Annotated in this window: 41 protein-coding genes and 1 pseudogene; 16 read left to right on the top strand and 26 right to left on the bottom strand. The window is 70.8% G+C overall.

The window, feature by feature from the left end; translation table 11 throughout:
* Window positions 1–64: 64 nt before the first annotated feature.
* The 3 genes from Vau01_RS55335 to Vau01_RS55325 form a co-directional block, all read right to left on the bottom strand.
* Window positions 65–1606, bottom strand: a complete 1542-nt coding sequence (locus Vau01_RS55335) for a serine/threonine-protein kinase (protein WP_204010391.1) — start codon at window positions 1604–1606, stop codon at window positions 65–67.
* A 173-nt stretch (window positions 1607–1779) separates the two neighbouring features.
* A complete protein-coding gene (locus Vau01_RS55330; RefSeq protein WP_308440528.1) occupies window positions 1780–3051 on the bottom strand; it encodes a molybdopterin-dependent oxidoreductase in 1272 nt (423 codons plus the stop codon).
* Between the two features lie 262 nt (window positions 3052–3313).
* Complete coding sequence (locus tag Vau01_RS55325; protein WP_204010377.1) at window positions 3314–3943, bottom strand: fasciclin domain-containing protein; 630 nt, start codon at window positions 3941–3943, stop codon at window positions 3314–3316.
* Between the two features lie 93 nt (window positions 3944–4036).
* Here Vau01_RS55325 and Vau01_RS55320 point away from each other — a divergent pair, with 93 nt between their 5' ends.
* A complete protein-coding gene (locus Vau01_RS55320) occupies window positions 4037–4765 on the top strand; it encodes a response regulator transcription factor (protein ID WP_204010374.1) in 729 nt (242 codons plus the stop codon).
* 92 nt (window positions 4766–4857) lie between these two features.
* Here the strand turns inward: Vau01_RS55320 and Vau01_RS55315 are convergent, their stop codons facing one another.
* Window positions 4858–6081: a cation:proton antiporter domain-containing protein gene (locus Vau01_RS55315; protein ID WP_204010371.1), complete on the bottom strand. Its 1224-nt coding sequence runs from the start codon at window positions 6079–6081 to the stop codon at window positions 4858–4860.
* A 146-nt stretch (window positions 6082–6227) separates the two neighbouring features.
* On the opposite strand from Vau01_RS55315, the gene Vau01_RS55310 reads away from it, so the two are divergent.
* Window positions 6228–6623 carry a DUF1330 domain-containing protein gene (locus Vau01_RS55310; protein ID WP_239152793.1) on the top strand — a complete coding sequence of 132 codons (396 nt, stop codon included), beginning with the start codon at window positions 6228–6230 and terminating at the stop codon, window positions 6621–6623.
* A gap of 10 nt (window positions 6624–6633) precedes the next feature.
* Here the strand turns inward: Vau01_RS55310 and Vau01_RS55305 are convergent, their stop codons facing one another.
* On the bottom strand, window positions 6634–6999 hold the full coding sequence (locus Vau01_RS55305; protein ID WP_204010357.1) for a hypothetical protein: 366 nt from the start codon (window positions 6997–6999) through the stop codon (window positions 6634–6636).
* Window positions 7000–7075: 76 nt separating this feature from the next.
* The gene (locus Vau01_RS55300; protein WP_204010354.1) at window positions 7076–7519 is read right to left on the bottom strand and encodes a CBS domain-containing protein; all 444 of its coding nucleotides are present in this window, start codon (window positions 7517–7519) and stop codon (window positions 7076–7078) included.
* 190 nt (window positions 7520–7709) lie between these two features.
* On the opposite strand from Vau01_RS55300, the gene Vau01_RS55295 reads away from it, so the two are divergent.
* The 3 genes from Vau01_RS55295 (at window position 7710) to Vau01_RS55285 (ending at window position 11586) form a co-directional block, all read left to right on the top strand.
* Window positions 7710–9005: an ArsB/NhaD family transporter gene (locus Vau01_RS55295; RefSeq protein ID WP_204010353.1), complete on the top strand. Its 1296-nt coding sequence runs from the start codon at window positions 7710–7712 to the stop codon at window positions 9003–9005.
* Between the two features lie 90 nt (window positions 9006–9095).
* On the top strand, window positions 9096–10325 hold the full coding sequence (gene nhaA, locus Vau01_RS55290; protein WP_204010350.1) for a Na+/H+ antiporter NhaA: 1230 nt from the start codon (window positions 9096–9098) through the stop codon (window positions 10323–10325).
* A gap of 136 nt (window positions 10326–10461) precedes the next feature.
* Window positions 10462–11586, top strand: coding sequence for a PucR family transcriptional regulator (locus tag Vau01_RS55285; RefSeq protein WP_204010347.1), 1125 nt, complete (start codon window positions 10462–10464; stop codon window positions 11584–11586).
* A gap of 74 nt (window positions 11587–11660) precedes the next feature.
* On the opposite strand, the gene Vau01_RS55280 is transcribed toward Vau01_RS55285, so the two are convergent.
* From Vau01_RS55280 to Vau01_RS55270, 3 genes are all read right to left on the bottom strand, one after another.
* Window positions 11661–11909, bottom strand: coding sequence for a hypothetical protein (locus Vau01_RS55280; RefSeq protein WP_204010344.1), 249 nt, complete (start codon window positions 11907–11909; stop codon window positions 11661–11663).
* A gap of 109 nt (window positions 11910–12018) precedes the next feature.
* Window positions 12019–12849, bottom strand: coding sequence for a class II fructose-bisphosphate aldolase (locus Vau01_RS55275; protein WP_204010342.1), 831 nt, complete (start codon window positions 12847–12849; stop codon window positions 12019–12021).
* Window positions 12843–13757, bottom strand: a complete 915-nt coding sequence (locus Vau01_RS55270) for a 1-phosphofructokinase family hexose kinase (RefSeq protein WP_239152791.1) — start codon at window positions 13755–13757, stop codon at window positions 12843–12845. The genes Vau01_RS55275 and Vau01_RS55270 overlap by 7 nt, the downstream gene beginning before the upstream one ends.
* Before the next feature lie 60 nt (window positions 13758–13817).
* On the opposite strand from Vau01_RS55270, the gene Vau01_RS55265 reads away from it, so the two are divergent.
* Window positions 13818–14771 carry a carbohydrate kinase family protein gene (locus Vau01_RS55265; RefSeq protein WP_204010340.1) on the top strand — a complete coding sequence of 318 codons (954 nt, stop codon included), beginning with the start codon at window positions 13818–13820 and terminating at the stop codon, window positions 14769–14771.
* Here Vau01_RS55265 and Vau01_RS55260 read toward each other — a convergent pair.
* From Vau01_RS55260 to Vau01_RS55240, 5 genes are all read right to left on the bottom strand, one after another.
* The gene (locus Vau01_RS55260; protein ID WP_204010338.1) at window positions 14752–15570 is read right to left on the bottom strand and encodes a carbohydrate ABC transporter permease; all 819 of its coding nucleotides are present in this window, start codon (window positions 15568–15570) and stop codon (window positions 14752–14754) included. The genes Vau01_RS55265 and Vau01_RS55260 overlap by 20 nt on opposite strands.
* On the bottom strand, window positions 15570–16535 hold the full coding sequence (locus Vau01_RS55255) for a carbohydrate ABC transporter permease (RefSeq protein WP_204010337.1): 966 nt from the start codon (window positions 16533–16535) through the stop codon (window positions 15570–15572). The genes Vau01_RS55260 and Vau01_RS55255 overlap by 1 nt, the downstream gene beginning before the upstream one ends.
* Complete coding sequence (locus Vau01_RS55250) at window positions 16532–17848, bottom strand: ABC transporter substrate-binding protein (protein ID WP_204010336.1); 1317 nt, start codon at window positions 17846–17848, stop codon at window positions 16532–16534. Before Vau01_RS55250 ends, Vau01_RS55255 begins: the two co-directional genes overlap by 4 nt.
* A gap of 41 nt (window positions 17849–17889) precedes the next feature.
* Window positions 17890–18771, bottom strand: a complete 882-nt coding sequence (locus Vau01_RS55245) for an SIS domain-containing protein (RefSeq protein WP_204010335.1) — start codon at window positions 18769–18771, stop codon at window positions 17890–17892.
* 73 nt (window positions 18772–18844) lie between these two features.
* Window positions 18845–20149, bottom strand: a complete 1305-nt coding sequence (locus tag Vau01_RS55240; RefSeq protein WP_204010334.1) for an alpha-glucosidase/alpha-galactosidase — start codon at window positions 20147–20149, stop codon at window positions 18845–18847.
* Between the two features lie 197 nt (window positions 20150–20346).
* On the opposite strand from Vau01_RS55240, the gene Vau01_RS55235 reads away from it, so the two are divergent.
* Window positions 20347–21135: a DeoR/GlpR family DNA-binding transcription regulator gene (locus Vau01_RS55235; RefSeq protein ID WP_204010332.1), complete on the top strand. Its 789-nt coding sequence runs from the start codon at window positions 20347–20349 to the stop codon at window positions 21133–21135.
* Window positions 21136–21555: 420 nt separating this feature from the next.
* Here the strand turns inward: Vau01_RS55235 and Vau01_RS65510 are convergent.
* From Vau01_RS65510 to Vau01_RS64155, 5 genes and pseudogenes are all read right to left on the bottom strand, one after another.
* Window positions 21556–21888, bottom strand: a pseudogene (locus tag Vau01_RS65510) (DDE-type integrase/transposase/recombinase); the annotation flags it as partial.
* The gene (locus Vau01_RS55225) at window positions 21869–22120 is read right to left on the bottom strand and encodes an IS3 family transposase (RefSeq protein ID WP_204010329.1); all 252 of its coding nucleotides are present in this window, start codon (window positions 22118–22120) and stop codon (window positions 21869–21871) included. The pseudogene Vau01_RS65510 and the gene Vau01_RS55225, both read right to left, overlap by 20 nt.
* Before the next feature lie 51 nt (window positions 22121–22171).
* A complete protein-coding gene (locus tag Vau01_RS55220; RefSeq protein ID WP_204010326.1) occupies window positions 22172–22648 on the bottom strand; it encodes a hypothetical protein in 477 nt (158 codons plus the stop codon).
* 349 nt (window positions 22649–22997) lie between these two features.
* Window positions 22998–23705: a VOC family protein gene (locus tag Vau01_RS55215; RefSeq protein WP_204010323.1), complete on the bottom strand. Its 708-nt coding sequence runs from the start codon at window positions 23703–23705 to the stop codon at window positions 22998–23000.
* Between the two features lie 618 nt (window positions 23706–24323).
* Window positions 24324–24533 carry an integrase core domain-containing protein gene (locus Vau01_RS64155; RefSeq protein ID WP_239152790.1) on the bottom strand — a complete coding sequence of 70 codons (210 nt, stop codon included), beginning with the start codon at window positions 24531–24533 and terminating at the stop codon, window positions 24324–24326.
* A 551-nt stretch (window positions 24534–25084) separates the two neighbouring features.
* On the opposite strand from Vau01_RS64155, the gene Vau01_RS55205 reads away from it, so the two are divergent.
* The 3 genes from Vau01_RS55205 to Vau01_RS55195 all read left to right on the top strand — a co-directional run bounded on the left by Vau01_RS55205 (window position 25085) and on the right by Vau01_RS55195 (window position 27713).
* Complete coding sequence (locus Vau01_RS55205) at window positions 25085–25366, top strand: VOC family protein (RefSeq protein ID WP_204010321.1); 282 nt, start codon at window positions 25085–25087, stop codon at window positions 25364–25366.
* Window positions 25367–25501: 135 nt separating this feature from the next.
* Complete coding sequence (locus tag Vau01_RS55200) at window positions 25502–26224, top strand: hypothetical protein (RefSeq protein ID WP_204010317.1); 723 nt, start codon at window positions 25502–25504, stop codon at window positions 26222–26224.
* A 19-nt stretch (window positions 26225–26243) separates the two neighbouring features.
* A complete protein-coding gene (locus Vau01_RS55195) occupies window positions 26244–27713 on the top strand; it encodes a WD40 repeat domain-containing protein (RefSeq protein WP_204010314.1) in 1470 nt (489 codons plus the stop codon).
* A 5-nt stretch (window positions 27714–27718) separates the two neighbouring features.
* Here Vau01_RS55195 and Vau01_RS55190 read toward each other — a convergent pair whose 3' ends face one another.
* Complete coding sequence (locus Vau01_RS55190) at window positions 27719–28249, bottom strand: hypothetical protein (protein ID WP_204010310.1); 531 nt, start codon at window positions 28247–28249, stop codon at window positions 27719–27721.
* 65 nt (window positions 28250–28314) lie between these two features.
* Between Vau01_RS55190 and Vau01_RS55185 the strand changes: the two genes are divergently transcribed.
* The 3 genes from Vau01_RS55185 to Vau01_RS55175 all read left to right on the top strand — a co-directional run bounded on the left by Vau01_RS55185 (window position 28315) and on the right by Vau01_RS55175 (window position 33217).
* The gene (locus Vau01_RS55185; RefSeq protein ID WP_204010307.1) at window positions 28315–29841 is read left to right on the top strand and encodes a hypothetical protein; all 1527 of its coding nucleotides are present in this window, start codon (window positions 28315–28317) and stop codon (window positions 29839–29841) included.
* Between the two features lie 75 nt (window positions 29842–29916).
* Window positions 29917–32586, top strand: a complete 2670-nt coding sequence (locus tag Vau01_RS55180) for an ATP-binding protein (protein ID WP_204010295.1) — start codon at window positions 29917–29919, stop codon at window positions 32584–32586.
* Window positions 32564–33217, top strand: a complete 654-nt coding sequence (locus Vau01_RS55175; protein ID WP_204010292.1) for a hypothetical protein — start codon at window positions 32564–32566, stop codon at window positions 33215–33217. Before Vau01_RS55180 ends, Vau01_RS55175 begins: the two co-directional genes overlap by 23 nt.
* Here Vau01_RS55175 and Vau01_RS55170 read toward each other — a convergent pair.
* From Vau01_RS55170 to Vau01_RS55150, 5 genes are all read right to left on the bottom strand, one after another.
* On the bottom strand, window positions 33212–34111 hold the full coding sequence (locus Vau01_RS55170) for a protein kinase (protein WP_204010289.1): 900 nt from the start codon (window positions 34109–34111) through the stop codon (window positions 33212–33214). The genes Vau01_RS55175 and Vau01_RS55170 overlap by 6 nt on opposite strands.
* A complete protein-coding gene (locus tag Vau01_RS55165; protein ID WP_204010286.1) occupies window positions 34111–35031 on the bottom strand; it encodes a protein phosphatase 2C domain-containing protein in 921 nt (306 codons plus the stop codon). The genes Vau01_RS55170 and Vau01_RS55165 overlap by 1 nt, the downstream gene beginning before the upstream one ends.
* The gene (locus Vau01_RS55160; RefSeq protein ID WP_204010283.1) at window positions 35018–35746 is read right to left on the bottom strand and encodes a vWA domain-containing protein; all 729 of its coding nucleotides are present in this window, start codon (window positions 35744–35746) and stop codon (window positions 35018–35020) included. Before Vau01_RS55160 ends, Vau01_RS55165 begins: the two co-directional genes overlap by 14 nt.
* A gap of 430 nt (window positions 35747–36176) precedes the next feature.
* Entirely contained in the window at window positions 36177–36344 is a 168-nt protein-coding gene (locus Vau01_RS55155) for a hypothetical protein (RefSeq protein WP_204010279.1), read from the bottom strand.
* Between the two features lie 7 nt (window positions 36345–36351).
* A complete protein-coding gene (locus tag Vau01_RS55150) occupies window positions 36352–36984 on the bottom strand; it encodes a hypothetical protein (RefSeq protein ID WP_204010276.1) in 633 nt (210 codons plus the stop codon).
* A 385-nt stretch (window positions 36985–37369) separates the two neighbouring features.
* On the opposite strand from Vau01_RS55150, the gene Vau01_RS55145 reads away from it, so the two are divergent.
* From Vau01_RS55145 to Vau01_RS55135, 3 genes are all read left to right on the top strand, one after another.
* The gene (locus Vau01_RS55145) at window positions 37370–37864 is read left to right on the top strand and encodes a hypothetical protein (RefSeq protein WP_204010274.1); all 495 of its coding nucleotides are present in this window, start codon (window positions 37370–37372) and stop codon (window positions 37862–37864) included.
* An 887-nt stretch (window positions 37865–38751) separates the two neighbouring features.
* A complete protein-coding gene (locus Vau01_RS55140) occupies window positions 38752–39828 on the top strand; it encodes a hypothetical protein (RefSeq protein ID WP_204010271.1) in 1077 nt (358 codons plus the stop codon).
* Window positions 39822–40280, top strand: a complete 459-nt coding sequence (locus Vau01_RS55135; RefSeq protein WP_204010268.1) for a helix-turn-helix transcriptional regulator — start codon at window positions 39822–39824, stop codon at window positions 40278–40280. The genes Vau01_RS55140 and Vau01_RS55135 overlap by 7 nt, the downstream gene beginning before the upstream one ends.
* Window position 40281: 1 nt before the next feature.
* On the opposite strand, the gene Vau01_RS55130 is transcribed toward Vau01_RS55135, so the two are convergent.
* Window positions 40282–41292 carry a GDSL-type esterase/lipase family protein gene (locus Vau01_RS55130; RefSeq protein WP_204010265.1) on the bottom strand — a complete coding sequence of 337 codons (1011 nt, stop codon included), beginning with the start codon at window positions 41290–41292 and terminating at the stop codon, window positions 40282–40284.
* Between the last annotated feature and the right edge of the window lie 192 nt (window positions 41293–41484).

Raw genomic sequence — 41484 nt, 5'->3', positions numbered from 1 at the left:
GCGGTCCACCGAACGGCTTGGTGACTCTGCCCCAAAAGATGAATTGACTTTCCGTAGATCTTGGTTAGCGCGCAGTGAAGCTGACGGCGACGGTGCGGAGGTTGGGTTCGTTGAGTGCCCACTCGTAGTCACGTGTCGTCCACGCGAAGGTGAACCCGGCGCCGGTCGACGCGATGAACAACCGGCGGAGGGTCTGTTCGCGGTGGCCGTCGCCGGAGGTCCAGGTGAACGTCCAGTCGGCGCCGCCGCGTTGGTAGATGACCGGTTCTATGCCGATGCCCCGGTAGCCGTTGCGGTCCGCCATCTGCTGTTCCTCGTTGCGCCAGTAGCCGACCGGATCGGCCGTCGGTGCGGCCGGGGCGATCCTGAGGCTCCGGCCGCCGTCCGGATCACGGAAGCACACGGCACCACCGACTCCGCCCTCCGTGCCGCGGATCCAGCCGATCGGGACACCGACCTGGAAGCCGGTCGGGTCGGTGTACCACCGCCATCCCGTCGGCAGCGCCGTCGGCCCCGGAACGACGTCGTCCGATGGTCCGGAGGACGCGACCGGGCACGAGGCTGCCTCCGACGCCGTGGCCCCGCCCGGCTTGAACGTCGCCTCCGTCGACGGGCGGCTGCCGGCGAACGCCGACACCCCCACCGTCGCGACCAGAGCGGCACCGAGAGCGGCGACGACGATCCGGTTACGGGTCCGGCCCAGGGCCGCGAGCCGTGGCCGCTGCACAGGTTCGGCGACGGTCGGTGCGGGCCCCACAACCGGCTCGGCCGTCGGCGACATGATGCGAAATGCCACGCCCGCCGCCCGGAGCATCCGCGCCGCGTCGGTGGCGTTCGCCCGTTTGGCCGGATCGCGTTGCAGCAGACCGGCGATGGCCGGCCGGAGCGGGCCGGCCAGAAGCATCGGGTCCGGGTCGTCGTCGGCGACCGCGGCCAGGATGTCCATGGCGGTGTCGCGGGAGTACGGCGGCCGGCCCTCGACCGCCGCGTACAGGGTCGCCCCGAGCGACCACAGGTCCGCTGCGGCCGTGGACACACCGTGCCGGGCCCGTTCCGGCGCGACGTACTGCGGCGTGCCGATCACCATGTCGGTCCGGGTCGAGGTGACGGCGTCCTTGAACACCGCGACGCCGAAGTCGGTGAGCACGACCCGGCCGTCGGTGCCGATCAGGACGTTCTGCGGTTTGACGTCACGGTGCAGAACGCCCGCCCGGTGCGCCGCCACCAGTGCGGACAGCAGGCTCAACCCCAGTTCCGCGGCCGCGTCGGGGGCCATCGGCCCGGACTCGTCGAGAACGGCGTCGAGCGACCGCGACGGCACGTACTCCATCACGATCCACGGACGGCCGAGGTCGTGCAGCACGTCGAACACGGTCACCACGTGCCGGTGACTCAGCCGGGCGGCGATCCGGGCCTCCCGGACCGCGTGGCCGCGGAGTTTGGCCTGCTCGGCGTCGGGCATCCAGTACGGGGCGACGATCTCCTTCAACGCGACGTCGCGCTGCAGGATTTCGTCGCGGGCCAGCCAGACCCGGCCCATACTGCCGGAGCCGATCACCCCGAGTAGTCGGTAGCGGTTGACGATCAGATCGCCCGGATCGGCCATGAACTTCACCCCAAAGGCGTCACGAAAGGGAACGCCTTTCATTCGGAGCCACACCGTCACCCGGATTGGTGACCAATCCGAGCGGCCCCCGGCGCCGAACCACCGGGCATGGCCTTCGACGTCGAGAGCCACACGGTCTGCTGCCTACCCGACCTGCACGGCCGCCGCCGAACTCAGCCGGGCACGGTGACGGAGATGGTGTGCCAACCGGTGGCTCCGTCGGGGAAGGTGTCGGCGCGGGCTTCGGGTTGGACGGCGCCGCGGCCGTCGGTGGCGCGGACCCGGATCGTGTGCAGCCCGGGGGTGGCGTCCCAGCGGTAGGCCCACTGCCGCCACGTGTCCGGTGACGGCCCGTCGGCCAGCCGGGCGGGCTGCCACTGTCCACTGTCGACGGACACCTCGACCGCGCTGATCCCACGCCGTTGCGCCCAGGCGACGCCGGCGACCTGCACGGGGCCCGGCGCCACCGGCATGAGTGGTTTCGGCGTGTCGATCCGGGATGCGGCCTTCACCGGTGCCCGGGCGGACCAGCCGCGTTTCACCCAGTACGCGTCGAACGCGTCGAACCTGGTCACCTCCAGTTCCTTCAGCCATTTGCAGGCGCCGACATAGCCGTAAAGGCCGGGCACCAGCAGCCGCACCGGGAAGCCGTGCTCCAGCGGCAGCGGTTCGCCGTTCATGCCGACGACGAGCATCGCGTCGCGGCCGTCGAAGACCGCGTCCAGCGGGGTGCCGATGGTCATGCCGTCGGTGGAGCGGCTGACCAGTTGATCGGCGCCGGCGCGGACGCCGGCCTCGCGCAGCAGCGGGGCCAGCGGGACGCCGAGCCACCGCGCCGTGCCGACGTACGGGCCGCCGACCTCGTTGGACACGCAGTTGAGGGTGATGTCGCGTTCGCGCAGCGGCCGGCGCAGCAGGTCGTCGAGGGTGTACGTGGCCGGCCGGTCCACGTCGCCGCGCACGGTCAGCCGCCAGGTACGGGCGTCGATCTGGGGCACGGTCAGTGCGGTGTCGACCCGGTAGAAGTCCCGGTTGGCGGTCACGAACCGCGACACCCCGGTCGTGCCGGTCTCGACCCCGGCCGGGCGCACCGGGGCGGGGTCTGCCGGGGCGGGCAGCCGTACTCCGGCCCGCGAGCGGTCGCCGACGGCGTTCGTCCGGCCCAGCACCACCCCGCCGGCGCCGGTCCCCGCGGCCACGGCAGCGACTGCTCCGGTCGTCACCAGGAACTGGCGGCGGTTGACCAGCCGCGGCCGCGCGGCGTCCGTCGCGGTCGTCGTCCGGGAAAAGCGCAACTGGACCGCGAGCGCGCCCGCCGCGACGAGGCCGCCCACGACGGTGGGCAGGACATCGACCGGCTCCGACGCCGGCCGGCCGAGGACGGCCGCGACCCCGACGCCGACGAACGCGGCGAGGCCGGCGAACCCGACGACCCGACGCCGCACAGCAGCACGACCTTGTCGTGTGTACCGAACTGGCGGATCGCGAAGTCCTTCAGCGGGCGGGGTGTCGCGTCGATGACCGCCGACCCGACGGCCAGAACCGGCGCCGCCGACGGCCTTCGCTGCGCGGCCGCAACCACCTGGGCGACGCCCAACGCCACGCCGGCCGTCGGGAGCCCGACGACGGCGGCCCGGCCGGTCGCAGCGGTGATCCGGGTGAACCACCCCGGCCGGTACCGGACCGGCCGGGGTTCGACGACCGTCATCAGGACGGCATCAGGACGGTGTCGATGATGTACACCGTCGCGTTGGCGGTCAACACGTTGCCGCACACCACCGTGGCGTTGCCGACCATGAAGTCGGTGCCGCTGCCGGTCACCGTGACGGTGCCGCCCTGCAGCGTCTTGTGCGAGCCGGCGAGCTGCTCGGGCGACAGCTTGCCCGGCACCACGTGGAAGGTGAGGATCTTCGTCAGCGTGGCGTTGTCGGCCAGCACCTTGTCCAGATCGGCCTTCGGGATCTTCGCGAACGCGTCGTTGGTCGGCGCGAACACCGTCACACCCTGCGCGGAGTTGAGCGAGTCGACCAGGTTGGCCTTCTTCACCGCCGTCACCAGCGTGCTCAACACCGGGTTGCCGGAGGCGGCGGTTGCCACCGGCACCTTCGCCATCGCGTCGAAGCTGCCCGGATTCATCGGATCGGTCGGCACGGCGGCACAGCCGGCGCCGAACTGCTTGGCCATCATCCCCGCCGGCGGCGGCGCCGACGTCGACATCCCACCCGCGGGTGCGGCGGTGTCGCTGCTACTGCTGGTTCCACCGTCATCGCTGTTGCTGCACGCCGACAGCGCGAGAGCGCCGACCACGATGAGCGCGGCGAGCGTACGACGAGACATGTGCTGCTCCTCTGTTCATGGCACCGGCTCACGTCCACCGGATGCGTCACCAGAGATTCGGAGCGAAGATTGGTCCGGATTGGTCACTCTTTAGTGGCATTCATACACCCCGATGTCGGATCTGAGGCCTTCTTCAATCTGGCCCCATCCGCACCGACGACGGCTCCGAACCACAGCCATGCGCCACGCACCTATATCAAGATCGAAAAGGCCCTGCCGGTGATCCGGGTTCTCCTGCTCGAAGACGAGCACTGCCGCAACCGCGGTCTGGCGGGACTACTCGCCCGTGAACAGGGCATCGCCGTGATCGGCGCCGCCGACATCGACTCCGACCTGACCGCCGTGCCCGAGCTGCTTCCGCAGGTGGTCATCGTCAACTCCGACTACATGGTCAGCCAGATTCTCCCGGCCGCCGCCGACCTCCGAGCGGCCCTCCCGGCATGCGCAGTGATCGTCCTGTGCGACCCAACCAAACGGGGCATGCTGCCCTCACGCCGCCGCGCCGACTGGCTCAGCTACCTCGTCCGGGACATCCCTGTGCCGGCCCTCGCCGCCGTGATCGGACGGGCAGCGGCGGGCACCCGCGTCATCGACCCACGCCTGGAAGTCGCCGCGACCTGCACCGAGAAACCGGTCAGTACCCGCGAATGGGAAGTCCTCGGACTCGCCGCTCAGGGCGAGACCATCGCCGACATCGCCCACCGACTCTTCCTGTCCCTGGGCACCGTCCGGAATCACATCTCCGCCGTCATCACCAAAACCGGCGCCCGCAACCGCCTCGACGCCATCCGCATCGCCCGCAAAGACGGCTGGCTCCATTAAAGGTTGCGAACGGCTCGGACCATCCCACCGGCCGGCGCGGCGACGATCGTCGCGTGGCGGGCGGCGGCCGCCGCCACGGGGTAGGGCCCGGCTCATGATTCGCTTCTCCTGCGACGGTTGGTGACGGTGCGGCGCAGGACGCCGTGCCACTGCGGTGTCTCGTGTTCGTCGTCGAAGGCGCGCGCGACGACGACATCGGTCGACGAGTGCGCCAGGATCGACATCACGATCGTCAACGCCACCAGGTGGAAGATCTCGTCGGCCGCTCCGATCTGCGACTCCAGCACGATCAACCCGTAGACGACCGACGCGAAGCCCTTGGGCCCGAACCACATCGCCGCCGCCTGTTCTCGCATTCCCAGACCGCTGCGCAGGAACGACACCCACAAGGCGACCGGCCGCGCGACGACGATCGCCAGCACCGCGAAGACCCATCCGGTCCAGTGGATCTCGGTGAGGAACTCCCACGAGATCAGGGCACCGAACACCAGCAGGGCGGCCAGCTTCAACAGTTCGGCGATGTTCTCCCCGAAGTGCTCGAACGCCACCCGTTGCCGGGGGCCGAAACTGGCCACGGTGATACCGGCGGCGAACGCGGCCAGGAACAGGTTCGCGTGCGTCACCGTCCCCAACGCGAGAACCAGAAGACCGATGGCGAACCCGTTCAACGGCTCGTAGGCCACCGACGCCGCGAACCAGCGGGTCCGCTCCAGCAGGATCGCCGCTACCGGCACCACCACACCGATGACCAACCCCAGCACCACCTCGGTCGCCAGCTCACCGAGGTGCAGATCGTCGGATCCGGCCGCGACCGCGAGGAACACGATGACGAACGGCAACGCGAGCCCGTCGTTGACCCCGGACTCGACGTTGAGCAGATGCCGCAGCCGCGCCGGCACCTTGTCGTTTCCGACCAGGGCGGCGGCGAACACCGGGTCGGTCGGCGCCAGGATCGCGCCGATCAGCAACGCCTCCGGCCAGTCCAGCCCCGCCACGAAATACGCCAGGCCGGCTGTCACCAGCAGGGTCAGCGGCAGGCCCCACCCCAGCGCCCGGCCGGGCAACCGCCACGCCGACCGGAGGTCGGCCCAGCCGACCCGCATCCCGTCGGTGAACAGCACCGCGAACAGCGCCAGCTCCGCCAGCGTCGCCACGATGGACGAGTCGGCGTCCAGGTCCAGCACACCGGTCGTCTCCTTACCGAGTACGAACCCGGCGACGAGGAACACGACCGCGGTGGACAGGATCGTCCGGTGCGCGAGCGCCGAGACGAGAACGGCGACGAGCAGAACGGCGGCGAAGGCCAGCAACAGCATCGGTACACTCCCGGGCACGGTGGACGCGTTGCCGACCAGACTTCCCGGCGCACCTGAACAAGCCGCCACATTGTAGCCACGCAGCCGATCCGGCGCCGCCCGGATTCCCGTGGCTGGTGGCAGACTGCGACGCCTGTCCGCACCCGGTGTGGTCCCCGGTAGACCCCACCGGCAAGGATCTGGCCGACTTCCTGGCCGGCGACCCGGACAGTCCCGTGGTGATGCTCAACCTGCTCCGGTTCGCCGAGGGCGGCCGGGAGAACTACGCGCGGTATGTGCGGGCGTTCCGGGAGACGTTCGCGCCACGCTACGGGGTCGAGGTCGTGTACGCGGGCGACGGCGACACGGCGCTGGTGGCCGAAGACGGCCAGCAGGGGGACGCCGTCCTGCTCGTGCGGTACCCGTCACGACAGGCGTTCAGCCGCATGGTCGCCGACCCCGAGTACCAGCAGATCACCCACCTGCGCACGCAGGCGCTGAGCGAGGCGGTCCTGCAACCGACGGTTCCCTGGGGCAACCGGGGCCCGCGCCCACCCGCCTGACGCGCATCCCTCATGCCCGCGGGCGTAGCCAACGCTGCCCGCGGCCGAGCAGCGCGGCGAACCCGATCGGGATCCAGTACGCCATCAGATCACCGACCGGCACCACCCCGGCGCCGACGGTGGTGCTGAGACCGTCGAAGACGAGTATCGCCGCCGCCGTAGTCACCAGGACCGCCACCCGATCGGCCGTCTTGGCGGCGAAGACACCGGCGAAAAGCGCCAGGACCAGCAGCCACGCGTGGAAGGTCCGCGGAGGCCACACCCACGACGCGAGACCGCCGACGATGATCGCCCCGACGCAGCCGAAGCCGCTCACCGCGACGGTCGGCAACCGCCGCTGGTCCGGCGGGCAGCACGGGGGCGGAGACGTGGTCATGCCGGGTCCCCACTCCGTGGTGACCCGCCCTGACCGGGAGGGCTCCGCTTGATGATGCCCTCGCACGAGTGCTCGGTCATGTGCCGAGCATCCGGTCGAGCAGAGCGTCGAGGGTGATGGCGCCGAGCATGTCCCCACCACCGACGACAGCGACCAGCGGGCTGCGGGCGCGGGCCATGAGCGCCGCGATCTCCAGGACCGTGGCCTTAGGGTCGACGACGGGGAGTTCACCGTGCTTGTCGGGCAGGCACTGCTCAACGGTGCGGTCGGCGAGGTCGCTGAGGAACCGGTCGGCGTGGTCCTCGTCGATGACCCGGGCCAGGGCGGGGTCATCGATGCAGTACCGGGGGATGGCCATCCGTAGCACCTGGGTGCCGGCGAGCACGGTCGTCGGGTGGCCACGGCGGTCGACGACGATCAGGCCGGGCAGGTCGCTGCCGGCCAACAGCCGTGCGGCCTCCAACGCCGAAGTGTCCAACCCGACGGTGGGAAACGGGGCGGCGAGGTCGCGTGCCCGCATGATGTCCTCCGGTTCCTCAATAGCTCAGACCAGGATGACGTAGCGCAGCCACAGATACGGTACGACGGGGTGCGGTAGGGTGACGACCGGTGTGCCGGGAAGCCTGGTCGGCGTCGTACCGAACCATGTCGACGCTTGAGGAGGCCACCGCAATGATCCCGGGCACGGTACCCCTTCGGGTGTCCGTCACGTGACCACCCTGGCCTGGGTGGCCGTGGCTGTGTTCGTCGCCGCTTACGTCCTGATCGCCACCGAGAAGGTGCACCGCGTCACCGCGTCCCTTGGTGGAGCGGCGGTGATGCTGCTCATCGGCGCCAGCGACGCGGAGCACGCGTTCTTCTCGGAGGAGTCCGGGATCGACTGGAACGTCATCGTCCTGCTGCTGGGCATGATGCTCATCGTCGCCGTCCTCAAACGCACCGGACTCTTCGAGTACATCGCGATCTGGGCGGCGAAACGCGCCCGCGGCCGACCGTTCCGCGTCATGGTGATCCTGGTCCTCGTCACCGCAATCGCATCTGCCGCACTGGACAACGTCACCACCGTGCTGCTCATCGCCCCCGTGACATTCCTGGTCTGCGACCGCCTCGGCGTGCCCGTGGTGCCGTTCCTGATCGCCGAGGTCCTCGCCTCCAACATCGGCGGCACCGCCACCCTCATCGGCGACCCACCCAACATCATCATCGCCAGCCGGTCCGGCCTCACCTTCAACGACTTCCTGTCCGTCCTCACCCCGTTCATCGCCCTGGTGGTCGTGGTCTTCCTCGGGCTGTGCCGGTGGCTGTTCCGCAGTGCGTTCCGGTACGACCCGCTCCGCGCCGAAGAAGTGATGGCACTGCGGGAACGCGACGCGATCCGCGACCCACGGCTGGTCGTGATCAGCCTCGCCGTGCTCACGGCGGTCCTGACGGCGTTCGCCCTACACACCGTCCTGCACACCGAACCGGCAACGGTGGCGATCCTCGGCGGGCTGCTGCTGCTCGCCCTGTCCCGCCTCGACGCCACCGACATCGCCAAAGACGTCGAGTGGCCCACGCTGGTGTTCTTCACCGGCCTGTTCATCATGGTCGGCGCCCTGGTCAACACCGGCGTCATCGACACCCTCGCCCACGCGGCCGTCGACGCCACCGGCGGGCGGCTGTGGCTGACCTCCATGCTGCTGCTGTGGGCCTCCGCATGCCTGTCCGCGATCGTGGACAACATCCCTTACGTGGCAACGATGAGCCCGATCGTCGACGAACTCGTCGACGCATCCGGCGGCCTCGACCGGGCCCAGGTGCTGTGGTGGGCCCTCGCGATCGGCGCCGACCTCGGCGGGAACGCCACCGCCATCGGCGCCTCCGCGAACGTCGTCGTCCTCGGCATCGCCGACCGCGCCGGACACCGCATCACATTCTGGCAGTTCACCAGGTACGGCCTCGTCGTCACCGTCATCTCGATCGCGTTGGCCGTGCCCTACCTGTGGTTGCGCTTCTTCGCCTTCTGACCCGCACCGTTGCCGGTAAGCTCGGTCGAGGAGCGCCGGGAAGCCTGGTCGGCAACGTTGCTCATGCTGTGCCGATCCGGAAGGCCTCTCGTGGCTCGCAGCCCATTTCGCCGTCGCCCGAACAGCCCGAGTCGGGCCGGTAAACGGATCGACGCGCTCGCCGCGTTCCTCCGTCAAGAGACCTCCGGCGGCAAGCTGTTACTGCTCGCGACCGCCGCCGCCCTCCTGTGGGCGAACCTGGCCGGCGGCTCCTACGAGGCCGTCTGGCAGGCACGGCTCGCCGTCGGTCCGGACTGGCTCCACCTCGACCTGTCCCTGGCCGGATGGGTCGCCGACGGTCTGCTCGCCGTCTTCTTCTTCGTCGCCGGCCTGGAGGTCAAACGGGAACTCACGGTCGGCGAACTCGCAGGGTGGCGCGCCGCGGCGTTGCCCCTGGCGGCCGCGGCCGGCGGCATGATGCTGCCGGCCTGCCTCGCCGTGATCGCGTCCCGCGGCGCCGCGGCGCATGGCGGAGCATGGGCCATCCCGGTCGCCACCGACATCGCGTTCGCGCTGGGCGTGCTGGCCCTGGCCGGGTCGGCCCTGCCGTCCGGCGTCCGGGTGCTGCTGCTGTCCATGGCGGTGATCGACGATCTCGGCGCGATCGCCCTGATCGCCGTGCTTTTCACCCACGACCTGAGCCTCATGTGGCTGGCCGGCGGCGCCGCGCTGTGCTGCGTCTACGGATGGGCACAGCGACGCCGCTACAACCACCCGTGGCTGATCGTGCCTGTCGCGGTCGCCGCCTGGGTGTGCATCCACGCCAGTGGAGTCCACGCGACGGTCGCCGGAATCGCCCTCGGCCTGCTCACCCCGGTCCGGGCCGTCGGCAACGAGACCAGAGCGCCCGGCGAACGTCTGGAGCGGCGGCTGCACCCGGTGTCGGCCGGGTTCATCGTTCCCGCGTTCGCTCTCGCCGCCGCGGGAATCCCGTTGGCGTCCGTGACCGACGCCGTCACGGATCCGGTCTCCCATGGCGTCGTCATGGGACTGCTCGTCGGGAAGACGGTCGGGATCTTCGGCGGTGCATGGCTGGCGGTGCGGCTACGGTTCGGCTCCCTTCCCGCCGGGGTCGGCTGGAGCGATGTTCTGCCGGTGGCGGTGCTGGGCGGAATCGGCTACACGGTCAGCCTGCTCATCGCCGAGTTGGCCTTCGCCGACGTCGACGCTCAACGGCGAGCGGCCACCGCCGTCCTCGCCGCGTCGCTCGCCGCGTCCGTGATCGCCGTGGTCCTGCTCCGCCGCCGCGCCGGTAGCCACCACGCACGGAGAGACCCCTGACCGGGGGAACGGTCCCCTCGGCGGTGGCCTCGCCGGCACAGGCCGATCGCCGCGGTGCGGGTAGGCTGACGGGTGGAGCGCCGGGAAGTCTGGTCGGCAACAGATGTCATGCTGTGCCGATCCGGAAGGTCATCCTGTGGTTCGCGACTGGTATCCCGCACGACGCACCCACCCGCAGCGCGCCGACATCGGCTTTCTCGACGGCTATGTCGACATCGTGCTGGCCGTGGCCCGCACCGGACGCCGGTTGACCCGAAAGGAACGGGACGATCGCCGCCTCCTCGGCCGGCGTGCCGCAGAAGGCAACGTTCCACTCAGCACCCTGGTCGACGGGTACCTCGGCGCGACCCGGCGGGCGTGGAGCAACCTGTGCGACACCGCACCGACCGGGGGCCACGACGTCACCGCGGCCATTCTGCGAGCCGCCAACGACGCGATCGTCGCGCTCGCCCATGGCTACGACGACGCCCACCGCTCCGCGATCCGCGCCGAGGAGGCGCTGCGCCGCGAGTTCATCGACGACCTGCTCCACGGCACCGATCCCGGCCGGCTCGCGGAGCGCGCCGGCCGGTACGGACTGCAACTCGCCGGACACCACATCGTGGCCGTCGTCCGGGACGGCCCTGCCTTCACCGACACCGACACCCGCACCGGCGCCCTTGCCGAATCGGTGCGGAGGCGGCTGGACCCAACCGGAGTCCTGGTGACAACCAAGGAGGGATTGCTCGTGTGCGTGGTCGAGGGCAGCGACAGCGCCGCCCTGCACGAACACGTCAGCGCCGCGCTGGGCCGTGAGCGTCCCGGCACGATCGGTGTCGGCCGGCCACATCCCGGGCCGGGAGGCATCGCGCACTCCTACGACGACGCACGAACGGCCCTGGACCTCACCGGCCACCTCGGCATCTCGGCCCAGCGCCTCCTCGGTGCCGACCTGCTCGTCTACCAGGTCCTCGGACGTGACCGCGCCGCCATCGTCGAACTCGTCCAAACGGTCCTCGTGCCGCTGCAACACGCCCGTGGTGGCGCCGAACCCCTCCTCGACACCCTGACCGCCTACTTCCACGCCGGCAACGCGACCGCGGCCGCCCGCGCATTGCATCTCAGCGTGCGGGCCCTGACCTATCGCCTGGCGCGCATCCACCGCCTCACCGGATACGACCCCGCCACTCCCGAACACCGCTACACCCTCGAAACCGCCGTCCTCGGCGCACGTCTACTCGGCTGGCCGGCAACCCAACTACGCACACCGAACCAGGGGTGACACGCCGTCGCTGAGAAGGCGCGACGCCGCTCACAGGGTACCCCAATGATCATGACGACTGCGGTACGTCGCGTCTACGAACGGCTCCCGGTGGCCTGAAACGACCGCAACGCGAAGCAGTACGCGGCCCTGTTCGCCACCGACGCCGCGCGCATCCGGGAGATCCGCGAACTCGGATGGCGCGTCGCCAGTTCCAGAACACCCCGGCGCGTTACGACAGACGGCCGGCAGACCTCGGCCTTGTGGGCTGGAGCTGCGTCCGCGAGGACGGCCAGGATGTCGCCGAGCTCGCCGACCAGGGTCGCGATCTCCTCGGCGGTCATCCGCCGGCTGCTCTTGCCGGGGCTCGTGCCGCTCAGTAGTGCTTTCGCCGCTGTCCGCTCGACCCACCGGTGGACCACGGGCGTCCAGGGGCGAAGGGACGTCTCACAATCAGGCCAGCACGCGCAGCAGGTGCGCCACGGCGGTCGCCATGTCGGAGCGGGCCGCGGACAGGTACGGGCGGGGGTCGACAAGCGTCGCGCGCGCGTCCAGGGTTGCCCGCACGGCGCCGGTGAAGGCCTTGTTCAGCGCCGTCCCGATGTTGATTTTGACCATGCCGGCGCCGATCGCCGCGACCAGTTCGTCGTCGGAGACGCCGGAGGAGCCGTGCAGGACGAGCGGAACGGGCACCGCGTCGCGCAGGCGCCGGATCAGGTCGTGGTCGAGCCGCGCGGTCCGGGTGGTCATCGCGTGCGACGACCCCACCGCCACGGCGAGCGCGTCGACGCCCGTCGCCTCGACGTATCGGGCCGCGTCGTCGGGATCGGTGCGCACGCCCGGTGCGTGCGCACCGTCCTTCCCGCCGACCTCGCCGAGTTCGCTCTCCACCCACAGGCCGGTGGCGTGGCAGCGGCGGGTCGCGGCGGCGGTCGCGGCGACGTTGTCGGCGAACTTCCGCGCGGAGGCGTCGTACATCACCGAGCCGAACCCGTTGGCGCTGGCCTGATCGAGCAGTTCGTCGTCGGTCACGTGGTCGAGGTGGGTCGCGACGGGAACCGTCGCGAGTTCGGCGATCGACCGCGCGGCCGCGGCGATCGGACCGAGCCGGTTGTGGTGGAAGCGGACCGCGTTCTCGCTGATCTGCAGGATCACCGCCAGCCCGGCCTCCTCCGCGCCGGAGACGATGGCCTCGGCGTGCTCGACGGTGATGACGTTGAACGCGCCGACGCCCGCGCCGCGCGTGCGGGCGGCGGCGACGAGTTCGCCCGTGGGCACTAACATGCGGACCCCTGACTGAACGGTGTGACGGTGACGGCGGGGCGCAGCCGCCGGTAGAGCGCGGCGTCCACGGATCCGGCCACCGGTGCGGCGACGGCCGCCGCGGACAGGGCGACGGCGTCGGCAAGCCGGTCCGGCCAGGGTGTGCCGTCGCGAAGCCCGCGGGCGAGCGCCGCGGCGCACGCGTCGCCGGCGCCGGTCGGGTTGCCGGCAACCACCTCGGGCGGGACCGCCCGCCAGGCCCCGGTGCCAGTGAGCGCGAGCAGGCCGCGCGGCCCGTCGGAGACCACGACCGCCCGGGCGCCGGCCCGGAGCACCGCCGCCGCCGCGGCCGGTGTGTCGGAACCGGGTTCCAGCGCGCGCAGCTCGGCGACGTTGGGCTTGGCGAGATCCGGCCCGGCCGCCACGCCGTGGCGCAATGCGTCGCCGCCGGCGTCGAGCAGCGTGGTCACGCCGCGCCGCGCCGCGATGCGGACCAGCGTCGCGTAGGCGTCCTGGGGTAGGCCGGGCGGGAGGGAACCGGACAGCACCACGACCGCCACGCCGTCGAGCAGATCCTCGTACCGGGTCCGGAACGCGTCCCACTCCCCTGCGGTGATCGTCGGACCCGGCTCCCACAGCCCGGTGGCGTCGGCCGGGTCGACCACGACGACGGTTCGGCGCGTCTCGGCCCCGATGGCGACGAAGTCGGCCCGGACCCCGTCGGCCGCCAGCAGGTCGGCGACGCGGGCACCGGTGGCGCCGCCGAGCAACCCGGTTGCGACGACCGTCTCACCGGCGGCGTGCAGGACCCGGGCGACGTTGATGCCCTTGCCACCGGCCCGCTCCAGCACAGTGTGGACACGGTTGGTGGCGTGCTGCACCATTTCGTCCACCGTGTAGGTGAGATCGAGCGCCGGATTCAGCGTCACAGCGAGAATCAAACACATTCGAACTGCCTATGATGTCCATATGAACATGCCGGCGATGCGATGACGACCACGGTCGACGTGCTCGTGGTCGGTGACGCCAATCCCGATCTGGTGCTGCGCGGCGATGTGCGGCCACGGTTCTCGCAGGCGGAGCAGTTGCTCACCACCGCCGACCTGGTGCTCGGCGGTTCGGCCGCCATCACCGCCGCCGGCTGTGCCCGCCTGGGGCTGCGTACCCGGCTGATCGCGGCGCTCGGCGACGACATGTTCGGCGCGTTCACCCGCGACCGGCTGACCGGGCGCGGCGTGGCACTGCGGACGCCGGAGCGCGCGGGCGCCGTGCCCACCGGGCTCAGCGTGATTCTGTCCACAATGGACGATCGGGCCATCCTCACGCTGCCCGGCACCATCGCGGCGCTGGAACCGGCCGACGTCACCGACGCCGACCTCGCCGCCGCGCGGCATCTGCACGTCGCGTCGCTGTACCTGCAACCCCGGCTCGCTGCCGGCGTGGCGGATCTGTTCGCGCGCGCACGGGCACTGGGTGTGGGTACCTCGCTCGACACCAACTGGGACCCCAGCGGCCGGTGGGAGTCGATCGGCCCGATCCTCGCGGTCACCGACGTGTTCCTGCCCAACCGGGCCGAACTGCTCGCGGTCGCCGGTGAGTCCACTGTGGACGCCGCGGCGGCGCGGCTCTGCGCGTCCGGTACCACGGTGGTCCTGAAGGACGGCGCGCGCGGAGCGCGCGCCTGGTGGCCCGGCGGTTCCTGCGCCGCGCCCGGCCTCGCCGTCGACGTGGTCGACACCGTCGGCGCCGGCGACAGCTTCAACGCCGGCTTCCTCGCCGCCCGGCTCGGCGCCGCCGGGACCGGTGACACCGCGATGGCCGCGGCCGTCGCGTGGGCGGCCGTGGCCGGTTCGCTCAGCACCCGCGCGGTCGGCGGCACCGACGCACAGGCGACGACGGCCGAGATCCAGGCGGGCCTGGCGGTCACCCCTTCAACCCGGTGAACCGCATCGTCGCGACGAACCGCCGCTGCGCCACCAGGAACGCCAGGATCAGCGGCATGGTGGCGATGACGTTGCCGGCCATCAACTGTGACCACTCGGTGCGCCGGGTGCCCTGGAACGACGCCAGGCCGACCTGCAGGGTGAACCTGGTGTCGTCATTGATGGCCACCAACGGCCACAGCAGGTCGTTCCAGCTTGACAGCAGGGTGAAGACGGCCAGTGTCGCCAGCGCCGGCCGGGCCAGCGGCAGCACGATCCGCACGAACGTGCCGAACGGGCCGCACCCGTCCAGCCGCGCCGCCTCCTCCAGTTCCACCGGCAGCGACAGGAAGAACTGACGCATCAGGAAGATGCCGAACGCCGACGCGAGCCACGGCACGAACGCCGCCGCCAGCGTGTCGACGATCCCGATCTTGGCGAACATCAGGTACGTCGGGATCATCAGCAACTGGATCGGGATCATCACGGTCGCCACGACCGCGACGAACGCCACCCCGCGCCCGACGAACCGCAGCCGCGCGAAGCCGTACCCCGCGGTCGAGCACAACACCAGGTGCCCGATCACCGACACGCCGGACACCAGCACGGTGTTGAAGAACCAGCGGACGATGTGCGACTCGGACAGCAGTGCCCGGTACCCGTCCAGGTGGATGCCGCTCGGGATGAACCGCGGCGGGAACCGGTTGATCTCCCCGGCGCTCATGAACGAGGTGAGCACCATCTGCACGAGCGGCAGCACGAACAGCAGCGCCAGCGGCATCAGGAGCAGGTGCCAGGGGCTGAACGGCAACCGGCGCATCAGAACGCCTCCGATCCGCGGCGGCGGTTGTACCAGATGACCAGGCCGGTCAGCAGCATCGTCACCGCGAACAGCAGGTAGGCCGCGGCCGCGCCGTAGCCGAACCGGTGGCTGCGGAACGCGACCTCGTAGACGAAGTACACGATGGTCTGCGTGCTGTTCAACGGCCCGCCGCGGGTGGTCGTGTAGATGAGGTCGAACAGTTGCAGCGCGGTGATCGTCTGCCAGACCGCGAGGAACAACGTCACCGGACGCAGGTGCGGCAGCGTCACGTTGCGGAACGCCTGCCACGGCCCGGCACCGTCCACAGTGGCCGCTTCCACCAGTTCCTTCGGGACATCCTGCAACGCGGCCAGATACACCACCGCGGTGAACCCGATCGAGCCCCACAACGCGACCACGCACACCGTGGGCAGCGCCTGGCTCGGGCTCTCCAGGAACTTCTGCGCCGGCAACCCGAGCCGGCGCAGCCCGTCGTTGATGGCACCGAACTGCGGGTTGAACACGTACGAGGCGATGATCCCGGTGGTCGCGGCCGAGACCACGTACGGGACGAAGATGCATGTGCGGTAGAACGCGATGAAGCGGATGCGTTGATTGAGCGCGACCGCGACCAGAACACCGAGCACCAGCGACGCGGGCACGAACATCGCGGTCAGGGCCAGGCTGTGCCGCACCGCGGCGAGGAGATCAGGGTCGTCGACCATCCGCTGGTAGTTGGTCCAGCCGATGTCGCGCGCCGGTGCGATGCCGTTCCACCGGGTCCGGGAGATGAGGAACGCCCACACGGCCGGGAAGAGCGACAGCCCGACCACGACGGCCGTACCCGGCCCGACGAACGCCCACCCGGTCAGGGAGCGCCGGACCCGGACGCTACGCGGACGCCGGGCCGGGACGGCCGGGACCTTTTCAGGTCCCGGCGCGTGCCGTTTCCCATGCCGCGACGCCGCGAAGGTGAAGGTCACGAGTCTGCCAGCGCGCCGCGTGACTTGGCCGCCGCCTCGTCGAGCGCCTTCTTCGCACTCTCCGTGCCCTGCAGAACCTTGGCGATCGCGTCGCCGACGTTGCGCGACATCTCCTCGTACCCGGAGACGGTCGGCCGGGCCTGCTTGGCGTTGGCCAGGTTGTCGAAGAACTTCTGCCCGCCCGGGTACTCCTGGACGTAGCTGGCGAACTCGGGGGTGTCACGCTCGCTGGCCCGCAACGGCAGGTTGCCGAGCGCGAGGTTCCACTTCGCGTCGCCCTCCTTGCTCGTGAGCCACTTGATGAAGTCGCGGCTGGCGCCGGCGCGGTTGGCGTCCTCATGGTCGTAGAGCACCCACAGGTCGGGGCCGGACACCGTCTGGTGGTCGCCGTTGTAGCCGGGCAGCGCCGTCACACCGAATTCGAGACCCGCCTGGTTGGCTTCCAGCATCGCCCACGGTCCCGACAGCACCATGCCGATGTGGCCGTCGTTGAACAGCGGGAGGTAGCGCTCGTCGGTCTGGTCGAGGTACATCGACTTGTCGTCGACGGCCATCGCCCGGAACGTCTCCAGCGCCGCCACCCCGGCGTCGGAGTTGAACGCGGGCTTCTTGCCGTCGAGGATCTTCCCGCCGTGCTGCCACAGCAGCGGCCAGAGGTGCCAGGTGGTGTCCTCGCTGCCGGAGACGGAGTACGCCGTCCCGTACTGGCCCTTGCCCTGATCGGTGAGCTTCTTCGCGGCCGAGCGGAAGTCGTCCCACGACCAGTTGTCGGTGGGGTAGCCGAGCCCGGCGGCGTCGAACAGCTTCTTGTTGTAGAGGAGGGCGAGATTGTCGACGAGGGCGGGGAATCCGATGACCGTCCCCTTCGACGTCGCGGTCAGCCGGGCCGCCTCGGGCAGTTCCGACCAGCCGACCGACGGGTCCTCGACGTACTTGGTCAGGTTCTGGGTCTTGCCGCTGGCCTGGAGTTCGCCGGCCCAGCTGCCGTAGGCGTAGGAGATGTCCGGGTAGGTGTCGCTGGTGAATCCGGCCGAGAGCTTGGTGATCAGGTCGTCGGTGGTCGACGCGCCGGTGGAGGCCTTGATGGTGACGTTGGGGTGGGCCTTGGTGTACTCGGCTGCGAGCTTCTCGGCGAGCGTCTGCGCGTCCTCGGTCTGGCCGGTCCACCAGGTGAGGGTGACCTGCGCGGCCGGATCGTAGCCTTCGGCGGCGTCGCGGCCGTTGTCGTCGTCGGCGTCGCTGGTGCACCCGGCGACCGTCAGTAGGAGGGTGACCGCGCCCGCGAGCAGCGCCTGTCGTCGGGGCTTTCTCATCTCGCCACCTCGTTGTCGGGAGGGGTCTTTCGGGGATGGGGTCAGGCGAGTACCACGGAGCGGGTCAGCAGCCGTGGACGGTCGGGGTCGAGGCCGCGGTGGGCGGCGAGGGCGACGGCGAAGCGCTGGGCCAGGACGAGTTGGGCGAGCGGATCGCGCTCGTCGTGGTAGGAGACGGCGCCGGCCTCGCGGGCCAGTGCGTCGAGGGAACCGGATCCGTTCGGTCCGAACGTCCACACCAGGCTGCCGGGGTGCGCGACGGCGACCGGGCCGTGCCGGAAGTCCATCGCCGGGTAGGACTCCGACCACGCCTGTGCGGCCTCGCGGACCTTGAGCGCCGCCTCGTGGGCGAGCCCGACGGTCCAGCCGGAGCCGAGGAACACCAGGTGGTCGACGGTCGCCGGGTCCACCGGCAGCGGAGCGGCGAGCGCGGCCGCGCCGTCGGCGACCAGCCCGTCGAGTCGTTCGCCGAGCGCTGCCCGGGTCAGGGCGAGCACGGCGGTCGGGAACCTTGTCTGCACGACGCTGCGTTCGTCGGCGAAGTCGAGGACCAGGCCGGCGTCGATCAGGTCTTCGACCGGCTGGCCGGGTGTCGCGGTGACCGCTACCCGGGTGGTGCCCGCCGGTGCGCGCCGCAACGCGTCGAGGACCTCGGTGGAGGTGCCCGACCGGGTGATCGCGACGATCCGGTCGTAGGCGCGGACCGGAACGTATTCGGAGGCGCACACCGCATCGGTCTCGCCGAAGCCCGCGTGTTCGCGCAGCGTCGCGATCGCCTGGGCCACGAACCAGGAGGTGCCGCAGCCCAGCACCAGCATCCGCTCACCGGGGGCGGCGAGCGGCGCGTGCGCCGCGTCGGCCAGATCCAGGGCCCGCTGCCACACCTCCGGCTGGCTGGCGATTTCTCGCGAGGTGTCGCTCATGCTCGCCGATTATGCTCGTTTGTGTTCACTTAACAAGACGGAGCGGCAAAGTGAACAGTTCACGTTGAGCGATTCAGCCCAGCCGTTGCCGCAGCGGTTCGGGCAGCAGGTCGCCGTGCGCGGCCGTCAGGTCGTCGACCAGCGCCCAGATCGCGTCGACGGTCAGGCTCGCCGCCGTGTTCGGGTCGACCATCGCCGCCTGCCGGACCAACCGGGGATCGCCGGTGAGCGCCGCGCGCACCGTCAGCTCGCCGACGCTCACGAAGCCGCGGTTGACCGCGGCGCACTGCGGCGGCAGCGGGCCGACGCGTTCGGGCCGCACCCCGAGCCGGTCGACGACGCACGGCACCTCGACCGCGTACCCGTCCGGCAGGTTGTCGATCAGGCCGTGGTTCGCGACCGTGGCGTGGATGCGCCGCTGGGTGCCCGTGACCATGCTGTGGATGACCTGCGGTGCGTACTCGGTGGCATCGCGGTGCAGGTCGAGGGGCTCGCCTTTTTCGATCACCGCGCGGGTGGACGCGTACTCGGCCAGGTTCTCCGCGCTGATGCGCAGGTAGTCGCCGACGGGGATGCGCAGCCGTTCCACCTCGCTGTCGTGGTGCAGGTACCACGGCACGTACTCGGCCGAGTGCTCGCTCGTCTCGGTCGGAAAGAAGCCCAGCCTTTGGTACATGTCCATGCGCACCCGGCGGCGCAGCTGTTCGTCGGTGGCCAGCCGCTCGTCGAGCCGGGGATACAGGTTCTCGCCGTGGTGCTCCCAGCGCAGCAGCCACGACTGGTGGTTGACGCCGGCCGCGCTGTAGTCGACCTCCGCGAACGGAATGTCGAGGAGTTCGCACAGGTCGTGCACCGTCCAGTAGACCGAGTGGCACAGGCCCACGGCGTTCAGCTCCGGGGCGACGGCGTGCAGGTAGGCCAGGTTCATCGCCATCGGGTTGGTGTAGTTGAGCAGCCACGCGTCCGGGCACACCGCCCGCATGTCCGCCGCGATGCCGGTGAGCACCGGGAACGTCCGCAACGCCCGGAAGATGCCCCCGACGCCGATCGTGTCGGCGATGGTCTGCCGCAGGCCGTACTTCGTCGGGATCGCGAAGTCGCGCTCGGTCGCGGCGTGCATGCCCACCTGGATGGCGTTGATGACGAAGTTCGCACCGTCGAGGGCCGCCCGGCGGTCCAGGTTCGTGGTGACGGTGGGCGTGGCGCCCAGTTGCTCCGCCGTGCGCCGGGCGATCGCCTCGGCCGTGGCCAACCGTTCCGGATCGATGTCGTGCAGCGAGAGCGTGACGTTGCGCAGGTCCGGGAAGGAGAGGATGTCGGCGAGCAGTTCGCGGGTGAACACCACGCTGCCGGCGCCGAGGAAGGCGATCACGGTCATGCCGGGTCTCCACTCCGTGGCGACCCGCCCTGACCGGGCGGGCTCTGTTTGATGATGGCCTCGCACAAGTGCTCGGCCATGCCGGATTGTGCGCCGGCACTCCACAATCGCGCAATAGTCTGTGGATGTACGCACGGAAACGGACTATGTTGGCTGCGCGTTTCGTCTCCCCGCCGTCGTCGAAGAGAGCCCGCCGCATGTCGAACACCTCGCTCCGCCGCGCCGACCGCGTCTCCGCCATCCTCGACCGGGTGGCGAGCTCCGGCTCGGTCGACGCCGGTCACCTGGCCGACGAGTTCAACGTCTCCGCCGCGACGATCCGGCGCGACCTGCAAGTGCTCGAGGACCAGAAGCTGCTCTCCCGCACGCACGGCGGGGCGGTCGCCGTCGACGTGGCGTACGAACTGCCGCTGCGATACCGGATCGGGCAGCAGCGCGACGAGAAGGCACTCGTCGCCGAGCGGGCGACTACGCTGCTCCCCCACGGTCCGCTCACGCTCGGGCTCACCGGCGGCACCACCACGCACATGCTGGCCCGGCTGCTGGCCGAACGGGTCGACCTGACCGTCGTCACCAACGCGCTCAACGTCGCCGCGGAACTGGCGCTCCGGCCCCGGATCAAGCTCATCATGACCGGCGGGGTGTCCCGCACCCGGTCCTACGAACTGGTCGGCCCGATCGCCGACCAGACCCTCGCCGGGCTGAACATGGAGGTGGCCGTCGTCGGCGTCGACGGGATCAGCGCCCGCAGCGGACTCACCACTCACGACGAGATCGAGGCGCACACCAACGCCTCGATGATCCGACGGGCCGACCGGGTGATCGTCGTCGCCGACGGGTCGAAGGTCGGCCGCACCTGCCTCGCCCGCATCTGCGCGGTCACCGACGTCGCGGTGTTCGTCACCGACCACAGCGCCGACCCGGCCGGCGTCGAAGCGATCCGGCGCGCCGGCACCGAGGTGATCGTGGCTGAGCGCCGCTCGTGAGAAGGGCGCCATCACGGACTCCCGACCCGCATGCCCACTGATAGAGCCCGAGGGGCCGTGGCCCGTCGGGCGATCTGACTTCCCGTTCTTTCGGTGGGGCCGCTGCAGTTCGGTTTCGAGATGGGCACAGGGGTGCGAACATTCATGCCGACCTCGTTGCCCAGCCGTCGTTCTCGTCGGCGCAGGCGTGCCGGCGGGTATCGGTGCCGGGCTCGGTTTCGGCCTGAGCCGCGCCCTGATGCCGCTGGTCCGATCGTGGCACGACGATCCGCGCCACTGGGACCGGCCGCCGGGGTGGTCCGGCCCGGTCATCCCGCAGAGCGGCCCCCGCGACGGCCAGCGGGGTCGGACGGGGCGCGGCGTCCGTTGCCGCTGCCGCCGATGCCCCTGGTCGCGGTGGACTTCCCAGCGGTCGGAGTGGAACACCGCCCCGGGCCGGACGTGGCCGTGGACAACGGCCATCTCCAGGGCGTCGACGACCAGGCTGGTGCGCATGTGGTCGACCAGTTGCCAGCCGACGACCATGCGGGTGGCCAGATCGATCACGGTCGCCAGGTAGAGCCAACCTTCGCCGGTTTTGAGGTTAAGTGATGTCGCCGACCAGGCGGATGCGCGGCACGGCGGCGGTGAAGTCCCGACCCGATCAGGTCCGGGCTCGTCACCGGCGCCTCGCCCGGCACTGTGGTGCGCCGGTATGCGCGTGGCTGACAGGCTTTCAGGCCGAGTTCGCGCATCAGTCGGCGACGAGTCCAACGCTGCACCGGTGTCCTTCGCGGTTGAGTTGCGCAGCGACCCGGCGGCAGCCGTAGGCGCCGCGACCGGCGGCGAACACCCGCGCCACGTGGACGGCCAGTTCGCGCCGGCGCTCCTGCGTCGCTGTCTCGGTGGCGGCCTGGGCGCGCCAGGCGTAGAACGACGACCGCGGCACGGCCAGCAGCCGACACATCCACACGATCGGGTAGTTCGCCTTCTCCGCTTCGATCACCGCGCAGCGCTCGGCTACGGGTACGTCCTGGCGAAGAAGGCAGCGGCTTTTTCAGGAACTCGTTCTCCAACCGGCGACGCTTCTCAGGCATAGATCAGATCCTCTCAGGCAGAACATCCTGCCCAAGATCCTTGGTACACCTCGGCCGGCCTGGGTGGGGGTGGTTTGACAGGTGGCGCTGGCGGTGGTGGTCCACGCTTCGGTGAGTTGGCGCAGGCGGTCGTAGGCGAAGCACTGGTTGGAGACCAGGTTCCCCCCGCCGTCGTCTTCCCGGATGGCGGTGACGTTGCCGGCAGGGTCGTAGCTGTAGTTCTCCGGGATCTGCGGTACGAACGTGCCCGGCGTGGTCTGGCTTTCCAGGGAGACCCGGTTCTCGGCGAGCCGCCCGGTGGCCGGATCCATGCGGGTGCGTAGCTGGACCCGTTTGGTGCCGGCCCCGAGGGTGAGGGTGTCGACCCGGCCGAGGGTGTCGTACGCGGTGGCGGAGATGTAGGCGGCCTCGCGCTGGCACTTGACTTGGCAGCACAATGCCGATGGCTCGGTCGCCCTTCTGGTGGCCTGGGACTGGTCAGGCCTTGGCGGGCTGCCGCCAGACCGGTCCGGCATGATCGTCCGTGCCCGATCACGAGCCGTAGCACTAACAGCGACGAGCCACACAGGTGGGTCGTGCGCGCCTGCGACAGATCCGCACACTTGGCCTCCCACTTGGCCGCGCGCAAGGCTCGCGCCGGTGATCGGCCTCTCCCGGCAGCAGTGCGCGTACCCCGACGTCCGGGCGGACTCAACTTCGCGACCGAACTCGCGAAGTTGATGGAGGATTTCGCAGCGGTCGTTCAACGGGCCGCCTACCAGTCGGAGATCAACCGCGCGGGGCGGTTCACTCCTTCTTCGCGGCGGACACGTCGACGCACACGATTCCCTTGTTGCCGTCCTGGTCAGCGATCACGGTGAGCGCCGGCGCATTGCTGTCATCGACGACGGTCCCACCCGCGGCCACGGCGGCGGCGACCCGTTGCCCGGCCACCTCGGGCGCCACGTAGACCTCGACGTGGAACCGCTGACGCGGAGTCTCGTGCTCCTCGGCATCCCCGAACCACAGGTTCGGTACCCGTCCCGTGGCGTCCCGGATTTCGTCGCTGGGGGACCCGCGGCCCTGGGACTCGGCGCTCCCGGTCAGCAGGGCGGCCCACACCGGGGCGATGGTCGCGGAGCGCGCCGTGTCGAGGCCGAGCTCGATCTCGCTGACCGCGCCCGGGTCGGCGTCGACCTTGAGGTCGGCGGCGATCTCGGTGATCCGTCGCGCGAGGTCGACGTCCTGCTGGGTCACCCATTCGACGACGTGTTCTGTGCCCTCGCCGTCGCGGTAGACGGCGTCGTCGCTGACCAACTCGAAGTCGACGTACCCCTTGCCCATCGACACGCGCGGGTGGTGGCCGAGTGCGTCGCCCGCCTCGGCCACCGCGGCGACGAACCGCGCGCCGGCGCTGAAGTCGTCGACCAGGTAACGGGCATGCAGTCCCTGGGCCAGCTTGCGCCAGTCGGTCAGGTTCGCCTCGGCGATCCGGTCGCCGTTCAGCATGTCCATGGACCGGGACCTTATCGTGATCCGAACCCGGCGTCAGACCGTCTGCGGTGACCTGCTGACAGGTGCCCCACACGAGGAAGTTCTGGACCCACAGCCGCCGCTGGTCGCTGCGCTCGGAACTGATCAGCGGCGCGCGCACCAACGGCGGCAGATGTGCGTGCCGGCCGGCCGATATCGGAAGAGTCGGCCCGCTCCGCCCCCTTTCCGGCGCCCCCCGTTGGCGAGCCGCGGGTACCGCCACAGGGCCGACCGCGGCCCACAGCGGTCGAGGGTCCGGGCCGGCACGGTGGCACGGACCACCACGTCCGGACCCGACCCGCCCGTCACCGCTCCCGACCGCCGACGGACCACACCGGACGGAACCCCCGCTCGAACAGACGAGCAACCTACGAGCAATCCAGGTCCACAATGGACAGACAAGCGACCCGTTTACGCAGGTCAGATGGGTGCGCCGCCAGGGACTCGAACCCCGAACCCGCCGACTAAGAAATCCGGCCGTACCCTGTGGGTTGCCAAACCTGTTTCGCCTGGTGGTGACACCCGTTCAGGCAGCTCGGTGGTTTTCGTTGAAGGCGCCGCCGAGGACACGTCGTCGCCGGACGGCAGCGTCGAGCGGGATCAACGCGGTAGGGTCGTGCTCGGGCGGATACTGGTCCAGGCTTGGTGCGGCCGGTGCCGGTTGAGGTGCGCGATGTACTCGTTGATGACCTTCCGTGCGTGGGCCTCGTTGTAGATCAGCATCCGGTCGGTGCACTCGCGGCGGACGGTCCCGACGAACCGTTTGATGTAGCAGTTCGCCTGCGGCGTCCGGGGCGGGATCTTGACCACCTCGATGCCCTCGTCCGCGAGGACGGCGTCGAACGCGGCGGTCGGTGACGCCGAGCAGGTGCACCCGTCGTGTCCCGACCTCTATCGCCACGATCACGTAGATTCGGCGCAGCAGCACGGTGTCCGCGTGAAAGAAGTCGGCTGCCAGCAGCCCTTCCGCCTCGGTACGCAGGAAGGTCCGCCACCGGGTGTCCGCGTCGCGTGGGGCCGGCCCGACCCGGACGCCGGCCAGGATGCGTCGATGGTGCCGGCACCGACCCGGTGGCCGAGGCCGACCAGCTCGCCCAGGATTCTCCGGTGCCCCACGACGGATTTCTCCGCCGCCAGCCACAGGACCAGATCGCGGACCTCGCCGCTGACCGCTGGTCGACCGGTCCGCTTCGGATAGGTCCAATGCCGTTGCACCAGCTGGCGATGCGACGCCCGCAACGTCGCCCGGGTCACGATCCGATGGACTCACAACCGCCGCGGCAGCACCGGGCCAACGCTGACTGCACCGCCCGTTCCGGCCGAACAGATGCACCGTCGCTCGATACAGCAACCGCACGAACATGAACCCGATCATCACCCAGCAGGCCATCGGCCCAGCTCACACACCGTGCGACGAGTTTGGCACGGCACACGCATCGATCGGTTCCCGCACGTTCCACCGCCAGCAGGTTTCCGAGCCGAAGGTCGGGAAGAACCGCATGCACGTCGACCTGCGCCTGCGCGACCGTTCCTACCTCGACGAGCTTTTCCGGCTGTGTGCCACGCCGATCTCCGAATACGACGGCGGTCGGGTCCTGGCCGATCCCGAGGGCAGCGAGTTCTGCGTCGCGGAACCTGATTAGCACCGTCAATGTTCGAAAGACGTTAGATCCTTCCGCCGAGGCTCTTCATCGGTGGACCCTGCTAGTACCGTGGACGACGATCGTGTGGCCGGACCCCAGGAATCGGGGCTGATAGTGGAGTATCGGTACGATCGCATGCCGGGCGATCGCGTCCGCACGCCCGCCGACTGGCCGGCCGGGGTCGACGGCGAGGTTGCGTCGCACCCGCCCGGTGCGTTGCCCGCGGAAGCGGGTCCCGTCGATCAGAACTGGGAAACCCTGCGCCCGAGCTTGCGGGAACGGCTGTCGGGTGCGCTCGGCACCATCCTGATGTGGTGGCGCGACGACAACGATCCGTTCCTCACCGGTGTGTCGGCGTTCGGTGAACGCGGAATGTGCCGGGCCGAGCCGGCCACCCGCGACGGCGTCGCCGGGCACCGGCTCGACCTGCGGCTCTGGGCGCCGGGTTCGGTGAAGAGCCAGGAGTTCCGCGGTCCGGGTCCGGCGCCCGACCGCACCGCGGGTGACCGGATGCCGCGCGACCGCGCCGTGGGCGGCGACCGGGTGCCGCACGACCGCACCGGGCCCGGCAGGACCCCGAGCCTCACGCTTCCGCCCGAGGTCAGCGCGCTGCTGGGTCATATGCCGGCGAAGGCCCAGCGGTACCTGCAGGTCCCGTTGCTCGCCGGGGGCGGCGAGGCCAACGGAATGCGCTGGTACCAGATCTGGAACAGCCCCGACGAGGCGATGGACGCCTGGCTCTGGTTGCGGGCGGGCCGGGCGGTGACGTTCGCGCACGGGCGGCGCGAGCGTCGGGGCGGCGGATCGGGCGGCACCGCCCACTGGGAGTTGCGCTGCTGGCGGGCCACCTGTACCTGACCGGGCACGGAGGTGAACGATGCGGTCGTCTTGTGATGGCTGCGGCACCGCGTACCTACGAGACGTCCACTTCTGCATCGTGTGCGGCGCGAGCCCGGGCCGCGTCGGCAACACCGTCGTACCGATCACCTCGCAGCCACCGGCGCCGAGCACCACGACGCAACAGCGGCAAACCACCGGAGCGGCCCGGCGAACCACGACGTCCACCCGCACATGGATCGACCTTCCCGCGGTGCTGCGGTGGCGCACCGTCGCGCGTTTGCTGTCCGTCGGATTCATGGTCTGCCTGGTCGGTGCCGTCGGCACCGGTGTGGTGGCGGGCCTGTGGTGGATCATCGCCGGCGACGAGCCCGCGGCGGCGGAGTACATCGAACTCAACGACCGTACGGTGCACGCGCTGAGATTTTCGCCCGACGGAACCACACTCTTCGTCGACACCGACGACCCCGATGCGCCGAGGTCGACCTGGGACCTTGGCGCCCGGCCGTGGAAAGATCTCGACACCGCGCCCGCGAAGGACAAGGCGATCGCCGTTGCCGTCTCGTCCGACGGCAGGCGTTCGGCCATCGGAATGAAGGAGACGAAGCGGGCCCGGAAATTCCTGGGGTTCACGTGGGACAACAGGTACACCGACGGCGTGGTCCGGGTGCGCGATTCGGCCACCGGGGACATCGTGTGGGAAACGAAGGTGCGTGAACTCGACCTGTTCGACGACGAGCGTTACGGCGAAGCTGAGGAACTGGCGTTCTCACCGGACGGGTCGCTGCTCGCCGGTGGATACAACGGCGGGCCGACGGTGATGTGGGACGCGATCACCGGTGGCGTCCTGACCCAACTGGCCGGCAGCAGGGGCCGCTTTTCGCCCGACGGAAAACTGTTCGCGCTCCTCGGCGGCGGGATCAAACTGTGGGACACCGCCAAACGCCAGCTCAGAACGACCCTGCAGGTGCCACCGGACCCCAAGGGTGATGCCAGCGGCAGCAACGGCCTGGTCGCACTGGAGTTCTCGCCCGACGGCCGTTGGCTCGCGACGAGCCAGGTCGGCGGAACGGTGCGGGTCTGGAACGTCGCGACCGGCACGGTCGTGGCCGGCATGAACATCGATTACGGCTACATCCGTCATCTGGCCTTCTCCCCGGACGGACGTCTGATCGCCGCGAGGCAGGACCTCAGCGAAACGGTGTGGGTCTGGGACACCGCGACCGGTGCGCAACGGGCCGCGCTGCCCGGCCACTACGACTTGGGGGGCGCGCTGATGTTCTCGCCCGACGGCCTGCTGCTCGCGGAGGGCGCGGACGACGGCACGGTGTGGTTGTGGGACACCGCCAACTGGCAGAAGAAACGCGTTCTGGAACATCGCGAGAGGACCGTGTTCTGGACGAAGGACATGACTGTGGCCACCATGGCCTTCTCCCCCGACGGAAAAAGGTTCGCGGTCGCGAGCAACGAGAAAGACGACGGCCGGGTGGCGTTGTGGGAGCTGTCGTGACCGGGTCAGGCCCACTGCCAGGTGGCGAGCATGGTGTCGAGGTGCGGCCGGTACCCGTCGGCCGCGTCGGCGGGGGTCCGGAACTCGCCGTGCAGAGTGTGGTTCAGGCCCCACTCGGCCACGAGGCGGTGGGTCCGCTGGGCGTTTGCGGTGTCGGCCTCGATCACGACCGCTCTCACGCCGCCCAGCCGGATCCACCGCAGCGACCGGGGCGGGCCGCCGTAGACCTGACGGCAATATCCGGCGAGATCGGTCAGGTACGGCTCAAGGGATCCGTCGCCGCGCCAGAGCAGCACCCCCGCCTCACCACTGGTACGGGGGGCCGACGCCTGCCCCAGCGGTACGCGCGCGCCGGCCTGGCCGGTGTCGTCGACGATCTCGGCGTCGACCTCGGTGTGCTGTTGCCAGGGCCACGGCATTCCGAACCGCAACCGGCCGGGCAGCTCGAACCAGGTGTCCGGAGGAAGCACGGCCCGCACGGACCGGAACCGGGCCGCCCGCGCCATCGACATGACGGCATCGATCAATACGCCCACCGTCGCCTCCCGCCTTGTCTGGCTGTCCAGGGTAGGGCACCCGCGCAGGGAAGGGAGGTGGTCGTGTGCCCGCGGCACCGTTGACGGCGGCGTGGCAACCGGTTGATCCCGGTCCCGCACCGCGGAGCCCTCTGCTCGACTCGCCGCCGGTGATCGCGAGCGGGCAGTTGCCGGCGGCGCACCGCCGGTGGCGGGCAGCCGTCGAGGCCGACGAACGCAGGCTGGCCGCGGCCCACGCGCAGCGTCCGGTCTGGTTCCCGGTTCCGCTCGGCGGCGCCGGAGTGCTGCCGATGTTCGGCGGGACCCCGGCCGCCTGGGCGACGGTGATCCCGACGCTGGCCACGTCGGCCGTCGCGGCGGGGTACGCGCGGATCCGGGTGGTGAACCTGAGTCCGCGCGATCTGTTCAGCGGTCTGCGCGACCGGGCCCGCTCGTCCGGCGGGTTCACGTTGCGCTGCGACACGGTCGCCGGTTCCGGGTCGTCGGTCGACCTGTTCAGCCTGCTGTCGGCCGACCAGTTGGCCGTGCTGATCGTCGACGCGTACCGCACGTCGTCCGGTCGGGTGGGTGCCGTCGACGCCACCCGGGCGGTGGAGGACGTCCTCGACGTGCTGCGCGTCCTGTCGGGTCCGGCGACGCTGGCCCGGTTGCACGCCGCCATCGGCGTGGCGCTGGGCAACCGTGCCCAGGCCGCCGACGGGCTGTCGGCGCGGGAACGGCGGGCATTGAGCGACTACCACGCCGACGTGGTCGCGGCGCGGCAGCCGGTCGCCGACCGGCTCGCCGACCGCCAACGCGACATCAGCGGTCTGATGCGCTTCCGGCGGTCGGCCGCCGTGGTCGCGGAACGCAGCGGCCACGGCACCCGCACGGTGCGCACCTTCGAGGTGGGCGCCGGCCGCGCCGCGCCCGACGTCGAGATCGGGCGCGCGCTGCTGGCGACGTCGATCGCGCGCGGCTTCGACGAGGCCGTCGCCGGTGACGACCTGCTGTTGGTGGCCGGGGCCGACCGGCTGGCGCCGGAGATCCTCGACCGGCTGATCGCTACCGGTCTCCGGCCGGGCAAGCGACTGGTCCTGTTGTGCGAGACCATCGGCGACGGCCTGCAGCGGCTGCTGGGCCATGCCGGCTCGACGGTCTCCGTGTTCCTGCGGCTGCCCAACGCCGCCGACGCCCGGCTGGCCGCCGAACACCTCGGCCGGGAGTTCACCTTCGTGGTCAACGGCGTGTCGATCGCCGAAGGGAAGACGACCACCTGGTCCGACACGCTGAGCCAGACGTCCGGCCTGACCCAGACCCGCGGCGCCAACTGGTCGACCGCCCTGCTGTTCTTCGCGCGTGACTTCGGCCGCTCCGTCTCGACATCGTTCACGACGGGCAGCGGCATCACCACGAGCCATGGCGGCTCGGCCCAGACCACCCGGACCACCAGCCTCGGGCGGGTGCACGAGTACATCGTCCAACCCGAGATGTTCCAACGGCTTGAGGAGACCTGCATGGTGATCGTCGATCACCGCACCGCGACGTTGGCCAGTTGCGACGCCCGCATCCCGGGATCGTCGCTCACGTCGACCCTGCCGTTGGCACCATGACCGAGCACTTGTGCGAGGGAATCATCAAGCAGAGCCCTCCCGGTCAGGGCGGGTCACCACGAAGTGGGAGCCGGCATGACCGTTCCGGACGGCAGCCGGTATCTCAGCCACCGGCTGGTCGAGGTACCCCGACCCGCGTCCGACGCGTCGGCCCGCCCGGCCGCCACCGGCCGGTTGCGGATGCTGCCGCCGTTGGCCATGGCGCACGCGGCCGGCACCACGGTCGCGTGCTGCTGGATCCGGACCCGGCCGAACGGTCCGGCCGCGGTGCTCGCCGGTGGCACGCGGCCCGATCCCACCGGCGACGGTTTCTGTTTCCCGGCCGGGGCCCGCACGGTCGAACTGCGGCCCGGTCAGGCCGACCGTGCCCTGGGAAAGCTGCCGCACTGGCGGCCGGTGTGGCTGCTGGTCGATGCACTCACCGACCGGCCGCCGTCCGACGCCACCGACCCGGACGGGCCGCTGCTCGAAGACCTCTTCGCGTACCTGCCGGAGATGCCGATGGCCGTCCTCGCCGTCGGCACACCGATCGGCGCCGGGGAGGTCGCCGCCCACCTCGACCGGTTGTCCGACATCGTCGACGCGTTGGAACCACGGCGCACCGGGCGGGGTACCGAGCGCCTGCGGCTGGCCGAGGCCGAGGCCGAACTGCGGTACCTGCGGCGCTGGGCCGCTCAGGGCCACTGGCGGATCCGGCTCTTCACCGGCGCGCGCACGGCGGCCGGTTGCGACGCGATCGCCGGCCTGCTCGCCGGTGGTGCCGACCTCGCCGACGGCGTCCTCCGGGTCCGCCCCCGTGGCAGCTCCGGCCTCGGTGGCCGGAACGGTGGCCGGGACGGTGGCCGGGACGGGGGCCGGGAGGTCATCGCCGGCGCCGACGCGCTGGCCGCGGTGGCCCGCGCACCGCTGCGGGAGCTACCGGGCGTGCGCGTCACCGAACCGCCCCGGTTCGACGTGACGCCCGAGACGGCGCCGGGGGGCCCGGTGCCGGGTCTGTTACTCGGCACGGTGCTCGACGCCACCCGCGGGCCCGGCCTGCCGTTCGAGGTGACGGCCGACAGCGTCAACCGCCACACGTTCGTCACCGGCGCCACCGGCGCCGGCAAGTCGCAGACCGTCCGGACGCTCCTCGAACAACTCGCGGCGGCCGGCGTGCCCTGGCTGGTGGTCGAGCCGGCGAAGGCCGAGTACCGGGCCATGGCGGCGCGGCTGGGCGGCGGGGTGATCCGGATCCGTCCCGGCGACGCGGACGCGGTTCCGGCCGGCATCAACCCGCTCGCGCCGGTCGCGGGGTTCAACCTGTCGACCCACCTCGATCTGGTGCGCGCGCTGTTCGTGGCGGCGTTCCAGGCCAGCGACCCGTTCCCGCAGGTGCTGTCGGCGGCGTTGACCCGCTGCTATGAAGACCTCGGCTGGGACCTCGCGCTCGGCGAGCCCGCCGATCCGGCGCTGTCGCCCCGGTACCCGACCCTCGCCGACCTGCAACGCACGGCCGAACTGGTCGTCGGCGAGGTCGGCTACGGCCGCGAGGTCACCGACAACGTGCGCGGGTTCATCCGGGTGCGGCTGGGTGCTCTGCGGCTCGGCACGACCGGGCGGTTCTTCCAGGACGGGCACCCCGTCGACGTCGCCGAACTGCTGAAACGGCACGTGGTGCTCGAGATCGAAGACGTGGGCGACGACCAGGACAAGGCGTTCCTGATGGGCACCGTCGTGCTGGCCCTGACCGAGCATCTGCGCACGTCGGCCCGCGACGCCCGCGGCCTGCGCCACGTCACGGTGATCGAGGAGGCGCACCGGTTGCTGCGCCCCGGTGTTGGCGCCGCCGAGCACGCGGTCGAAATGTTCGCGGCGATGCTGGCCGAGGTACGCGCGTACGGCGAGGGCATTGTCATTGCCGAGCAGATCCCGGCGAAGCTGATCCCCGACGTCATCAAGAACACCGCGATCAAGATCGTCCACCGCCTTCCGGCCCGTGACGACCGTGACGCCGTCGGCGCCACCATGAACCTCACCGACGACCAGTCCGCTTTCCTGGTCACCCTCGCCCCGGGCGAGGCGGCGGCGTTCGCCGACGGCATGGACGCACCGGTCCTGGTGCGGGTCGCCGACGGCACCGACCGCGAAACCGTCGCGGCCACCACGGCGTCGCCCGCGGCGATCGTCACCACGCGCAGCGCCGCATGCGGGCCGGCCTGCCACGGCGAGCCCTGCACGCTGCGTCAGATGCGCATGGCGCAACGGTTCCCCGAGGCGCTGCCCGCGCTGACCCTGTGGGCCGAACTTGCGGTCGTCGGTCACCTGACGGGGTGGCCGTTGCCGGTACCCACGCTCGACCTGTACACCGCGCTGCGGGCACCGGCGGAGCGGCTGCGCGACTGCGCGATCGGCCACGCCGTCGACGCGGCCGTCGCCGTCCGCTCGACGGCGATCAGCCGCGAGGTGAGCCCGGGCGCCCTGGCCGCGCACGTCTCGACGGCCATGCGTGACCTGTTGGGCGGACGCTGGCCGTGCGAGCGGCGCGAGCCGCGGTGGCTGGCGCGGCCCCGGCACCGGCGGCTGCTGTTCGGCGACGCACGCCCGTCCGCGCTGGAAACGGTCGTGGGCGCCGACGCGGACGGTCCGGCCTGGACGACGGCACTCGGCACCGGCCTGGCGACCTTCCGCAAATGCCGCTGGCCGCTGGCCGAACTGAGCGAGAAGCGATGGGGAGGAACCGACGATGGCGATCGACGACGGCGATGACGACGACCTCACGGGCGGAGGAGCAGCCGATACCGGCGGTACCAGCGACACCGGCGAAGCGACCGACGTCGGTGGCGAAACGGGCGACGATTCCGGCAGCGGCGTCGGGGAGGACGACTCCGCGACCGCCGACCTCGATCCGGACGTCGAACACGACAGCGCCCGCGATGAGGCCGCGGCCTTGCAGGCCGAGGCGGCAAACGACCCCGACCGGCCCGCTCCCGACGACGACGTCGACCCGGAAACCGGTGACCCCGCCGGGTATCCGGACGAGAAGAAGGGCGCCGCGACCGAGGAGGTCGGGTCCGACCATCCCGCGGTCGCGGTCGCCAATTTGGAAGGGCAGGTGGACGCGGCCCGGGCACAACAGGTTCAGGTCGCCGATACAACGATCGACATTGGTCAGGTGGACGCCCACAATGCGGAAACCATCGAGGGAGAGCCGGTCAAGCCCGTCCCGGAACAGCCGAGGCCGGACGCGGTGGATGCCCTCGGGTCGGTCGCGGTCGCGGCAGGTGGCGCGGCCACGGTCGCCAAGCACTGGTGGGACAACAGGGGGTCGAAGGGCGAAGGCGCCGACGAACCGCCCGCCGATGAACCGGACGACGACCAGCCGCAGGGCAGGTCATGAGAGGCGGCGGAGCAGTTCCGTCGGCTCCATTCCGGCGAGGTCGGCGAAGTAGTTGCGCCACTGGACGGCGGCGGGGCGTTGCCGGGGGTCGGCCGACAGGGCCGCCCGCAGCAGTTCCCGGCCCTTGCCGATCGTCAGCAACGGGTCGGCGCGGCGCGGGTCCCGTGAGGTGGAGGCCTGGGCGCCGGGATTGAGCACCCGCAGCACCGCCAGGCCGAGCTTGAAAAGGTCGGTCGCCTCGGTGAGCACTCCCCCGCCTTCCGGCGGTTCCCAGTCCGGGGCGTTGAGCTGACGCGTCACAGCCGCGCTGCCCCTGAACCGCACGGCGTCACAGTCGACGAGCATCACGGTGGCCCGCGTGGCCTTACGGAACAGGACGTTCTTGGCGTTGATGTCGCCGAAGACGACGCCGTGCCGGTGCAGGAAGGCCAACGCGTCGGCGAGGTCGCGGCAGATCGCGTACCGGTGCTTCAGCGGCACCAGCGGCATCCCGACCCGCTCGGCCAACGACGGTGCGACGAACAGGTTCTGCACCTCCCGCGGATCGCGGCTGGACGCGCCGGAACCCGGCAGGCGCCGGGACTGGAAGAACTCCGCGGGAATCACCGGCAGCACTACGCCGCAGTTCCGGTCGCCGTCGCGGACCGCGCGCACCGGCCACACCGCGATCGAGTCGAGCTTGGCGCGGTTGGTGGCCGTCAGACCCGTCCGCTTGCTCACGATGGCTTTCATGCCGACCGGCGGTGCGTGCCCCGGCCGGTACTCCTTGTACGCCAACTCCCGGCGGTCGTCGGGCAGGCGCAGGTCCGGCAGGCGATACACCACGGCCTGGCCGCCCGCGCCGAGCTTGTCGCCGATCCGGCCGAGATCGGCCCGGCTGAGTTCGACGTCCATCAGGGCACCCACACCACCACCGCGGTCCGGTCGTCGTCGTAGCTGCGCCGGGCGAAGTCGACCTGGGCCGCGAACTCCAGCGCGGACGGCGGCCGGGCCCACATCGTGGCCAGGAAACGGCCGACCTCGCCGGTGCCGTCGCCCAGTGGGTCACCGATTCCGTCGGTCACCAGGACCAGCGCCGTGCCCGGCGTCAGCGTCTCGGCCTTGGCTGCTGTCGGAGCGACCACCGTGAGCGGCAACGCCAAGGTCGCCGACGACGCGACGCCGTCCTCGTCGGCCTTCTGACCCGTGACCGCCCGCCACGGCGACTCCTGACCGGGCCCGAGGATCCACGCGCCGGTGTCGCCCACCGCGAGACAGTGCACCGACCGCGCGTCGGATTCGGACGGGCGGAGCGCGACGACCGCGAACAACGCGGTGGCCGACATGTGCTCGGCCACCTCCCGATCGCTGAGTTCGGCCTCCGCCACGATCACGGCCCGGCCCCGCGCCAGGATCCAGGAGGCGAGGTCGCGCAGCAGGCGGTCCCAGTCGACCTGATCCGCCCCGCGCTCGGCCAGCAGTCGGCACCCCACGTCGGTGACGATCTCGGCCGCCATGTGCGAGTAGGCCCCGGCCGAGACGCCGTCCGCCACGGCCACCACGAGCCAGTGGCCGTCCGCAGTGGCGCGGAACGCGTATGCGTCCTGCCGGGGTTTGCCGTAGTAGCGATGGCTGAGGCCGCGGATGCTCGCGGCCCGCACCTGCGCGACGGGTTCCCCGGCGTCGTTATGGAAGGTGACGCCGTCGACCACGATGTCGCGCTGCTCCGGAAAATCGACGGCGGGCCGCGCCACGACCCGTTGCGCCGCCGCGCCCTCCTCCCCCACGACGTAGGGAACGGAGCACCCGCGCCATACCGGATCAGACGAAGTCATCGTCGTCGGCGGTGTATCCGTGGATGCCCTTCGGTACCAGGTCGTCGGCCGGCAACAGGAGCCCGGAGCCGCCCTCGGCCAGGCTCATCCCCGATGCCAGCACGCTGGAGATCATCACCTCGGCCATGGCCCGGATGGCCTGCGACGGGTCGTTCCCCTCGTCCATCATGAACATCTTCATCCGCTTGTTCCCCGACTTCGGATGGATCAACTCGGTCAGGGTGTGGGGATCGGCGTCCGCGACGCCGAACGGGATGATGTTGGGGTACGTGGGGAAGCCGGACCTGGTGGCGGGGTCGTACGCGGTCAGGTTGCGGAACTCGTCGTGCCATTCGTCGGTGGGCAGCCCGTCGGTCAGAAAGAACACCGCCGGCCGGTGGACGCTGTAGTTGTCGGCCTTCAGCTGCCTGACGTTGGTGGCGATCTCGGTACGCAGCAACCGCAACGGCGCGGCGAACGAGGTTCCGGCCCGGGTTTCCAATCGGGGCAGGCTCGGCTGTGTCAGCAGATCACACAGCGGAACCCGCACCTGTGCCTCGTCGGAGAAGTCGAGCAGCGCGAACCGGATCTTGTCAGTGAGAATGGGATTCTGCGCCAGTGTGTCGATCATCCGGGGCGCGATTTCGTTCACCGCCGCGATGTTCGCCCCCGCCATCGACGCGGACACGTCGACGACCAGGTAGAACGGCAACAGCTTCGCGCGTTCCTCCGCCACGGAACCTCCCACGCAATCGACAGGATCCCATACTCTCGTGGCCCCGCCGGTGACTCAAGCTTCTACCGCACGGTCATTCCGCCGGCGATGGCTATCGCGGCGCCGGTGATGAACGCGGCTTCGTCGCTGAGCAGATAGGCGACCGGCCTGCGATCTCCGCCGGGTCGGCGACGCGGCCGGTCGGGTTCGGGGCATGCAGTCCCGCGCCGGCACCTCGGCCGACACGCCTGACAGCCGCGGCATGTCCCACGGCGGTCATCGGCTGATACCTGGCAACCACCCACCGCACGCGGCCACGGGTCACGCCGTGAATGAAGTTGTTGACATAGGCGGTCCACGTGGCGCCGTGGGCCACCAACAGCTCGGTCGTCCACGGCGCCTCCAAGGGCTCCAGCGACTCGACGCATGCCGGCCACGCCGCCAGGTCACCTCACTCGGTCAGATCGGCACCGAGGCCCAGGCGCCATGCGATCAACCGGTCACAGACCACCTCGAACGGCGCCCCGACGAACCCCATCGACCACGCCAACGGTGCAAGCCACCCGCCCGGCACGGCCGGACCGACGGCTTCACCGTCCGACACCACATCCGACTCCACGCAAAGATCATGACGTACGTGACTCGACCCGCAGCCGGGTGCAGGAACCGCACCCGAACACGCCACCGTCCAGCATTCCCGGGAGCCTCTTCGCAACCACCACCATCCCCGTATGTCCGTCGATCCGCCCGCTCGACGCCAGCCCGAACTCGTCCGTGTGCGGTAGCGCAGACACGATCCGTGGATCGTCTCCGTACTCAGCAGGTCGGATCAGCTCCGCCGGCGACCAACGACGCGAAAGATCCACGCGAGTGATCCGCTTCAGCACGTCCCAGCCATCGCGACCGGCCTCGGTCGAGACCGGCTGCCGCCCGCCGGCAGGTACGGCGAAACGGACGTACTCCTCGGCCCGGATCGTCGCCACCACATAGCGTTCCCCTCCCGCGTTACGGATCGCGTCGAGGTGGTGGCGCCCCAGCCCGTTCTCACCCAAGAAGCGTTCGACGTCGTCCAGCCACAGCACGCACCTGCCGGCACCGACGACCAGCTGCACCGCTGCCGGGACACCGGCACGGACCAGCGGCTCAACCAGCCGGAGGCGACCGTAGCGCCGCCTTACCGTCTCGCTGGCCAGCCGGCTCTTGCCAGCCGTCGACTCACCCACGATCAGCACGCATCGGTCCGAAAGCGGCGTCTTCACGACCTCAGGCCCGACGTCACGGTCGATGGCTCCGGCCTCTGCATGTCCGAGTCCTGCAACACCGCCGAGCCGCGCGCCGTCAGCAGCCCGACCGCCGCCACGACGACCGCCGCCGACCACGCCTGTATCCAAACCGCAATCCCAGCCAGTGCACAAGCCGCGGCAAGGACGGACCATCCGGTCCAGCGCAACCTTTCCGCAAATCCGTCCCCACCTGGACGACATCAACGACTCTCGCAGAACGCGGCCAGGTCCGGTACGAGGGGCGCAACGACACACGCACGCCATTCCCGCTGTGGTGGACCGAGAGGCTGCGGCCCGTCGGGCGATCTTACTTAGTCGTTCGTCCGGGTTCCCATCCCTGGCTCGGTGGACGATGTGCCGCATGGGCTCGTCTACGGAGCCGGCCGCCGCCCGTCCTGAGCAGCTGATCGGGGCGCTGGTCCCGCCTGCGACACGGCGTTCCGCGCCGCCGGTTCCACTGTCGGTGCCGGCGCTGCCAGGGCTGAGTTTGCCCGCCGATGCCGGATCTAACCTGTTTCTGATCGACGTGGCGCGTCTGGACGCGTCCGGGCGGTTCTGCTCACACTCGCTGCTGGCAGCACTGGCGTGGCCGCCGGGGCATCGCGTCGAGGTGCGCGTGGGAGTCGACGCTGTCGTGTTCGGTTCTTCTGCGGCGGGCCGGCAAGCGGTGGGCAGCCGTGGCGAGCTGACACTGCCGGTGTCGGCGCGGATGCTGGCGGGCCTCGACGCGCAGGCGCGGGTGGCGCTGTTCGCGGTGCCCAGGGAGGGCCTGCTGATCGTGCACCCGCCAGCGCTCATCGCTCACCTACTGGCCGAGCACTACGATCGGCAGCCGGAGATCCGCGACGATGGCTGAGCCGCAGCGGGTCGCGCAGGCACGCACGGTGCTGGCGCAGTTGGGCGTGACCGTCGCCGACCTGCAAACCGCCTAGGCGGGCGGCGTCGCCATGCCCACGGTCGCGGAGTACCTGCCGACGGTGATCGCGGCGGTCGGCCCCGGCGCCGCGCGCACCTACGGCAACTACTGGGCCCGGATGGCGGCGCGGTGGGGCGAACGCCGCCTGGACACCATCTCCGCCACCGACATCGCCGCGCTGCAACACGACGCTATCGCCCGAGCGGTGCCGCGACGCAACGGCCGCGGCGGCCGCCACTCAGGCGAGCACATGATCGCCGCCGCCCGGGCGTTCTTCGCCCGGGCGATCGCCGATGGGCTGATCACCCCGTCGGCCAGCCCCACACCAGATCACCAAACCGCGCCGGCTGCCCAGTTCGCGCCGCGCATTGACACCTGCGACCACGCGGAGCGTGTGTCGGTCGGCGCGCGGATCCACCCGCTCGCGCCGCTCGACGTCGGGTCGGCCGTGGCGCTCCTGCGGGACCGGTTCCCCGACCTGTCACCGGCGGTGCGCACGCGGATCCTGGCCGACGCCTGCGGCAACCCGCTGGCGCTACGGGAACTGCCGGCCGCGCTCACCGAGGCCCAGCGGTCGGGAACCGCTCCGTTGCCCGCGACGCTCCCGCTGAGCCGGCGGCTGCGGGTCACATTCGGCTCCCCCGTGGCCGGGCTCCCGACGCCGGTCCGCGACGTGCTGCTCCTGCTGGCGCTCGACGGCGACGGTGACCTGACGGCCCTTCCCGGACCGCCCGTGACCGACGCGGTCCGGCAGGCCCGTGACGCCGGCCTGCTGGACCTGAACCCCCGGCGGCGCGCACCCCGTGTTCCGGCACCCCCTGATCCGCGTGGCGGTCGTGGAACAGTCCGGCGCCGGCGACCGGCGGCGTGCTCACGAAACGCTGGCGCGCCGGCCCGGCCAGGATCCCGACCGCGTCGCCTGGCACCTGGCGCACGCGGCGATCGGACCGGACGCGCGCGTCGCCGGTCTGCTGGAGGGGTCGGCCGACCGGGCGCGGGTTCGGGGTGACGTCGCCGGCGCCGTCGACGCGCTGCTGCGCGCGTCCACCCTCAGCCCGGACGGCCGCGACCGCCGCGCCGGCATGACCGCCTACCTCGGCGCCGACGCGACCGGACGCCTCACCGACGTGCCGCGACTGCTCGGCGATCTCCGCGCGGCCCCGGCCCCGACCACAGACGCGGAGGCGGCGAACCTCCCGACGGCGCTGGCCACGGCGCTGGCCACGGGGCACCATCTGCTGCTCAGCGGCAACGGCGACGCCGGCTCCGTCCACCGCCTGCTGATGGACGCCGTGGAAACGGCGCTGCACCGGCCCGACATCCCGGACGGCGTCCTGCTGGAGTGCTTCTACTCGCTCGCCTGGACCAGCTTCTTCGGAGGCAGCGGCGACCTGTGGGAACCGCTCGCACGGGCGGTCGCGCATTCGGGCCGCGTGGTGCCGGAGTCGTTGTCGCTGCTGATGACCTGCCTCGCCGATCCTGCGGGCACCGCGCTGCCGGCCGGGCGCCCGGTCCTGCGCCGGCTCGACGACGCCGTCGGCCGGCTCGACACGGTGACCGACCCGGTCGAGGTGGTCCGGATCGGCACCGCTGCCATGTACGTCGGCCGCGTCGAGGGGTGCGTTCCGGCCCTCCGCCGACTGGTGGACGCCGGCCCGCCGGCGCTGGCCATCCACGCGATGAACGTCCTGAGCGGCCACCGCTACGAAACCGGCGAATGGGACGGGGCCGGTCGCCTCGCCGCGGACGGCCTGGAACTCAGTGACAGGCTCGGCTACCGTCTGCTCGCCCAGCTGTTCCGGCACCGGCAAGGCATGCTCGCGGCCACGCGCGGCGACAACGACCGCGCGGAGGAACTCGCCGTGCGCGCGTCCCCGCGATCTCGCGGCGACTGGCGATGGTGACGCACGGCGCGGCGGCGATGGCCGCGGACGACGACCGGTTCGGCCGCGCGACCACCTCGCCCGAAGCCGAGGCCTGGCCCTTCGACCTCGCCCGCATCCGGCTCGCCTACGGCGAACACCTCCGGCGGGTCAAGGCGACCCGGGCGGCGCGCGAGCATCTCACCGCTGCCGCCCGGACCTTCACCCACCTCGGTGCGGCGCCATGGGCCGACCGCGCCAACAGCGAACTCCGCGCGTCGGGTATGCCGGGCGCCCGGCTCACCGCACCGGACCCCCGCCTGTCACCCCAGCAGTACGAGATCGCCCGGCTCGCCGCCGCCGGCCTGACCAACAAGGAGATCGGGCTACGGCTGCAGATCTCGCCGCGCACCGTCGGGACGCACCTCTACCAGATCTTTCCCAAGCTCGGCATCACGGCCCGCGCCGCCCTCCGCGACGCCCTGCGGTCCTGACCTACGCCGCCGTGCAGGATCGGACCTGTGGTCGGGTGAAGTTGCCGTTGGCGAGGGTGGTGATGCCGAAGACGTTGCCGTTGCCGTTGGGTCTGAGGGTTACCAGTCGTGTGGTGGCGTCGAAGGTGTAGGTGCTGTTCCACGTCGAGGACACGGTCTGGGGTGAGGTGAGGGCGAGGACGACGGTCCAGGTGTTGGTGCCGGTGACGGTGACCTCGGTGTTGAACCGGTCCGACCATCGGGTGCCGTCGCGCACCGTCGCGGTACAACTGCCACCCGGCGACGAGGGTGGCGACGACGGTGGGGTGCCGCCGGTCAGGCTGGCTGGGACCGACAGCAGGGCGTTGTACCAGACGGCGGCCATCTTGTTGTAGCCGTTCGCGTTCGGATGTACGCCGTCAGCGAGGTCGGCTGTGGTCAGGGCGCTGAACATGTCGACGAGGTGCACGTGCCGGCCGGCGTTCACCTTGCTCGTCACGATGCCGGGGATGGCCGCGTTGAACGTGCGCACGGCGCTGTCGGCACCCGACAGGGGAATGATGGTGGCGACGAAGACTTCGGCGTTGGGCGCCGCCGCGGTGATGTGGTCGATGAGTGTGGAAAGGCGGGCGGGTGCGCCGGCCGCGTTGCCGAACATGTCGTTGGTGCCGATGTGCAGCAGTACCGTCCGCGGCGTCGAGGTACGCATCCAGGTGGCGATGTTGGCGTCGATCTGGTCGATCCGCCAGCCGGAGTGGCCTTCGTGGTCGTGGTCGCCGAGGGTGCCGGGTCCGTTGAACTGCGATCCGACGAAGTCGACGGTGTAGCCGCCGGCAACCAGTCGCTGCCAGAGGTTGATGCGGTAGCCGCCGGGCACGGTGAGTCCGTCGGTGATGGAGTCACCGAGGGGCATGACCCGGACCCCGCCGTTCGATTCGGCCTGGGCTGTACCGACCGCCATGCCGACGGCGGCCATGCCGACCGCGATGATCAAGGCTGCTCCGGCGCGGGCGAATAGATGCAACCGTCTCATGAGTTCCCTCCTTGCCTTGCGGCTCCGCCGGTTCCGGTGCGGCGGGCCGAGAACTCGCCTGGCCCGCCGCACCGGATTTCGTGCTTGGTCTCAGCTCGCCGTGCAGGATCGGACCTGTGGTCGGGTGAAGTTGCCGTTGGCGAGGGTGGTGATGCCGAAGACGTTGCCGTTGCCGTTGGGTCTGAGGGTTAC

The organism is Virgisporangium aurantiacum (assembly GCF_016863635.1).
Lineage (GTDB): Bacteria > Actinomycetota > Actinomycetes > Mycobacteriales > Micromonosporaceae > Virgisporangium > Virgisporangium aurantiacum.
The sequence above is the reverse complement of the archived record's forward strand: the minus strand, read 5'-3'. Positions and strand labels throughout refer to the sequence as shown.

Coding starts and splice junctions, on each gene's coding strand:
- Vau01_RS55325 (WP_204010377.1), bottom strand. CDS start 3,943: ATGTCTCGTCGTACGCTCGCCGCGCTCATCGTGGTCGGCGCTCTCGCG.
- Vau01_RS55170 (WP_204010289.1), bottom strand. CDS start 34,111: ATGGACGTCGAACTCAGCCGGGCCGATCTCGGCCGGATCGGCGACAAG.
- Vau01_RS55135 (WP_204010268.1), top strand. CDS start 39,822: ATGGTGACGCACGGCGCGGCGGCGATGGCCGCGGACGACGACCGGTTC.
- Vau01_RS55300 (WP_204010354.1), bottom strand. CDS start 7,519: ATGCGGGCACGCGACCTCGCCGCCCCGTTTCCCACCGTCGGGTTGGAC.
- Vau01_RS55215 (WP_204010323.1), bottom strand. CDS start 23,705: ATGGACATGCTGAACGGCGACCGGATCGCCGAGGCGAACCTGACCGAC.
- Vau01_RS55265 (WP_204010340.1), top strand. CDS start 13,818: ATGACGACCACGGTCGACGTGCTCGTGGTCGGTGACGCCAATCCCGAT.
- Vau01_RS55175 (WP_204010292.1), top strand. CDS start 32,564: ATGGCGATCGACGACGGCGATGACGACGACCTCACGGGCGGAGGAGCA.
- Vau01_RS55250 (WP_204010336.1), bottom strand. CDS start 17,848: ATGAGAAAGCCCCGACGACAGGCGCTGCTCGCGGGCGCGGTCACCCTC.
- Vau01_RS55145 (WP_204010274.1), top strand. CDS start 37,370: ATGGGCTCGTCTACGGAGCCGGCCGCCGCCCGTCCTGAGCAGCTGATC.
- Vau01_RS55130 (WP_204010265.1), bottom strand. CDS start 41,292: ATGAGACGGTTGCATCTATTCGCCCGCGCCGGAGCAGCCTTGATCATC.
- Vau01_RS55305 (WP_204010357.1), bottom strand. CDS start 6,999: ATGACCACGTCTCCGCCCCCGTGCTGCCCGCCGGACCAGCGGCGGTTG.
- Vau01_RS55200 (WP_204010317.1), top strand. CDS start 25,502: ATGCCGGGCGATCGCGTCCGCACGCCCGCCGACTGGCCGGCCGGGGTC.
- Vau01_RS55180 (WP_204010295.1), top strand. CDS start 29,917: ATGACCGTTCCGGACGGCAGCCGGTATCTCAGCCACCGGCTGGTCGAG.
- Vau01_RS55235 (WP_204010332.1), top strand. CDS start 20,347: ATGTCGAACACCTCGCTCCGCCGCGCCGACCGCGTCTCCGCCATCCTC.
- Vau01_RS55275 (WP_204010342.1), bottom strand. CDS start 12,849: ATGTTAGTGCCCACGGGCGAACTCGTCGCCGCCGCCCGCACGCGCGGC.
- Vau01_RS55205 (WP_204010321.1), top strand. CDS start 25,085: ATGAACCCGATCATCACCCAGCAGGCCATCGGCCCAGCTCACACACCG.
- Vau01_RS55335 (WP_204010391.1), bottom strand. CDS start 1,606: ATGGCCGATCCGGGCGATCTGATCGTCAACCGCTACCGACTACTCGGG.
- Vau01_RS55165 (WP_204010286.1), bottom strand. CDS start 35,031: ATGACTTCGTCTGATCCGGTATGGCGCGGGTGCTCCGTTCCCTACGTC.
- Vau01_RS55195 (WP_204010314.1), top strand. CDS start 26,244: ATGCGGTCGTCTTGTGATGGCTGCGGCACCGCGTACCTACGAGACGTC.
- Vau01_RS55260 (WP_204010338.1), bottom strand. CDS start 15,570: ATGCGCCGGTTGCCGTTCAGCCCCTGGCACCTGCTCCTGATGCCGCTG.
- Vau01_RS55315 (WP_204010371.1), bottom strand. CDS start 6,081: ATGCTGTTGCTGGCCTTCGCCGCCGTTCTGCTCGTCGCCGTTCTCGTC.
- Vau01_RS55240 (WP_204010334.1), bottom strand. CDS start 20,149: ATGACCGTGATCGCCTTCCTCGGCGCCGGCAGCGTGGTGTTCACCCGC.
- Vau01_RS55280 (WP_204010344.1), bottom strand. CDS start 11,909: ATGACCGCCGAGGAGATCGCGACCCTGGTCGGCGAGCTCGGCGACATC.
- Vau01_RS55245 (WP_204010335.1), bottom strand. CDS start 18,771: ATGAGCGACACCTCGCGAGAAATCGCCAGCCAGCCGGAGGTGTGGCAG.